Source organism: Pseudohalioglobus lutimaris, assembly GCF_002866825.1.
GTDB lineage: Bacteria > Pseudomonadota > Gammaproteobacteria > Pseudomonadales > Halieaceae > Halioglobus > Halioglobus lutimaris.
Genome location: NZ_PKUS01000022.1, coordinates 57672 through 106432, shown reverse-complemented (window position 1 = coordinate 106432; position 48761 = coordinate 57672). Strand labels below are relative to the sequence as shown.

Annotated in this window: 53 protein-coding genes (1 of these 53 only partly in view); 21 read left to right on the top strand and 32 right to left on the bottom strand. The window is 55.3% G+C overall.

What is annotated here, in order from left to right:
- The first annotated feature begins 85 nt into the window (after positions 1-85).
- Complete coding sequence (locus tag C0039_RS15100) at positions 86-649, top strand: peroxiredoxin family protein (RefSeq protein ID WP_075998964.1); 564 nt, start codon at positions 86-88, stop codon at positions 647-649.
- Between the two features lie 196 nt (positions 650-845).
- Here the strand turns inward: C0039_RS15100 and C0039_RS15095 are convergent, their stop codons facing one another.
- The 20 genes from C0039_RS15095 to C0039_RS21510 form a co-directional block, all read right to left on the bottom strand.
- Positions 846-2303 (bottom strand): CoA transferase, encoded by a 1458-nt coding sequence (locus tag C0039_RS15095; protein WP_076002094.1) that lies wholly within the window; start codon positions 2301-2303, stop codon positions 846-848.
- Between the two features lie 913 nt (positions 2304-3216).
- Positions 3217-3630 (bottom strand): RidA family protein, encoded by a 414-nt coding sequence (locus C0039_RS15090; RefSeq protein ID WP_075998965.1) that lies wholly within the window; start codon positions 3628-3630, stop codon positions 3217-3219.
- A gap of 24 nt (positions 3631-3654) precedes the next feature.
- Positions 3655-4539 (bottom strand): MOSC domain-containing protein, encoded by an 885-nt coding sequence (locus C0039_RS15085; RefSeq protein ID WP_075998966.1) that lies wholly within the window; start codon positions 4537-4539, stop codon positions 3655-3657.
- A gap of 7 nt (positions 4540-4546) precedes the next feature.
- The gene (locus tag C0039_RS20940) at positions 4547-4924 is read right to left on the bottom strand and encodes a hypothetical protein (RefSeq protein WP_075998967.1); all 378 of its coding nucleotides are present in this window, start codon (positions 4922-4924) and stop codon (positions 4547-4549) included.
- Positions 4925-5079: 155 nt separating this feature from the next.
- On the bottom strand, positions 5080-5391 hold the full coding sequence (locus tag C0039_RS15080) for a hexameric tyrosine-coordinated heme protein (RefSeq protein ID WP_084179191.1): 312 nt from the start codon (positions 5389-5391) through the stop codon (positions 5080-5082).
- A gap of 326 nt (positions 5392-5717) precedes the next feature.
- Positions 5718-6035 carry an antibiotic biosynthesis monooxygenase family protein gene (locus C0039_RS15075; RefSeq protein WP_101518512.1) on the bottom strand — a complete coding sequence of 106 codons (318 nt, stop codon included), beginning with the start codon at positions 6033-6035 and terminating at the stop codon, positions 5718-5720.
- A 370-nt stretch (positions 6036-6405) separates the two neighbouring features.
- Positions 6406-6786: a VOC family protein gene (locus C0039_RS15070; RefSeq protein ID WP_101518511.1), complete on the bottom strand. Its 381-nt coding sequence runs from the start codon at positions 6784-6786 to the stop codon at positions 6406-6408.
- A 407-nt stretch (positions 6787-7193) separates the two neighbouring features.
- The gene (locus C0039_RS15065) at positions 7194-7754 is read right to left on the bottom strand and encodes a 2'-5' RNA ligase family protein (RefSeq protein WP_133126011.1); all 561 of its coding nucleotides are present in this window, start codon (positions 7752-7754) and stop codon (positions 7194-7196) included.
- A 199-nt stretch (positions 7755-7953) separates the two neighbouring features.
- Positions 7954-8355: a GFA family protein gene (locus C0039_RS15060; RefSeq protein WP_075998971.1), complete on the bottom strand. Its 402-nt coding sequence runs from the start codon at positions 8353-8355 to the stop codon at positions 7954-7956.
- Between the two features lie 112 nt (positions 8356-8467).
- On the bottom strand, positions 8468-8926 hold the full coding sequence (locus C0039_RS15055) for a GFA family protein (RefSeq protein WP_101518509.1): 459 nt from the start codon (positions 8924-8926) through the stop codon (positions 8468-8470).
- 129 nt (positions 8927-9055) lie between these two features.
- Positions 9056-9544, bottom strand: coding sequence for a hypothetical protein (locus C0039_RS15050; protein WP_101518508.1), 489 nt, complete (start codon positions 9542-9544; stop codon positions 9056-9058).
- A 120-nt stretch (positions 9545-9664) separates the two neighbouring features.
- Entirely contained in the window at positions 9665-10069 is a 405-nt protein-coding gene (locus C0039_RS15045) for a DUF2784 domain-containing protein (protein WP_075998974.1), read from the bottom strand.
- Positions 10070-10152: 83 nt separating this feature from the next.
- Positions 10153-10482, bottom strand: a complete 330-nt coding sequence (locus C0039_RS15040; protein WP_165787146.1) for a nuclear transport factor 2 family protein — start codon at positions 10480-10482, stop codon at positions 10153-10155.
- 772 nt (positions 10483-11254) lie between these two features.
- On the bottom strand, positions 11255-11590 hold the full coding sequence (locus C0039_RS15035; protein ID WP_101518507.1) for a hypothetical protein: 336 nt from the start codon (positions 11588-11590) through the stop codon (positions 11255-11257).
- Between the two features lie 103 nt (positions 11591-11693).
- Positions 11694-12182 carry a GNAT family N-acetyltransferase gene (locus tag C0039_RS15030; RefSeq protein ID WP_075998977.1) on the bottom strand — a complete coding sequence of 163 codons (489 nt, stop codon included), beginning with the start codon at positions 12180-12182 and terminating at the stop codon, positions 11694-11696.
- A 100-nt stretch (positions 12183-12282) separates the two neighbouring features.
- Complete coding sequence (locus C0039_RS15025; RefSeq protein WP_101518506.1) at positions 12283-12555, bottom strand: hypothetical protein; 273 nt, start codon at positions 12553-12555, stop codon at positions 12283-12285.
- A gap of 814 nt (positions 12556-13369) precedes the next feature.
- Positions 13370-13630 (bottom strand): helix-turn-helix transcriptional regulator, encoded by a 261-nt coding sequence (locus tag C0039_RS15015; protein ID WP_075998980.1) that lies wholly within the window; start codon positions 13628-13630, stop codon positions 13370-13372.
- A complete protein-coding gene (locus tag C0039_RS21515) occupies positions 13630-13914 on the bottom strand; it encodes a type II toxin-antitoxin system RelE/ParE family toxin (RefSeq protein WP_075998981.1) in 285 nt (94 codons plus the stop codon). Before C0039_RS21515 ends, C0039_RS15015 begins: the two co-directional genes overlap by 1 nt.
- 403 nt (positions 13915-14317) lie before the next feature.
- The gene (gene brnA / locus C0039_RS15000) at positions 14318-14554 is read right to left on the bottom strand and encodes a type II toxin-antitoxin system BrnA family antitoxin (protein ID WP_075998983.1); all 237 of its coding nucleotides are present in this window, start codon (positions 14552-14554) and stop codon (positions 14318-14320) included.
- Complete coding sequence (locus C0039_RS21510; protein WP_101518505.1) at positions 14544-14807, bottom strand: BrnT family toxin; 264 nt, start codon at positions 14805-14807, stop codon at positions 14544-14546. Before C0039_RS21510 ends, brnA begins: the two co-directional genes overlap by 11 nt.
- 154 nt (positions 14808-14961) lie before the next feature.
- On the opposite strand from C0039_RS21510, the gene C0039_RS14990 reads away from it, so the two are divergent.
- Complete coding sequence (locus tag C0039_RS14990; RefSeq protein ID WP_075998985.1) at positions 14962-15189, top strand: type II toxin-antitoxin system ParD family antitoxin; 228 nt, start codon at positions 14962-14964, stop codon at positions 15187-15189.
- A gap of 5 nt (positions 15190-15194) precedes the next feature.
- Positions 15195-15497, top strand: a complete 303-nt coding sequence (locus C0039_RS14985; RefSeq protein WP_075998986.1) for a type II toxin-antitoxin system RelE/ParE family toxin — start codon at positions 15195-15197, stop codon at positions 15495-15497.
- Positions 15498-15553: 56 nt separating this feature from the next.
- On the opposite strand, the gene C0039_RS14980 is transcribed toward C0039_RS14985, so the two are convergent.
- From C0039_RS14980 to C0039_RS20935, 4 genes are all read right to left on the bottom strand, one after another.
- Entirely contained in the window at positions 15554-15775 is a 222-nt protein-coding gene (locus C0039_RS14980) for a hypothetical protein (RefSeq protein ID WP_075998987.1), read from the bottom strand.
- Positions 15776-15778: 3 nt separating this feature from the next.
- Positions 15779-16012: a hypothetical protein gene (locus tag C0039_RS14975; RefSeq protein WP_075998988.1), complete on the bottom strand. Its 234-nt coding sequence runs from the start codon at positions 16010-16012 to the stop codon at positions 15779-15781.
- 100 nt (positions 16013-16112) lie between these two features.
- Positions 16113-16796, bottom strand: a complete 684-nt coding sequence (locus C0039_RS14970) for a HEPN domain-containing protein (protein WP_133126010.1) — start codon at positions 16794-16796, stop codon at positions 16113-16115.
- 330 nt (positions 16797-17126) lie between these two features.
- Complete coding sequence (locus C0039_RS20935; protein WP_133126009.1) at positions 17127-17552, bottom strand: DUF6998 domain-containing protein; 426 nt, start codon at positions 17550-17552, stop codon at positions 17127-17129.
- Positions 17553-18320: 768 nt separating this feature from the next.
- On the opposite strand from C0039_RS20935, the gene C0039_RS14955 reads away from it, so the two are divergent.
- The 3 genes from C0039_RS14955 (at position 18321) to C0039_RS14945 (ending at position 23271) form a co-directional block, all read left to right on the top strand.
- Complete coding sequence (locus C0039_RS14955; RefSeq protein WP_075998996.1) at positions 18321-19328, top strand: integron integrase; 1008 nt, start codon at positions 18321-18323, stop codon at positions 19326-19328.
- Between the two features lie 50 nt (positions 19329-19378).
- Positions 19379-22474, top strand: a complete 3096-nt coding sequence (locus C0039_RS14950; protein WP_101518501.1) for an error-prone DNA polymerase — start codon at positions 19379-19381, stop codon at positions 22472-22474.
- A 113-nt stretch (positions 22475-22587) separates the two neighbouring features.
- On the top strand, positions 22588-23271 hold the full coding sequence (locus C0039_RS14945) for a protein-L-isoaspartate(D-aspartate) O-methyltransferase (RefSeq protein WP_207796462.1): 684 nt from the start codon (positions 22588-22590) through the stop codon (positions 23269-23271).
- 154 nt (positions 23272-23425) lie between these two features.
- On the opposite strand, the gene C0039_RS14940 is transcribed toward C0039_RS14945, so the two are convergent.
- Positions 23426-24646, bottom strand: coding sequence for an argininosuccinate synthase (locus tag C0039_RS14940; RefSeq protein ID WP_076002097.1), 1221 nt, complete (start codon positions 24644-24646; stop codon positions 23426-23428).
- 159 nt (positions 24647-24805) lie between these two features.
- Here C0039_RS14940 and pyrC point away from each other — a divergent pair, with 159 nt between their 5' ends.
- Both pyrC and rnt read left to right on the top strand, forming a co-directional pair.
- The gene (pyrC, locus tag C0039_RS14935) at positions 24806-25843 is read left to right on the top strand and encodes a dihydroorotase (protein WP_198171778.1); all 1038 of its coding nucleotides are present in this window, start codon (positions 24806-24808) and stop codon (positions 25841-25843) included.
- Between the two features lie 13 nt (positions 25844-25856).
- Positions 25857-26489, top strand: coding sequence for a ribonuclease T (gene rnt, locus C0039_RS14930; RefSeq protein ID WP_076002098.1), 633 nt, complete (start codon positions 25857-25859; stop codon positions 26487-26489).
- Here rnt and C0039_RS14925 read toward each other — a convergent pair.
- From C0039_RS14925 to mpl, 4 genes are read right to left on the bottom strand one after another with little or no spacing between them, the layout of a single operon-like run.
- Positions 26486-27082: an LON peptidase substrate-binding domain-containing protein gene (locus tag C0039_RS14925; protein ID WP_101518500.1), complete on the bottom strand. Its 597-nt coding sequence runs from the start codon at positions 27080-27082 to the stop codon at positions 26486-26488. The genes rnt and C0039_RS14925 overlap by 4 nt on opposite strands.
- Complete coding sequence (locus tag C0039_RS14920) at positions 27082-27351, bottom strand: YkgJ family cysteine cluster protein (protein ID WP_075999001.1); 270 nt, start codon at positions 27349-27351, stop codon at positions 27082-27084. The genes C0039_RS14925 and C0039_RS14920 overlap by 1 nt, the downstream gene beginning before the upstream one ends.
- 1 nt (position 27352) lies before the next feature.
- Positions 27353-29953 carry an efflux RND transporter permease subunit gene (locus C0039_RS14915; protein WP_101518499.1) on the bottom strand — a complete coding sequence of 867 codons (2601 nt, stop codon included), beginning with the start codon at positions 29951-29953 and terminating at the stop codon, positions 27353-27355.
- The gene (gene mpl / locus C0039_RS14910) at positions 29946-31319 is read right to left on the bottom strand and encodes a UDP-N-acetylmuramate:L-alanyl-gamma-D-glutamyl-meso-diaminopimelate ligase (protein ID WP_101518498.1); all 1374 of its coding nucleotides are present in this window, start codon (positions 31317-31319) and stop codon (positions 29946-29948) included. Before mpl ends, C0039_RS14915 begins: the two co-directional genes overlap by 8 nt.
- 171 nt (positions 31320-31490) lie before the next feature.
- On the opposite strand from mpl, the gene C0039_RS14905 reads away from it, so the two are divergent.
- Entirely contained in the window at positions 31491-32753 is a 1263-nt protein-coding gene (locus C0039_RS14905) for a 6-phosphofructokinase (protein ID WP_101518497.1), read from the top strand.
- A 204-nt stretch (positions 32754-32957) separates the two neighbouring features.
- The gene (locus C0039_RS14900; protein WP_075999005.1) at positions 32958-33608 is read left to right on the top strand and encodes an inorganic pyrophosphatase; all 651 of its coding nucleotides are present in this window, start codon (positions 32958-32960) and stop codon (positions 33606-33608) included.
- 38 nt (positions 33609-33646) lie between these two features.
- Here the strand turns inward: C0039_RS14900 and C0039_RS14895 are convergent, their stop codons facing one another.
- The 3 genes from C0039_RS14895 to C0039_RS14885 are packed head-to-tail and all read right to left on the bottom strand — an operon-like array spanning position 33647 to position 36235.
- Positions 33647-34351, bottom strand: coding sequence for a M15 family metallopeptidase (locus C0039_RS14895; RefSeq protein ID WP_101518496.1), 705 nt, complete (start codon positions 34349-34351; stop codon positions 33647-33649).
- Positions 34344-35060, bottom strand: coding sequence for a DNA/RNA nuclease SfsA (gene sfsA, locus C0039_RS14890; protein ID WP_101518495.1), 717 nt, complete (start codon positions 35058-35060; stop codon positions 34344-34346). Before sfsA ends, C0039_RS14895 begins: the two co-directional genes overlap by 8 nt.
- Entirely contained in the window at positions 35057-36235 is a 1179-nt protein-coding gene (locus C0039_RS14885; RefSeq protein WP_101518494.1) for a pyridoxal phosphate-dependent aminotransferase, read from the bottom strand. The genes sfsA and C0039_RS14885 overlap by 4 nt, the downstream gene beginning before the upstream one ends.
- A gap of 190 nt (positions 36236-36425) precedes the next feature.
- Here C0039_RS14885 and dksA point away from each other — a divergent pair, with 190 nt between their 5' ends.
- The 11 genes from dksA to acs all read left to right on the top strand — a co-directional run.
- A complete protein-coding gene (gene dksA / locus C0039_RS14880) occupies positions 36426-36878 on the top strand; it encodes an RNA polymerase-binding protein DksA (RefSeq protein WP_075999009.1) in 453 nt (150 codons plus the stop codon).
- 143 nt (positions 36879-37021) lie between these two features.
- Positions 37022-37909, top strand: coding sequence for a tRNA glutamyl-Q(34) synthetase GluQRS (gene gluQRS, locus C0039_RS14875; protein WP_075999010.1), 888 nt, complete (start codon positions 37022-37024; stop codon positions 37907-37909).
- Positions 37910-37977: 68 nt separating this feature from the next.
- Positions 37978-38154 carry a hypothetical protein gene (locus C0039_RS21110; protein ID WP_157516064.1) on the top strand — a complete coding sequence of 59 codons (177 nt, stop codon included), beginning with the start codon at positions 37978-37980 and terminating at the stop codon, positions 38152-38154.
- Positions 38144-41104, top strand: a complete 2961-nt coding sequence (locus tag C0039_RS14870; RefSeq protein ID WP_075999011.1) for an ATP-binding protein — start codon at positions 38144-38146, stop codon at positions 41102-41104. Before C0039_RS21110 ends, C0039_RS14870 begins: the two co-directional genes overlap by 11 nt.
- Positions 41105-41185: 81 nt before the next feature.
- Positions 41186-42625, top strand: coding sequence for a sigma-54-dependent transcriptional regulator (locus C0039_RS14865; RefSeq protein WP_101518493.1), 1440 nt, complete (start codon positions 41186-41188; stop codon positions 42623-42625).
- A gap of 530 nt (positions 42626-43155) precedes the next feature.
- Positions 43156-44466, top strand: a complete 1311-nt coding sequence (pcnB, locus tag C0039_RS14860; RefSeq protein WP_101518492.1) for a polynucleotide adenylyltransferase PcnB — start codon at positions 43156-43158, stop codon at positions 44464-44466.
- Positions 44463-44996, top strand: coding sequence for a 2-amino-4-hydroxy-6-hydroxymethyldihydropteridine diphosphokinase (gene folK, locus C0039_RS14855; protein WP_101518491.1), 534 nt, complete (start codon positions 44463-44465; stop codon positions 44994-44996). Before pcnB ends, folK begins: the two co-directional genes overlap by 4 nt.
- Before the next feature lie 56 nt (positions 44997-45052).
- Positions 45053-45676: a deoxynucleoside kinase gene (locus tag C0039_RS14850; protein WP_423810690.1), complete on the top strand. Its 624-nt coding sequence runs from the start codon at positions 45053-45055 to the stop codon at positions 45674-45676.
- 17 nt (positions 45677-45693) lie between these two features.
- Positions 45694-46485 carry a 3-methyl-2-oxobutanoate hydroxymethyltransferase gene (panB, locus tag C0039_RS14845; protein WP_075999015.1) on the top strand — a complete coding sequence of 264 codons (792 nt, stop codon included), beginning with the start codon at positions 45694-45696 and terminating at the stop codon, positions 46483-46485.
- Between the two features lie 296 nt (positions 46486-46781).
- Positions 46782-47666: a pantoate--beta-alanine ligase gene (gene panC / locus C0039_RS14840; RefSeq protein WP_075999016.1), complete on the top strand. Its 885-nt coding sequence runs from the start codon at positions 46782-46784 to the stop codon at positions 47664-47666.
- Between the two features lie 150 nt (positions 47667-47816).
- Positions 47817-48761, top strand: the 5' portion of a protein-coding gene (gene acs, locus C0039_RS14835; RefSeq protein ID WP_076002100.1) for an acetate--CoA ligase. The gene runs 987 nt beyond the window's last position; 945 of the gene's 1932 nt are visible here — the first part of the coding sequence; the start codon lies at positions 47817-47819; the stop codon falls past the right edge of the window.

The following is a 48761-nucleotide window of genomic DNA, read 5'->3' as shown; positions in this document are numbered from 1 at the left end:
ATAGGTCAATCCTCTCATATAGAGATTAGTGGATTGACACAGAATTTCTAACACTCCCAATCGCAATAAAACCAGAGCAGGAAACATGAAAAACCCACAACGTCATTCTTTAGCACCACCTCTGAATGCAGCAGCCTGGCTCAATACAGCCAGGCCTCTTACCTTGTCTGAGTTGAGGGGGAAGGTTGTGGTAATTCATGCCTTTCAGATGCTATGCCCGGGCTGCGTCACGCATGGCATACCTCAAGCAAGCGCCATTTACGAACTCTATCGACAGGAGCATGTTCAAGTTATTGGCCTGCATACCGTCTTTGAGCACCATGAAGTAATGACACAAGCAGCATTAGCGGCTTTTATCCATGAGTACCGCATACCGTTTCCGGTAGCGATTGACAGGCCATCAGCTACGGGCTCTGTTCCTCACACAATGGAAGCTTATCAAATGCAGGGGACGCCAACGCTTATCGTATTGGATAAGCAAGGCCGGGTGAGACTTAATCAGTTTGGCCGAATGAGCGACATGCAGGTGGGCAGTTTTATTGGTCGCTTGCTGGAAGAAGAAACCCAGGCAGTAGACCACTCTGGTGAGCCCGATCCTGTTCACGATACAGGTACACATAAATGCGATGAGGGCGGATGCTCTCTATAAGCGCCCGAGGCCGCATACAGTGGATAGCGGTAACGTATCCTGTCACGCTGTGAAGATGCCACCTTGGCTTCCTAATACTTCTAGTGACCCATTATCTTGAGCGCTACGAATGGAGCAACGCTAAGGACAGAGTCCTGGAATTTTCCAAATAGGTAAAGTAGGTAACGGGTAGACCATATTCTGGATTGCCAAACGATTACGACTGCCGCCACTCAGCCGTGCTGGATCCCTTGTGGACAAGGATCGGATCCTCCCAATACGCAGGGGTTGCTGATAGCTTTACCGCTGGCGCAAGGCGTTGTACCTCGCCAAATGGCGTTTGCCGCGTAATCATATCGGGGGCAGGCAGCCGATGAGGTTTATCGCCAAACTCCTGCAACAGCGCTTTCTTGTTCATCATGCCCAGACCTTGATACCACATCGCTGCGCGGGTAAGGCTGACCGACACATGATAGCTACCACCTTCCCGCGCACGGCGGGAGACCGCAGCCATCGCGCCAGCAGCACCGAGATAACCCGCGACATGATCGTTGATAAGTAGCGTTGATGGTAATTGCGGCTTTCCGTCAATCGCTTCAAGCATGGTCAACCCCGAAGCCGCACAGCCGAGCATATCGAAACCGCCTCGCATAGCCCAGGGGCCATCCCAACCGTAACAACGAATAGTGACAACAATGATGCCAGGCCTCTCTTTGGCGAGGTCCTCTGGTAGAAAACCGAATTTGCCCAGAGAGCGGCCTCGATAATTATCAACAAAGATATCGGCATCACGTAGTAATTCGTGCGCCTTTGCATGCTGCTTATCGACATTCAGATCAAGAATGGTTGAGCGCGACCCGACATTCGCATCGAGATAGACCCACTCGTGTTCGAAGTCGTCAGGCTTATTAAACTGCAATACGTCCGCACCGTGCTGTGACAGACAACGCCCAACAGTAGGACCGGCAATCGCGTGAGTAGCGGCCAATACACGGACACCCGAGAGTGGTCGACTGCCGGAACCTAATGGCTCCACAGGGCTATCGCCAAGCTTGCGTATCTCTATGAGTGGCGTTTGCGATAGTAAGCGACCTTGCGGATGAGCGAGCCACTCTTCTGGCGTGCGCGCGACACAGGCTGTTAACCCGACAGCGTTCGCGGCATCCTCAAGTGCCTGGGCATCCCACTGGCTAATCGCAGCGCGCACGCTTTCACTGTTTCGATCACAATCCAGAAACTTCAACCACGCTTTGATCTGGTGCGGATAAACCGATGCCACATAGATATGGCGCCCGTCGCGTGTATCGTAAGCATGACTCTGTTCGATTGGATTGTCGGTATAAAAACCAGGATAGGGACCACCGTTAAGAGATGGGTTCGCGGTCATCTCGGGGAACACGCCATGGGCAGCCTGCTCGATGTCGATGCTGATATTTTGCCCGGCGCCACCGCGCTGTCGCCAGTTGATCGCCGCGCCGGCGCCACAAGCCATCGCCGGTAACGCAAATGCAGTTGCCAATGGTGTCGCGCTAGGAAACAATGGCTCACTACCGTTGAACATTATAGTGCCGCCTGTTTCTTCCAGATTGAGGCCAATGCCATGCATCAAGGCGCCGAAATGTCTATCGATAGCTGATTTTTGCGAGGCAGCAATTGCCGGGCTTAACGCTGCCATGCCAGCTGCGGCAACTGCGCCAGCTATAAACTCTCGTCGTGTTGTCATTTAAGCTGAGCTCCTGTCCGCATACAAATGCGGTAAGACTAATTATCGCTTCAATACCTGGCGCGTTATAGCACGTCTGGCTTTGTGGGCGGGTAGTTGACTGACTTGTTAGGCACCTTGGCCACCAGCGTATTGCTTACAAGGACACTCTATATCGAATGCACATCAAGGTTCCAGGCTGCGCGACACCAAACACTGTATTTCATTAGGTCCCCCAGGCATACCCACCAGCTCTGGATCAAAAGCTTCTGGAAACCCGCTGATATCCATGCTGAGAACGCCTGACCCCTGAGGTTCTTGCTGCAGCTCGCCATACGCAACTCTACCTGGTTAATGTAGATTGGCACCCATCCCCTGCAGCACGCTCACGCAGCCCACCTACCCCGATTATCGAGCCAATGGCAGAGATCGATCTTGCCCGAAATCTCCGCGGAGACGTTTTCCAGTTATAAGCCTAGGAATGATAGAACAGTTGGCTATAAGAACCGTATGGCACACCCAGGGCCACAGATTCTGCTTCACCGTTGTTGCGTCTTACCTGGACCAGTATTGCTTTCAATCCTCCAAATGCGCTTCAACGCCTACATTCAACTGCCCACTTGAAGACGCTGACCGCCGGAAGCAGTTTATAGCGGACCGACCGCAAGGCATTGCCGGATGCCCAACCTCAGGTGTGCGGCAACTAATTCAATTACCACAGCCGGGCGATAAGACTGATTCCTTTCTGGCCAGGATGTGAACATGTTCGGTGACAACTCAACATTTGGACGCTAACCCGGTGGCCCTTTCAGCTAGCTCACCTCTTTCCCCGTTCGAGCTTCAAACGCTCAACGCAGGGGTCCATAGCAACCGTTGTCCATTCTTATTATGTGTTGTCATCAAGCACTGCCACTGCTGATATTTCCACTAACATCTCCGGATCGCCCAATGCTTCCACGCCAATCAAACTGGAAGCATTTGCTGGAAACGGCTTACCATCTAGCGCCACATTCATAGCTTCAATGAATTGCCCTGTTACTTCAGGGCAGAGGCCCTTAACAAACATATGACTGCTAACCACATCTGCGGGGGTTGCTCCAGCCGACTCAAGAGCTAATACCAGGTTCTGAAAGGCCTTAATGGTTTGTGCACGGTAATCCCCAACACCAACCAAATTCATCTCATGATCATAAGCACCTTGCCCGGCAATATGAATCGCCTTGGTCCCAGTGCTAGTGACCACCTGGTGAAATCCACGCATCTTGAACAAGGTGTTGGGATTGAGCGGCTGATTAGGCATCGAATGACCCTCTTCCAATAACTATTAAAGCAACGCCAGTTCGTCGCCAGCAGATATGACTCCACCCTTCTCAACCATCACGTTGACCCCCAGGTGACGATCACAATGATCGACCATGGCTCTGGCCATTTTCGCCTCAGCTTTGATACCGCACCATTGTTGTTCCCGCGAGGGCATACTGCAACGCACAGTACGGCTATGAATACGCAATACCGCCTCACCCACTTGCACCCGGCAATCCAACCAGGAATTTTCTGTCAGTTCCGCAAATTTCTTCGATGGTTCAATCAACAAATTGGGCCTGAACCGCCCCTTCACTGCATCGACTTTGCCCAACTCGGAAAGATACTGAAGGGAATTTGTCGTCACCATATGCAGCGGATAAGCGTCGACGTAAGTCCCCGGTGGCGTGACACATTCGGCTAGTGCATTCATCAATTCATCCGGGGTACTTGAAATATCAGGAAATGCTTCCCCTTCAAGCAACTGCATCTCCATTGCCATAGATTCATCAGTACGTGCTTTCGCAAGGCGATAGTGGTCCTTATCACTGGGATGGACCAGTGGAGACAGACAAACTTGTTTGCCCATCTCCGACGACAAAAAAGCCTCGGCATTAGACTCTCGTCCTGCTATCACTTTCCCGCCTGGGCAGTGGATATGGACATCAGGCACCTCATCGGAGAACCCGCTAGACTGTAAATCTTCACCTGCAAGAAGTTCTGCCCGGTAGTTTAGTAAGTCTGGCCAACGCTTGGCGAGGCAAATCTCCCTGGTCTCACCATTGAGGACTGCCCAGCAACGATCTCCAGCAAGGCCACTGCTGTTGACTACGGCAGAATTCAAGCTCTCGCCTCCCATGCTTTTCACCGGATATCGCCAAATCTCTAACAGCTTTCCTAATATCACAATAATCTCACTGGACTAAAATAGTGGAACTCGTCTGCCACTTAACACCTCGCCACGGGGCGCTGCACGTGCTTCCCATGAGTGCCTGGCGAACTGGAGCAAACCAGGGCGATTGTTGTGTTGCCGTGGAGTTAATTCGCTGCTGGACACAACGCTCGACAAACTTTTGATACTGCCCTTTAGTGATAAATAGACGATGAGTGTCGTGGTCCGTCTGACGCCCTTTGTTGAGGTATTGCTTCTGTTCAAAGCTATGGCCGACGACTTTCATTGAATAACGATCAATAGTAAGAAAATATCGAGTATCTTTATCCTGAATTCGATTCACCTTCAAAGGCCCCCTCAGAATGCTAATGCGGCGCTGCGAGGTGACAGAACGCTTCATGCTGCGGCCCGCAACCTGTGTCCCCGCTTACTTGTTTAATGCTCTACAGTGCGTATGCGCATAACCTTTTGAGAGCAACCCGGAAGATGTCTACATAGACCGGTTTTTCGATAGCAACGCACCAAAGAAACCCAAGAGACCTAGCGTGGCCCGATTTATCGCCAATACTTATTGGCAATCGCAATAGTTCTAAACTCTATAGCGACCAATTCTGCTGCATACATCAATAATTGCGGATCATCTTCATATTCCTTTCTAACCGTTTGCTTGATTTCAGGATCTCGTTGAATAGTCCCTATGGTTTTTCTCACCATTTTTATAGCAAGCAAACGCCCTTCAAGAGGCGTTTTGGTAATCAGACTTGGCATGTAGTCTTCAACTTTCGCCTCTTCTGACGCATGTACGGACTGGATAAGGCCAGTTGATAAGAAGGATAGCAGCAACACTGCCTTAAATAGCGTATTCATGATAATTCTCCAATAGCCTCTATGGATGGAAAAGCCGGATTCTTGAAGAGACTAACAAAAATCCAACGTGAGAATCGCTGGCAACTAAAGCGCCGTTACGCTTTAACACTATTCTGCGCTTACCCATAAAATGATCTTCTATACTCGCCCGCACCACAGCGCATTGCCTGACAAGTAGTATGAAATTCTATTTTCCTTCATTAGCGCCAAGACTGAATCTACTTCAGAATCCTACTTCTAGCGTATCATCGAATACGATTAACACTGTAACCAGAGGCGACTAGGAGCCATCCGGTGGACGGCCTCCAACGAGTCTGATTGGCTGGCTAAATGCCGTAATCCCGCTCTACCTTTGCGACGCGGACCCTGAATTCGGAATACCAGGCTTTATGGCCAAGGCGCTGGGCTTCGAGGTGCTCAGCATTTCGCTTCCAGTTCCTGATCGCCTCCTCGCTCGCCCAGTACGAAACGGTGATACCGATATCCTCACGGGCTGACTCGACACCAAGAAACCCCTCCTGCTGGGCTGCCAATTCAACCATTCTTTCGGCCATAGCACCGTATCCATGATCACCATCCGTGCGGACAGAGCTGAAAATCACTGCATAATATGGTGGACTCGGAGTTTTAGTGATCCCTGACATAACTTCCTCAAAGACGGCGCCTGGCGCGCACTTTGGTCAATCCGCATGTGCTGGATAGATCGCATGTGCATCTACTAAATCGTTCCTTATGCACACTGATGACTGTTTGATTAGGCGTATTCAGTAACCGTTACGAAGCTTTTCCCAGTATCACAGCGGATACTCAATTGTTCAAATTCAAATTGGCTGAGCATCCCGGGGTTGCAATTCTCGACCCAAGATTACGCAACTGGGCTACACATGCCCCCGTCGCCGCAAGCTGCTGTCGGGCTATAACGACTAGCTGTGGGGCGCGAACGCGCGGGCTAAAGTACGAAGCAACCCATACACTTTCACCGCGGTGACCAAAGGAAAGGACTACAGCGATTTGTTATGCGCGTTTGTCAACTTTCCACGGAGGGCTTAGCCGATTTTCTCCAGCCCAATACAATTTAATTTTGTTGCCAGATGGATCTTTGATTATCGCTTCTTTCCATAAATAGGGCTCTTCAGTCGGCTGTTGTTCAAAACTGATACCTTTCTGGGTCAGGCTATTACAAAGCTCTTCCAGCATCTCGTGCTCGAAGTAGATAACAGAATGATTTTCAAATTCACCGTATTCCAGCGAAAGAGAAAACGTGGAATCGCCGTCCGGGCAGCTGAAACGAGCATAATGCGGCGTATCCACGATTTGTGTGAAACCCAGTGTGAGGTAAAACTGGACTGCGTCTTCCATGTTCTTAACGGGTAAAGTTACCTGGTTAAGCTCCATTTATCCTCCGGGTGCATAACGTATGCGACAAGGGGGAATTTCGGCATACTGTCCTTCATCGACTACTGATTTTACGCCGAAACTCCGCAAACTTGTCCGTTGAGCGTAATCTTATACCAGGATGAGCCAAACTTTTTGCTGGCGATCCTGTCTTCGATCTAATTCCTGGTTGAAACAACATCCTTAACCAAAGACGCCCAATACAGCTACTTCTCAAGCATTTCACGATCAGTTTCGATAAGACCGTAAATTTCTTCAGCGTCTGTATTGGACAACTGCTCCAGATGGGCCTCTTCAGAAATCTTGATATTCATTGCGATGGTGGCCTGTGAACATAACGCACCCGGTACTGGCGACGGAGCTGTGCTGCGTTTTGCGAGTCCAGTGCGCGGAGGTGCCCGTCCTTGTTAAGTTTCAAACTCGATGCGCTCAAGATCCACAACCTGTGTACCGTCATACGCACAGATCGTAGCGCTCTCCAGCGTCCCACCGATACTGAATGAACTGGCATTTAACTCATCGCAAAGAAACTGAATCCTCCTGGCATCGGGCATGGTGGCAATACCAATATGTGGAATATAGGGTATTTCAATGCGATGAAACTGTTTCAACTTTCCGCTATAAAGCTTGTCGTGAAGTCGACAAATATCACTAAGCCCCTCATCGGGTGTCAGGAAAACATAAAAATCATCTGAATCGGAGTCATCTCCTAAAGCGGCATAGCGGCAAACGAAATCGATGCTTTTCTGATCTTGCAGAATAGTTCGAACATGCTCTGAATACGTATCTTCGGGAAAATCGGAAATCCCAAACACGACGGTGAAGTGGTGATCGACGACATCACGAAATGGAAGGTCGTGCTCGCGCCTGAAAGAACGGATAAATTCATGATCTTTATCGGAAAGCGTGGGGTAGCAGAGAGTGTAGAGCATGGCGAGAAGCTTAACACCCTGCCATCCGGTGCGCACGGGGTATGCGCCCGCTATAGAGAAGCGGAGCGCACTTCAACTTCTTGTTATGCATCGCTGCGCCTGGCGATAAGTATAAGTAGATGCATAGCCTCTCAAACACTGGTGAGCTGAAACTGGCGGCTTCTGAGCTTGCTTTTGCTCAGAAGATAAAAGCATTGCCAAACCCGCGAGCGTTGATTTGTTATCTGATGGTATCTCAATCCGGCAAACCCTCGAACTCTGGCAATACCCCTAACTCTCTATCCCAACAAGCTTTGCTAGATGTAAAGATGTGAGCTGTTGGCAACATAGAGAATTCCGTGTCCAAACACCCTGCGGGAATAACGAGCAGACCTGCGCTATGAGTGCCTGGCAATGCTGAACCACAAAACTTACAGAAACTTTTTCTATGGCGAGTACCTGGAAGCGTAAAGGTGGTCACAGAATCGGCACCCGCCAACCAGGTCAATCTAGCTGACTGCGAAAATAAGTTAGCCGCATGAGCAGACCCGGTATCTTTTTGGCAATGCTGACAGTGACACAGGTAAAAGCTGTCGAACTCCCCTTGCACCTCAAACTTCGCAGTGCCACACAAACAAGATCCAAAGTAATCAGTCATCAAACTCCCTTATTCTGTGGCATGTAGGTGACGCACAGATAACGCCTTTTTCGGTAATGGCTGTGAGTAGAGGCCGAACACCGGAGATGACAGGCATAAACTACACTAACTGTTATGTCGCTTCTAGCCTCTTCCTGCTCTCTGCTGGCCACGTACTTTCAAGATCATACATGCCTTCAAACTGAGGGGTATCTTCTGGTAACAAAACCCAGTCTTGTTTGAACTCAGTAAATATATGTGCGAGCGGCCTTATGTCTTTGGTAATTTCCAGCGTTCCAGACCGGACAAAAGTAATATCTTTGACTGACTCTCTTGGTTTTCCCCACAACCCGTTGCCGCAACACCTGCATGAATAAATATCGTATAGTGCGCCACTGCCACCTTTAAATTCGAAAGTTGTTATATCTCCAGATAAAATCGTAAATTCCTTATCTTCAATAACCATTATTAAATTGAATGCTGTTCCCGTGATGCGCTGACAAAGTGAGCAATGGCAGGCTTGAACGAAAAGAGGTGATTTTTCTAGTTGATACGTTACCTTTCCACAAAGGCACCTTCCCTTTTTGTACATAGTATTCCCCCAAATATTCAAATAGCACCGTTGCTAAAAAAAATTAACGCCGCGTTAAGCGTCCGACCGTGGCTGACGGCTTTTCTGCGCACTCAGAAAAGAGACAGGTAGGGCTCGCTACACCTCCTGTTAAGCGCCATCGACCCCTCCGGGTTTCGGTACTTGATCAAACGTTCCAAGGACGATTCGTCTGTCTTCTTCATCGGAGATATTGTCTATCGCTTGTTCGGCAGTTCGATAGCTAGCGTGATGCTTTTCTGATTCCCCGGCAACATACGAAGCATGTGCATGAACCGTATGCACGAACGCGAGTTCCCAATCTTCCGTCGGGCGGGCGAGGAAATACTCACGTATCTCTTCGGCGAGCCCAAGCGCTAGCCGTCCGGAACCTGCCAGTGCATGTACTTCGGCCAGTAGAGTTTTGGCTCGCATGAAGTTGAGTTCATTACCCACAACGCCCCAATGAAATGAGGCAGCATGTGCTGCATCGACCATTCTTACCGTTTCGTCCGGTGTTCTTGAGGGGTTAGACACCAGACCCCAGGCAAGATTGTTGCTTTCAATCGCAAAGTACCGATGCCAGCTCTCGGGTTTCAGGTCAGATGGTTCGTTTGCCATAATTGATTACACCTAACGCCCAGCTCACTGGCGGAGAAAATTGGCACTTTTTTCTTGCACAAGCAAAAAGCGGCGGTTTGTGGAGTCCAGTGCAACTGCTTTCTATGTGATTGATGCATATCACCTCGTACGAATTTTGGGACGCACTACAAACCAACTAGCCACAACCAAACTACCAAAGCCTGTATACAATACAATGAAAACCCATTCCGGAGCACTATAGTAAAGCAAGCTTTGCAACCAATGCTGAATAAGCGAACCCGAATATGTTTCTGCCTCAGCTTCAGCTCTTAACTTCATTTCCCAAACCGTTAAAGGACAAATAACCCCAACCCATGACTGAACAACAACAATACCGATTGAAACTAAGTGGAGTATTCGGAAGACTCGATTTCTAACCCAGTTCCACTCTAAAAAATACCCTAAATAAATAGCTACCAGCCCAAAAACCACGAAAAGGACAATAAAAAAGTGTACGATTAAAATCGCATCGGCCAGAAATATTAGTAGCGATTCTTTCGACACACCTTTTCACCTATCGCCTAGCGCAGAGGCGAGGCACGTAGTGCTGAGTCCTACACGCGGAGCGCCCGCACTGCCACGGCTTGCTAAGTGGCACTTGGAACCACAGTTGCCTGGTGGTGTAAAAGCTGCCACGAGCTGCTGGCCTTCACCCAGATAGAGCTCCGTAGACTCTCCTGATTAGAAACAACAGCCTTATACTTTACTAAAACCACTCCCTCGGCAAGATCTGTAAAGGTGAAGTCGGATAGATCATAGGCTGCTCCAAAATCTGGAGCAGAGAGAACATCAGATTTGTAGAATACTCTGCCCGAGCTTCCGTACTCTTCGAAATCATCAGCGAGCAGCTCAGTCATTCGCGCTCGGTCATTTCTTATTTCAGGAGAGACAAGATCTCTTTCAAGCGCTTCAAGCATCTTGTAATGAGTCCGCGTCATGCCACATAACGCTTCAAGCAGAGGCGCGCTGTAAGCGCGTCCTGCGAAGAAGGCGCTGTACCGGCTTGACTTGTTAAGTGGCTCACATGCCCAACCCCTTTTCTTGCTTACTCGTTTCGGGTGCATAGTATTCTAGACCACAACTTGCGCAAACCGCCTGCCCTCTAGACATGCGGGTGCTGCAGCGAGGGCATCGCTGAAAATACTGCAAGCTCATCGCGGACACGCCAACAATACAGGTACTCACGCCGACAAGGGCCATCGCTAACGGCGGAATATCGTTGGGAAAGAGAAACGCAAGGCTTGCGATACAGATCAGTACGACCAGGAGTATGAAGTGGATACGCTTCGCTCTGGGTAGCTTCCCCAACTCCTCCCTTTCTTTAGCAGTAGGCACAGTGCTCAACTTAGACATTCAACGCTTACAACACGGGCCGCCGCTACGGCGATCCCGATTGTTCCTACTGGTTAATGGAGCGCGATGTCGGAGACGGCGAGGCATTGCCGACAACGCGACGGCCAAAAAGGGTGCGCCGCGTTTCCGCGGAAACGTTTTGTGGTTATAAGCAGCGCCCTGGTAATTATGACAATGGAGCAGATTCGCAGAAATCACATTTTTCCACAGCGGATCTGTAGATTTCCATGCATACATAGTCGTTGTAGTGCCCATTAACGCCTTGGTAAACGACTGTGCGGTAGCGCAGTCCGACGACCGAGAAGAGTGGAACTAGCCATTTTGTCAGGTTTGCCGCTATCCATGAACACCCAGTAGCAATTCTCGAGGTTTACCACTAGCTTGAAACGTGGCGTAGATAATATATGGAAAGCTGAACATTCCACCCATAACGACACTCAGAAACCCAAACAAATACGCTCTTGAATTCCCCCCCTCACGCCAAACGACCCAAGAGCCCAGAAGCAACAGATGGATGATGAAATCAAAATCAAACTGCGATCGCCAGTTCAGAGCAAGTAGATCATTGATAGCGATAAGAGGCCAGTTCCAACCATGTGCGACTATTGCGATTACAGTAAGCGTGTAAATCGCGATAGTTGATACAGTCAACAGAATCCTTACTTCAATCATCGTGTAGCTACTCCGGCCTGAGGTGCTAAATGCGAACCTAACGTCCGCGTAACCGGACGACAGGGAGCGACCAGCGGAATGGCGTTCCAGGTTGATGCGCTTGTCAGGTTTCTTTCACCTGCAGAGAAACCAATTTCTCATTACTAACAAAATGGCGCCCGACTTCTGTAAACCCATATTTTAAATGCAATGCCTTGGACGCTGTGTTTAGTGGCTCTAAGTTATACTCGCACGCAATAGTATTAACACGCGATTTCGAGAAAGAGAATAAGTCTGAATATAGCGCAGAACCTAAACCTTTACCGTAGCAGCTACTGCTGACAACAATCCTATCTATGTAATGAAACTGCTCATATCTAGAACTGAACCAAGAATAGTTTTCATTGACGTAGTTTCTGCCAGATGGGATTGCTAGCAGAAACCCCTCGACTTCACCATCAATAACTATGGCTTTGTGATAAACAGCCAAAGCGTCGAGATCAGTGACTTTTTCTAGATCCATCTCACTGGTATTTTCGACTTCACTAGAATTCAGTTCAACAATTCGTTTAAAGTCATTCTGAGAAACGTTTCTAATTTTAAAATTAGTCACCTAGAAACCTAACGCTGATGGTAACCGGTGCCGAAGCGCCAGTGGAGGAAACCAAAAGCGGTACGCTTTTGGCGTCCGATTGACCGCCTTGTTATAGCTGTCAGGTGAAAATTTCATAGGCTGCCGATATTCCACCATCGAGAAAGGTCGTCACGAGAAAAGGTACAATCGCTCCTATTACTAGCCCCCAGAATAATGAGAATACCAACGAGTTTTCCCTTCTCGATTGTGTTGGCCAAATAGACTCCATGTGCATTGCGACGATGATCATCACGAGCGCTGACAAAGCGAAAAAATAACCGAACACAGGGGATGCCAGTGACCCGAGCATGACCAAAACCACAACGGTCAACGCGCCAAGCAAAGACTTCACCTGGGGCTTTCCAGGACCCTGACCTCTAAACATACTTGCATCCACCTTGCGGCAATGTGCCATAAGGCGTACAACATGGGCCCGCGGTACACCGGTCCCAATTACTTGTACCTGTTAAGTAGTCTGAGTCATGAATAGAGCCTGATTTCATTTGAATTTCCTCCTTCGCCTGAGATATTCCACGACGACAAGCACAACTAGAACAATTATGGCTATCGTGCCGATTTTGTCGGCTAGAGCTTTAATGTCCACTCCAAATGCTAGAGCTAGAAGAGCGCCTATTTCCGCAACACAAGCTAGAAGAACGTGCATCATTCAAGGCTGCAAAGGTGGTCCTCTTTCTTTTGTCGATCTGTGAACACTTAACGCCTACAACATGGGCCGCTGGTACGGCGGCCCCAATTTCTTGTAACTGCTAGGTGCGATTCTGCACAAGTTGCACGTACCTCCAGACTAAGTACATTATTGCAAAACCAGACAGAACGGCACCAGTTTGCGAGACATAACTTATCGCTCGCGCGACGAACATATAAGATTCGGAAGCCTGAAAAAAACCGTCCCTCGTCTCAGATAAGCCTCCATGGGGTAACAGAAGCAAAAGATAGGGCCCCAGTAGCGCTGGTAGGGTACCAATTGCCATTAGAAGTCCCGCTATGGATTTGCCACCCCACCAAGCGTAAATGCCAGCAGCAAAAACTGACCCAAAAAACGCTAGAGACGAAATTTCTAGAACCATGTCTAAAGTACCTAACGCTTCAAGCAGGGGCAAGCGTAAGTCTGTCCCGGCGCGACGCGCCATTGCTTCTTTGGCTTGTTATGCTGCGGATTCAGCACTGACATCCCAACCAGGAAATACAAGCACTGCTGGGTGGCACTTTAGCGCTCTGGCCAGAACCTTTGCACGCTCCACCCCAAGATTTACTCGCTCTCGTTCGATGGCAGAGATTGTAGATTGGGGAATACCAGCCGCTTCCGCTAGTTGATTCTGGCTGAGCTCTTGTAGCTCACGCATAATGCGAACGGATTCTCCGGGAGATATCCGGACGCGGGATTTTGCTTTTCTGAATTCGCTCATTAGGATTTCCTCCTATAGTCGTGAGGAGTGACCTCTAGTACATAAACTTTGAGTCGATCTCCTTCAGTCTGATAAATCACCCGATACTGTTGATTAAGACGTGAAGAACGATAGCCTTTCCAATCGCCTCGAAGCGCCTCGTCTCGAAAGCCGCGGACGAGCTTCAGCCCAGCAGGACCGGAAATCTCTACCACATCCTTCCATTTCTCGTAGCGCTTCTGGACCTCGATTGGCGCCTTGGCCAACTGCTTATCCAGTCGCCGATGTTCAAATATCGACCACATATATTAAATCGTATATATATCATATTTAGTATATCAATACTTAGACTGCATAACGCCCAAGGCTGAGGCGCGCGTCCTGCGCCGAATGCACCTTGCAGCCCTGACTTGTTATGTGGCGGATAGCCTTAATCATGCGCTAGTCTCTCTTGAATATGGTGTACTGAACTATTGTCCCCAAAATTCCGCCGGCAAGGGACGATTCCAATACTATGAGGATATCTATCTGTGGCGCTAAGAAGAAGCAGTAAGACCAACCCAGAAGTCCACCGACCAAGAGGCCCAGAAAAAGACCTGGAATAAGTAATACGTGGATTAGCCCAGCCACAATTTCTAACATTCGTGTCTCTTCTAGCAGTCGGTCACATAACGCCTAAAGCTGCGGCGGTGAAACCGTCCCTAGCCTTTACTTGTTAAGGGCGGGGCGTTCAAGACGTTCTGCCAACCAAACTTTGATAATAGACTGGCGCGTAACGCCGAGCCTGGCAGCTTCCTTGTCGAGAGACACAATCATCCATTCAGGAAAATCTACATTAACTCTCCTAGGCGTCTGATTCGGTCGCTTTGCAGTAGACAGATCAAGGTCTTCGATAATATCGTCTTTTCCTTGGTCGAATTTCTTGTCGAAATCTTTAGCTTTCATAAAGCTCCACCTCGGCTGCACGCGATCGCCTGACCGAGATAATTCGAATTTCGTCATCTCGGTAAGTAACAACGGCAGACCAATAATTTTCATTGAGACGAGCGATTATCAATGACCTCGGCTCATCATCAGATCTTGCGTTCACTTCCAGTAGGTTGGGGTCATCCCAAAGGATTTGAGCCTGCTTAAAATCTATCCCATGTTTCTTGAGATTTGAGAGGCTTTTCTTTGGGTCATACTGGACCTTATGCATGGTATAAAAAATATACCATTATAGATTGCATGGCAAGTGGGTAGCCATTAACGGGGCGGCCGTTAGGCTGTCCCGGCGCGAGGCGCCCTTGCTGCCTTGACTTGTTAAGGGGAGCGGGGCACGATGTACCAATATGTAATACAGGGTGATAACCATGCCTCGAAATACTAGCGTAACGATCGGAAACCATTTTGAGACCTTCATAGCAGAGCAGGTCGAAGACGGCCGCTATGGAAGCGCCAGCGAAGTCGTTCGGGCCGGATTGCGGCTTTTGGAAGAGCATGAATCGCGGGTACAGCGACTGCGCGCCGCCCTGATTGAAGGCGAGCAGAGCGGCTTTGTGGAGTATAGCCTCGAAGAGTTTATGGAAAGCCTGGATTAACACGGGTGAAAAAATTCCGACTTTCGGCCGCAGCAGATGCTGATCTGAGAAAAATAGCAGAATACACCTCGCAGCATTGGGGACAGCCGCAGCGTGACGCCTATATCAGTGAATTGTTCGATGCGTTTGGTCGTCTTTCGGATACTCCCGAAATCGCAACGAGAGCCGAAGGCATTAGAGCGGGCTACAGAAAATTTCCTCAGGGCAGCCACGTAATTTTCTTCCGGGACTCTGATACCCACAGCATTGAAATAATACGTGTACTGCATAAACGTATGGATGAAGACGCTCACTTCAGCTCCCCTTAACGCCGCCAGCAGCGAGCGCGCTGAAAGCGCGTCCGGGAGCGAACTGCCTGGCCTTGTTACGCGGCCTCAATGACGGCGCTTTGAACTGCTTTGGGGAGATTAGCTTCAACAAAAAGCGAGGATGGATAGAGGTAATCTTCGCCGGACTCATCAATGATCCGAACTTGGCCAATTTTTTCAGCCACAGGGTCAGGAAGTAACTCATAGAGTTTCCTCTTCTCCAACGAAGCCGGATAATCTGAATTTTCTATACAAATCACTAACTTAGAATTTCTCATATCTTACTCTAAGATTCTCTTGATCTTGTGTTCCTTGCGGCCAATTCCTGTAGCCTCATACCAGTGTAACTCTACCAGTACAGTAGTTCCATCTTCGAACTTTACCGTAGCTTCGCCCTTTCTCTTACGCCAGCGACCCGTGCCATAGGCCTTCCGTAGTCGCGGCAACTCCCTGATACCAGAACCTGAAGCGAAGGTCTCTTCATTCTCGATATTGCCAATGATTTCAAATTTCATGCGCGATTCGGAGGGAACGCGTAACGCTTCAAGCAGGGGCGCGGTTTACCGCGTCCCGGCGCGATGCGCCCTTGCTGCCTTGACTTGTTAAGTGTTGTCCTCATGCGGCCGCCATTTCGGTTAGCATATCTTTCAGGTACACCTCTAGATTTGCTGCCAGCGTTCCAATATTGTGTTTTTCTTCATCAACCGTACCCGAATGGACCAGTTTGCTTCTCGCCTCGTAGCACTTCTGAATAAACTTGTGTGATGGGAGATCCTGATAGGTTTTGTTTGGCAAATGAACCAAAGCCATTTTCCTAAGGCTTTGAGATATCGAATCCTTGTAAAGCCAGTTCAATGTACCGAGGATCGAGCGTTTTTCTTGATCTGATAGATTGGCTGACTTGGCTACGTTTCGAAGCTCATCAACAACACTGTGCACCTCAGTAGACCTATCCTCTGGCGATAAAATCGACTCCGCCGCCAGCACCAGGGTCAAGAATCTTGCTCTAGATGATGATTCAAAAAATGACGAGGTCATTAATTCCATTGCCAGTTTTAGCTGTTCGCTCAGTGCGTAAGATTCACTTATCAGATCTATTAGCTTACCTGTGAAGAATTCAGCGTTACGAACATTTACCAGCCCCGTTGTAAATATTGATGAACAAGTAGTCGGATACTCTTCACTGTATGCAGTTACACCATGGACGTCGTCGATCATCACTACCCCATGTTCATCAAACACCTTGTCCTTTACATAGTTCGATACAAACCCGCTAGCTTTATCTTTTCCAACGTCCACTCCGATCCTAAATACTGTCCCGTAACATAGGACGGCGTCCTTTAGCCTAAAGCCATAATCTAAGGCCTCTTTCTCGGTTGAATAGCCTCCGGACAAAATGACAAACGAATTTGCTTCACAGAACCTGCTAGCTCCGACCGCGTGTAAGGTAGCTACCCTCCCATTCGGGAGAGCAAATTCGTACTGACCCTCATCTCCAGAGATTATGCCTTTGTGCGCGATATTGAAGCGAAATCTGAATCTGAAAGTTGGCATGGCGCTGTAGACACTTAACGCCGTGCTCTGGGGCAAACCGAAGCGCAGCGTAGGTTAGTCCCTAGCAGCACCTTGTTATGCCAATTTTCTTGCTTTAGAAATATCCAACTCATATTTCCCTACACTCTCGTAAAATCTTGCGGCCTCTGTTGCCTTGGATATTTCTCCGTAATAGACAATATTCAGCGTGCCTTCGGTAAACTGTAGAATCATTACATCATCTGCTTTATCGAGTGTTGATGCCGAAATAGGAACAAAGCCGGTTATCTGAGCGGTAGTTTTAACACTAATTCTACGACCACATGAAGACACAACGTCAAAGCCATGCTGGTTAGCTGTGTGTGCCAATGTTCCGTTAATTTCTAACGCACAGAAAAACTCTCCGAGTCTTCCAATTAAATGCCGGACTTCCGTAGGCTTTACACCAAACTCACGAATCTCGAGATCTATAAGATCAAGGTACTTATCGTAAAGTATTTTAATTTGGTCTCGAGAAATCACGACTTACTCTCAAAGGGCATAACGCTTCAAGCAGGGGCCGCTGTTAAGCGGTCCCGGCGCGAAGCGCCCTTGCTGCCTTGACTTGTTAATGCGCATAGCACTAGTAGCAAAGCGCACTCTCGATACCCTCGTCTTCAATTAGCCAATCTAGCATTGCAGTAAAGCCATCTTCATCGAATGGGACTCCCCCGGCAGCCTTCATCTGAACCAGAGACTTAGCGATTGCGGCTGCAAAAGAATACGGGATCAAAAACCAGCCAGTCTCCTCGCCTTGCCAGGGTTTGACATTCTCGTTGCCCTCACACCAACGAAGGGCCATAGCGGTCCTTTTGCCATCGCTTAGCAAAGCTACGGCGGTCTCTCCGTATCCTCCGGCGTAAACAAGATGCTGGAGGTTCCATTCTCCTGGGCCAGATTTCGGGTGTATAACCATACGCTTTAACAGCTTAGTATTGGGATAGGACTAATTCTCATGTTTTCTCTCTATCACTTCAATTTAACCTCTATACAAACCAGTTAGTGCCAATCTAACAACAGCTTATACAATTACGCTATTCAAAAAACCGTTATACGAGAAAAATCGCAACGCCATTTTCATCAAATGCGTTCACCACGCAGCCATCCGTTCAACGAAAACGGAATAGAAATCAAATCGTTAAACTATTGAAGGATAAGCGCTGTCGATAATTCCTCTGAAAAACCGGCTTGAAAAGCACCGCTACTCGAATACTGTTTACTCAAGCAAGCTTACCTCAGCCGGTGATTCTTATGTCCAGGAAAGGATCCAACAAAGGGAATGATATTCCGCACCACATTCCCCCCCAATCGCAAAGATTCACCCATCAGGTCAGGCGGCATATGCGGGGTGCCGGTTACGCGTATCAAACCGAGAAAACCTATATTCACTGGATCAAGCGTTACATTCTTTTCCACAAAAAGCGCCATCCCAAGGTGCTTGGTGAACAACACATTGAACAGTTTCTGGAGCACCTGGGAACAGATCTGCAATGTTCGCCGGCCACGCAGCGCATCGCGCTCAACGCCTTAATCTATCTGTACAGGCGATTCCTGGGCCGGGAGCTGCAGCCGCTGTCGTTTGCCCACGCAGCACCAAAGAAGCGGCTACCGGTTGTGCTTGGTCACCAAGAGGTAAAACGGATTCTGGCGCACCTTGATGGCAAGTATCGACTGATGGTGGAACTACTCTACGGCGCGGGTCTGCGCCAGAATGAACTGCTTTCGCTGCGGGTAAAAGACCTGGACTTTGAGCTGGACACAATCACCGTGCGGTCAGGCAAAGGCGATAAAGACCGTACCACTCTGCTCCCCACATCACTCGCGGCAGCGTTAACTGAACAGATCGCCGCTGTATCGACGCTACATGCGCGCGACCTGGAAGACGGTTTTGGTGAGGTGTACCTGCCGCATGCGCTAAGTCGCAAATACCCCACGGCGGCGATAGAACCCGGATGGCAGTTCCTGTTTCCGTCCAGCCACATCGGCGCAGACCCGCTCAGCGGTGTCTTGCGCCGCCATCACCTGCATAACACCAGCCTGCGCAAGCATATCCGTCGCGCCAGATTGGCGGCGAACATACATAAACCGGTGAGCAGCCACACCTTCCGGCACAGCTTCGCCACCCGCCTGCTGCAAAAGGGGTACGACTTGCGCACCATTCAAAAGCTGCTGGGCCATGCCGACGTCAAAACAACCGAAATCTACACGCACGTACTGGGCCGCGGGGCCATGGGCGTTATCAGCCCGGTGGACGACTGACTGCACGCTGATATTTGACGAAACCGGAATACTGTATAAATATACAGTATATGCCAGACTATGCCGAACTTCACTGCCTGAGCTGCTACAGCTTCCTGCGCAGCGCGTCTCACCCCCATGAGTTGGTGGAACGTGCGTCTCAGCTGGGTTATGCCGCGCTGGCCATTACCGACGAGTGCTCGCTGTCGGGCATCGTGAAGGCCCATGTGGCGGCCAGGAATGCGGGGCTGCAGCTGATTGTAGGCAGCGAATTCCGCCTTGAGGAAGGCATTCGCCTGGTGGCGCTGGTGCCATCACGGGCTGCTTACAGTGAACTGTCCGGGCTGATCAGCATGGCCCGGCGGCGCAGCCCCAAGGGGGAGTATCGGGCCAGCCTGCGAGACGTGGTGTTTCACCTCAAGCGATGTCTGTTGATCTGGCTGCCCGGCGGCAACGACGACCACGACCTCGCCTATGGCCGGCAACTGGCACGCCTGTGCAAGGACCGGGTGTGGCTGGGGGTCAGCCACCTGCTGGGCAACGATGAAGCCAGTCGTTTTTTGCGTGCCTGCAATTTAGCGGCGCAGCTCAATCTTCCCATGGTCGCCTGTGGGGATGTGCGTATGCACATTGCCTCGCGCAAGCCGTTGCACGATGTTTTCACCGCCCTGCACCACAACACCAGCATTGAGCAGCTGGGCCGGCGGCGTCTGGGTAACAGTCAACAGCACCTGCGCAAACTGGATAAAATACGCGGCCTCTACCCCCCTGCCCTGCTTGAAGAGACTTTGCGCATTGCCCGGCGGTGTGACTTCAGCCTGGATGAATTACGCTACGAGTACCCTGAAGAAGTCGTACCTGCGGGGCAGAACGCCACCGGCTACCTGCGCCAGCTGGTAACAGAAGGTGGTGCACGCCGCTGGCCCGCCGGCGTACCCGCTGCGGTGCAGCAACGCATTGAACGTGAGCTGGCGTTAATTGAAGAGCTCAACTACGAGTATTACTTTCTCACCGTGTACGACATTGTCGACTTCGCCCGCTCACGTGGCATTCTCTGCCAGGGCCGCGGGTCCGCCGCCAACTCGGTGGTGTGCTACTGCCTGGGCATTACCGAGGTATCGCCGGAACAGATATCCCTGCTCTTCGAGCGCTTCATCTCCAAAGAACGCGACGAACCGCCGGATATCGACGTGGACTTCGAGCACGAGCGCCGTGAAGAGGTCATCCAGTACATCTATCGCAAGTACAGCCGCCGTCGCGCCGCCCTGGCCGCCACCCTCATCACCTACCGGGCACGCAGTGCAGTGCGCGATGTAGGCAAGGCCCTGGGGCTGGACCAGGCGTTCGTCGACGACCTGGCCAAGTCCATGGCCTGGTGGGACCGCACCGCAGACCTGGCCAAACGCTTCGAGGAACAGGGCGTGGCAGGGCACGGCCGCCAGGCCGAGCTGTTCTTTTCCCTGGTGCAGCAGATTCTCGGTTTCCCCCGCCACTTGTCCCAACACGTGGGCGGCTTTGTGATTACCCGCAGCCCCATCTCTACCCTGGTACCGGTAGAAAATGCCAGCATGGCCGACCGCACCGTGATCCAGTGGGACAAGGAGGACATCGAATCCCTGGGTCTGTTGAAAGTCGACATTCTCGCGCTGGGCATGCTCTCCGCCATCAGGAAGAGCCTGCAAATGGTCAACCGCTATAATCCCGCCATTGCCAGCATCAGCGATATACCCAAGGAAGACGCCGCCACCTACAAAATGCTGCAACAGGCAGACACCGTCGGGGTCTTCCAGATTGAGTCACGGGCGCAGATGACCATGCTGCCGCGACTCAAACCCGCCTGCTTCTATGACCTGGTGATAGAAATCGCCATCGTCCGCCCCGGACCCATACAGGGCGACATGGTCCACCCCTACCTGCGCCGCAAACAGGGCAAGGAGGCTGTCACCTACCCCAGCGAGGAAATCAGGAGCGTACTGAAAAGCACTCTGGGCGTGCCCATTTTCCAGGAGCAGGTGATCAAGCTGGCCATGGTGGCGGCAGGGTTCTCCGGTGGCGAGGCGGACCAGCTGCGCCGGGCCATCGCCAACTGGGGCCGCCACAGCCGACTGCTGGAATTCGAACACAAACTGACCCGCGGCATGGTCGAACGCGGCTATGACGAGGACTTTGCCCGCCGCCTGTTCAACCAGATCAAGGGCTTTGCCGGTTACGGCTTTCCGGAATCCCACTCGGCGAGCTTCGCACTGCTGGCCTATGTATCCTCCTGGCTCAAGCGCCACCACCCGGCGGCTTTTTTCACCGGCCTGCTCAACAGTCAGCCCATGGGCTTTTACAGTCCGTCACAACTCATCCAGGATGCAAAACGCCACGGCGTCACCGCATTACCCATAGACGTTAACCAGAGCGACTGGGATCACCGCCTGATGGATTGTCCCGGCAGCACCCGCCACCCGATCCTGCTCGGGCTGCGCCTGGTAAAGGGGCTTGGCCGGGAGGGCGCGCAACGCCTTGTCGAGGCCCGTCGTCAGGCGCCGTTCCGCCAGGTCAGCGACCTGCGCCGGCGCGCGCAACTGGACAAACGCGACATGGAGGCCCTCGCAGACGCCGACGCCCTGGCCTCACTGACCGGACATCGTCACCAGTCCCAATGGCAGATCATGGCACTGGAAGAGGCGCGCCCGTTATTGCAGGGTGAACAGTTCCAGAACGCGCGCCACTTCGACGACGGGGTGGCGTTACCGGCACCGGCTGTTGCCGAAGAAGTGCTCGCGGATTATCGCGCCACTGGCCTGACTCTGCGCGCCCACCCCATGAGCCTGCTGCGTGACAGGCCGCCTTTCAATCGCTGTGTATGCCAGACCGACCTGGCCGGCATCAGCAATAACCGTTTTGTGCGTATTGCCGGTCTGATCACCTGCCGCCAGCGCCCCGGCACCGCCTCGGGCGTGCTGTTTCTCACCCTGGAAGACGAAACGGGCAGCAGCAATATTGTTGTCTGGAAAAGCACCCAGGCCCATTTTCGCCAGGCACTGATGTCGGCAAAGCTGCTGCTGGTCACCGGCACCGTGGAAACGGTGGACAATGTGACCCATGTAGTCGCCGGCGCACTGCAGGACTGCACCCAGGCGCTGGAAAGCCTGCAGTTGAAATCACGGGATTTTCACTGAGCGTCGAACCACACTAGCCGGCTGGCAACCTGCCTGCCGGCAACTGATCTACACTACAGTTGCCAACCGCAGCACCAGACCACGTCGACAACAAGAGGCAGCGAGCAGACGATATGGCCGCAAACGAAAACACCTTCGACCAACAACAGATGCTGGAGGCTATACGCCAGTCGGTTCGCGAATCGGCGAGCTACACCGGGCGCGACGCCTTGAGCGAGCGGGTGATGGACGCGATGGCGAGGGTGCCCAGGGAAGCCTTCGTACTGCCCGAATACCGACACCTCGCCTACCGCAATACGCCGCTGGCCATCGCCGCTGGGCAGACCATCTCGCAACCGCTTATCGTCGCCCTGATGACCGACCTGCTGGACCCGGGAGCCGACGACGTTATTCTCGAAGTGGGCACAGGCTCAGGCTATCAGGCCGCAGTGCTCGCCGAACTGGTGCGCGCTGTCTACTCCGTTGAAATTGTCACCGAGCTGGCCGATTCCGCTGCGGCGGCGCTGGCGAAGCTGGGCTATGACAACGTCCAGGTTCGCGCCGGAGACGGCTACGCCGGCTGGCCAGAGCACGCCCCCTACGACGGCGTGATCGTCACCGCGGCGGCGGAGCACATACCCCAGCCATTGCTGGATCAACTGAAGCCGGGAGGAAAGCTGGTAATACCCGTGGGCGAACACCGCGGAGTGCAGGAACTGTTACTGCTGCAAGTGGGCGAGAACGGGGATATTGAGCAGCGTTCCATATTGCCGGTGCGCTTCGTGCCGCTCACCGGCGACCACGGCAGCCCGGGCTGATCCTGCAGGCACAGGATGTACCAGATGCCGCTGTGCGGCCAATAGCCTCGCACTTTCGAGGGCAAGGCCAGCAGCCGGCCTGCGGCGGAGACACTGGATAAGGAAAATGGCGTCAACAGGCCGACCCGGATTGCAACCCGGGTCGGCACAGGGCTTACAGGAAGCTACGTCCCTTGTTGGCGGCGATACGCATACGCAGGGCATTGAGCTTGATAAAGCCCTCCGCGTCCTTCTGGTCATAAGCGCCGGCATCTTCTTCAAAGGTCGCAATGCTCTCATCGAACAGGCTGTCTTCAGACTTGCGCCCTGCCACAATCACATTGCCTTTATACAGCTTCAGCCTGACCACACCATTCACCACCTGCTGTGAGTCATCGATAGCGGCCTGCAGCATTTTACGCTCGGGGCTCCACCAGTAGCCGTTGTAAACCAGTTTGGCATAACGCGGCATCAGTTCGTCCTTGAGGTGAGTCGCCTCGCGATCCAGGGTCAGCGACTCAATGGCGCGGTGCGCCTTGAGCAGAATGGTGCCGCCGGGAGTCTCATAGCAGCCGCGTGACTTCATACCCACATAACGGTTCTCGACAATATCGTCACGACCAATGCCGTTGGCACCACCGACTTTGTTCAGGGTTTCCAGCACGGTTGCCGGGCTCATGGCCTCACCGTCAATGGCGACCACGTCGCCCTTCTCAAAGGTCAGCTCAATGTAGGTCGCCTGGTCCGGCGCGGCCTCAGGGCTCACGCTCCAACGCCACATTTCTTCCTCAGGCTCCGCCCAGGGGTCCTCAAGCAGGTCTCCCTCGTAGGAAATGTGCAGCAGGTTGGCATCCATGGAATAGGGCGATTTCTTCTTCGCGTTGGCGAAGTCCACGGGGATATCGCGCTCGGCGCAATATTCCATCAGTGACTCGCGAGAATTCAGGTCCCACTCACGCCAGGGGGCGATCACCTGAATACCCGGCTTAAGGGCGTAGGCACCGAGCTCAAACCGCACCTGGTCGTTGCCCTTACCGGTGGCGCCGTGGGAGATGGCGTCAGCGCCGGTTTCATTGGCGATTTCAATCAGCCGCTTGGCGATCAGCGGGCGGGCTATGGATGTGCCCAGCAAATACTCGCCCTCGTAAACGGTGTTGGCGCGAAACATGGGAAATACGTAGTCGCGAACAAACTCCTCGCGCAGGTCATCGATATAGATTTCCTTCACGCCCATTGCTTCTGCCTTGGCTCTGGCCGGCTCCACCTCTTCACCCTGCCCGATATCCGCGGTGAAAGTCACCACTTCGCAGTTATACGTATCCTGCAACCAGCGCACGATGACCGAAGTATCGAGACCGCCGGAATAGGCCAGTACGACTTTATTCACATCTGCCATGTCTTGCTCCATTGAATCCTGCTTGAGAAGGGCGGCCATTCTACTGGAAGCGGGCGAGGAATTCACCGATCCTCGTCAACTGTAATCCATGCGCCAGACCTGACCCGCAGCGCGTTTTACGGTAGCATGCTCTTTTGTCCACCCCGCTACAGGCTCCACGTGAACGAACTGACTATCACCCGCCCCGACGACTGGCATGTGCACCTGCGCGATGGCAGCGCACTGGAACAGACCTGCGCCGATATGGCGCGCTATTTCAATCGCGTCATTGTTATGCCCAACCTGACACCACCGGTCGTTTCTGTTGCCGATGCGGCCGCTTACCGGGATCGCATTGTCGCCGCCATGTCGGGTCTGCCCCGGCAGTTCGAACCGCTTATGACCCTGTACCTGACCGATCGCACCGACGCGGCAGAGATACAACTGGCCGCAGCGTCAGAGTTTGTTCACGCGGTAAAGCTCTATCCTGCAGGTGCCACCACCAACTCCGACGCCGGTGTAGCGGAACTGGATGCTTTATTCCCGGTACTGGCAGCCATGGAGGAGGTAGACCTGCCACTGTTGATTCACGGCGAGGTCACCGATCACGAAATCGACATCTTCGACCGGGAAAAAGTCTTCATCGACCGACACCTGGCACCGATCGCGGAGCGTTTCCCCGGGCTGCGAATAGTCCTGGAGCACATCACCACACGCGATGCGGTACAATTCGTGCGCGAGGCCGACAGCCACGTGGCGGCCACGATTACGGCCCATCACCTGATGTTTAACCGTAACGACATGCTGGTTGGCGGCATCCGCCCGCACTACTACTGCCTGCCCATACTCAAGCGCAATGTGCACCAGAACGAATTGATGGAGGCGGCCACCTCGGGCAGTCCAAAGTTTTTCCTGGGCACCGACTCTGCACCGCACGCGACCGGGCGTAAGGAAGCCGACTGCGGCTGCGCTGGCATCTACACCGGTCACGCCGCCATCGAGTTTTATGCAGAGGTATTCGAGCAACTGGGAGCACTGGATAAGCTGGAGGGCTTTGCCTCACACTTTGGCGCCGACTTTTACCGCCTCCCGCGCAACAGCGACAGCATTACCCTGCGCAGGGAGAGCTGGACGGTACCGCAACAGCTGCCCCTTGGAGAGGACTACCTCACCCCGCTGGCCGCTGGCGAGTCCATAGCCTGGCGAGTGGCCAACTGAGGTGGCCGAGTCGATGCAGGACAACCCTCACCAGATCAGTGATCGCTTCCGCGGGTTCCTGCCTGTGGTCATCGACGTGGAAACGGGAGGATTCAACGCCGCCACCGACGCCGTTCTGGAGATAGCTGCCAGCCTGGTACGCATGGACGCAGATGGCATGCTATCGGTGCATCGCACGCTGGATTTTCACGTCAAACCCTTCGAGGGGGCCAACATCGAGCAAGCGGCCCTGGACTTTACCGGCATAAACCCCTGGCACCCTTTCCGCGAGGCCGTTAACGAGGAAGACGCCCTCACAGACCTGTTCCGCGCGGTACGCAAGGAAATTCGCGAACAGGGTTGCAGCCGCGCAATCCTGGTCGGACACAATGCCCACTTCGATGCGGGGTTCATCAATTCAGCAGTGGAGCGCTGCGAAATCAAGCGCAATCCCTTCCACCCGTTTTCCTTCTTTGATACCGCAACGCTGTCCGGGCTGGCCTACGGTCAAACGGTACTGGCCAAGGCCTGCGCGGAAGCGGGGATCGCCTTCAATAACGACGAGGCACACAGTGCGGCGTACGACGCCGAACGCACCGCGGAACTATTCTGCGAGATCGTCAACCGCTGGAAGGAATCCGGAGGCTGGATGCCAAGCTTCGACTAGTCCTCGCCGCTGATCTGGTTGAGGATAAGATCCAGTTCGCCCATCAATTCCTCGATGTCATCCAGGCCCAATAGCTCGTACTTGATGTACTCGTCCAGCGGCAGCAACTGGGTCAGCGTCCAGCCGACCTGCCAGGCATCCTGATAATCAACCTGCAACTGCATACCCTGTACGTGAGGGTGGGTCTCCAGACTCTGCAACACATCGCTCATCGACTGCCACTGGGGCAACATCCCGGCGGCGACAGGTTGATCACGATACTCCACCTGCCCCAGCACCAGGCCATTGCCCTGCACTTCCGTCTCGAACAGGTCAAAGCGGCCCTCGCCCTGAATGGTAATCCCCAGCAAGCCATTCGGTAACTGGTCCCAGTCGACAATACGCGCCAGGGTTCCCCAATCACCCAACTCGGGCGCCGCGCGGCCCTTCTGGGGTACCTCGGCACCACGGCGAATCCACACATTACCGAAAGGCTGGTTGCTCTTCATGCTGCTGCGCACCAGGTCCAGGTAGCGTTGCTCAAAGATCTGCAAGGGCATGCGACCATAGGGTAGCAACACACCGGAGAGCGGAAACAGGGGAATCGTCTCCATTATTCTATTCCGGTTGCGGGGTTACTGAACACTTCCAGCTCACTGATATTTCTCAGCGCCTGTTCGCGGTTGTCTCCACAGATTGCCGGCTCCGCCCGGAAGGCTGCACACAGCGCGGGTCGGCGGGGGTCCCCAAACAACTGGCAACCCATGTCGCGGTCGAGGTGCACGCAGGCAATGCCCGCAGGCTTGCCCTGCGGCATACCGTAAAAAGCCTGATGAATAGACGGCGCTATGCAACACGCACCGCAGGATGCCCGGCAGTGCATATCAGTCGGCCTCTGGCCCCAATGGCTTGAATATGATGATGAGTTGCGGCAGTAACAACAAGGCACCCAATACGGCAGCCACCATGGCCAGCACCGTTAGCAGGCCAAAATAGATACTCGGATTGAAATTGGACAGCGTAAGCGTGCAGAAACCCACCACGATAGTCAGCGTGGTGTAATACATCGCACGGCCGATACTACTGTGACAGCGGTACATGGCGGCGCGGTAATCCCGGTCTTTAGGGAATTCACGCAGGTAGCGATGCACGTAGTGAATACAGTCATCCACACCGATACCGACCACAATCGCAGCGATAGTAATAGTCATGATATCCAGGGGAATTCCCACCAGGCCCATCACGCCAAGCACCAGCCCGGCGGCCAGAATATTCGGTGCCAGGGCGATGAAGGCCAAAGACAGGGAACGGAAAAGAATCAGGAACATCACCAGAATCGCCAGGAACACCGCACCCAGCGTGAGAATCTGTGATTTGAACAGGCTTTGCAGCACGTTGTTGTACAGCACCAGCATGCCCGTGAACTGCACCCGCTCTTCAGCAAGCCCCATCTCCTCTACCAGGTGGCTGCGCAGGTCTGACAAAAACTGATTCCGGCGCAGGTTGCGGCTGGTCTCCTTCACCCGCACGTTAATGCGCGCCTCTCCGTTTTCCAGGGAGAAATAAGGATCCACCATCATGCCCTTGATGCTCTCGGGAAGGCTTTTTTGCACCAGCGCCAGCTCAACGCTGCCAATGTCCTCGCCCATCAGCTTCTTGACCACAGCGAAAACAGTGGACAGCGACAGGACTTTACCCGCTTGTGGCAATGAGTCCACGTGGGCATGCACGGCATCCAACTCGCGCATACCCGCAAGGCTGAACCAGTAGCTGGGCTTGAAATCTTCCTCACCGGACGCGCTGAAGCCGCCAAAGCCCGAGTCGAAGTCATCGCCCCACTCCTCGTCGGAGAAGCCGTCGTCGGAGAAGCCGTCATCGGCAAACTCATCGTCTGCAAGCGAGTCATCGCCGGGCAAAGGCTGAGGGGACGAGGCCACGGACTCCAGCCCCGGCAATGGCGCATCCTCGTCCGGAGCGCTGATCACGATATCCAGGGGAATCGTGCCGCCCAGTTTGGAGTCCAGCAACTCCATGCCCTGGTAGATTTCAGTGGACTCGTGGAAATAGTCGATAAAGCGGTTTTCCACCTGAAGTCTGCTGACACCAAACAGGATGAGCATGATCGCGACCAGAGTGACGGCAATAATCGTGCCCCCACGGCGATCTGTTATACGGGCAAACCACGCTGTCAGTGTAGGATCAGCGCCACTATGGCGGTGCGACCGCCCCTCGGGCCAGACCAGCATCAGACAGGGTACAAGCACAAAGGAGAACAGCAGCGCGACACCGATGCCTACCGTCATCATCCAGCCGAAATCAATGACCGGCTGAATTCCCGACACCACCAGCGACATAAAGGCCACGATGGTCGTGATACCGGTATAGAAACAGGGCACCGCCATCAATTGCACCGTCTGCGATACACGCTCGTACAGGTCGCCATCCTCGTCCAGGGCGTGCAGCTCCCGGTAGCGAACAATAAGGTGAATACAAATCGCCAGGGTGATGATCAGCAACACAGCGACAAAATTCGAAGAGATTACGGTCATGCGCCAGTCCAGCGCTCCCAGTAGCCCCAGCATCACCAAGACCGTGGCACTGCAAGTCACCAGTGGAATCACCACCCAGCGCAGGCGCCGGAAAATGATCGCCAGGATCACCATCATCACCCCGAGAATAGCGCTGCCGAAAGTCACCAGGTCACTGCGCACAAAGCCCACCATATCCGCCGCGATCATCGGTACCCCGCCGACAAACAACTTGGCATGCTGCTGGTATGCGGCGGCTATTTCACGAACCTCACTCACCAGTTTACTCTGGCTTTCCAGCATGACTGAAGTGTGGCTTTTAAACGCCTGCTCCACACGCTGCAGTCGCGCGGACTCCTCAGCGTCCAGGCCTTCCTGCTTGCGCTTGATACGCAAATCCTCACGCTGCGACAGCAGGTCAAAATAGACCTCATCGCGATCCAGGTTGATTTGTACGGCGGTAACGGACCCGTCGCGACCAGCGAGAAGGTCGGCGTAGATGGGGCTGGTGGTAAATTCCTGCAGAGCCAGTGTCCGGTCAATGCCGGGCTGCGCCAGGCTGGGCAATGCCTCGCCCGAGGTAATATCGGACAGGCTGAGAGGGGGACTCTCCAGTAAGGGCACATCCCAAACGGTAACGACCGACGAGACGCCTCCCAACTGGCGTAATTCATCCGCCATGGCCTTGAGCGGCTCAAGAGATGCATCACCCAGCAGTTCTCCCGCGGGCTGCCAGGTGATCAACAGGAAATCTTCCGAAGCGTAACGACTGCTCACTTCACGGAACACATCCAGCGCCGGGTCTCCCTGCAGCATCAGCGAGTCAGCCGAGGCATCCAGTTTGATTTTATCGAGTTGCGTGGCAAACGCGGCAACCACCAGCGTGGCCAGGAACAGGGAGAACCAGGGTGCCTTGAGCACCAGGCGCTGATACAGGGGCAAAAGCGCACTACTCATTGACTGTCTCCAGGGCGCACAGCATTTTGTCGTGAATACCGCCAAAACCGCCGTTACTCATAATCACCACCTGGTCCCCCGCGCCGAGCTCACTTTTAACGGCGGCGACGAGACCGTCGATATCGCTGATCACCCTGGCAGGCACCGGGCTTGCCGCGGCGACGTCTTCCAGGGACCAGTCCATGTTCGGCGGCTGGAACCAGTAAACCTGGTCGGCGCTTTCACAGGAGGCCGCCAGTTGATCGCGGTGCTGCCCCTGGCGCATGGTATTGGAGCGCGGCTCGATAAGGGCGAAGAGGCGACCCTTGCCAGCCCGCGCGCGCAGACCCTGCAGGGTGGCCGCAATAGCGGTTGGATGATGAGCGAAGTCGTCATATACCGATACGCCGTTCACCGTACCCAGCAATTCAAGGCGCCGCTTCACTCCGCCAAAACAGGCGAGCGCTTCAGCAGCGACCTGTGGCAACACACCAACATGTCTTGCCGCCGCCATGGCCGCAATGGCATTGGCCACATTATGTCCACCGCAATGCCGCCAGCGCACGGTAACCGGTGCGTCGTCGCCAGGGGTCACTGCGAATGCGGAGCCGTCGGCTTCCAACAACCGTGCCGACCAATCCGCGGGCAGGTCAATGCCGGTGGTCGCACAGGGGGTCCAACACCCCTGGGCCAGGGTGGCGTCGATCTCAGGCACCGACGTCGGGTGCACGACAAGGCCCTCCGCGGGGACTGTGCGGATCACGTGGTGAAACTGACGCTGTATCGCAGCGATATCGGGAAAAATATCTGCATGATCATATTCGAGGTTGTTGATAATCAGTGTGCGCGGGCGGTAGTGGAGGAACTTGGAGCGCTTGTCGAAAAAAGCCGTGTCATATTCATCCGCTTCCACCACGAAGAAGTCAGTATTGCCGATGCGCGCAGACAACCCGAAGTCTGCCGGCACACCACCAATGAGAAACCCCGGCGCCATGCCCGCGTATTCGAGAATCCAGGCAAGCATGGAGCTGGTGGTGGTCTTGCCGTGCGTACCGGATGCGGCCAGCACCCACTTGCCGGCGAGCACATTCTCGGCCAGCCACTGCGGTCCAGAGGTATAGTTGAGTCCGGCATTGAGCATGTATTCTACCGCCGGATTACCGCGACTCATGGCATTACCCACTACCACGCAGTCCGGGGCCGGCTGCAAATGCTCGGCTGCATAGCCCTCCATCAGGTCAATACCTGCAGACTGCAGCTGGTCGCTCATCGGCGGGTACACGTTGGCGTCAGAACCCGTCACCTTAAAGCCCAGTTCCCTGGCGAGCAGGGCAATGCCGCCCATAAAGGTCCCGCAGACCCCAAGGATATGAATATGGCCTTTCAAAAATCGTCTCCTCAAATCAGCCGCCAATGGTATCACGGCCGTCTATCGCTACCAGCGTTGATCGGTATCATTTCCAGACCTTAGAATCCCACCGAAAATTACCGTATGATTCGCCTCCACGGACCTTAACCGGGCACCGCATACCTTCGCCAAACGGGAAACCAACTGCCAATGTCAAAGAAGAATGCCTTTTATGCACAGTCGGGCGGCGTGACCGCTGTCATCAATGCATCCGCCTGCGGTGTGATCGAAACTGCCCGCAAGCACAAATCGGTAATCGGCAAGGTTTACGCCGGTCGCAACGGCATTATCGGGGCGCTGCGCGAGGAATTGATAGACACCAGCAAAGAAAGCCGCAGCGCGATTCACGGGCTGCTGACCACACCCTCCGGCGCCTTCGGCTCATGCCGTCATAAAATGAAGAGCATCGAGGAAAACCGCGCCGAGTATGAGCGCTTGATCGAGGTCTTCAAGGCGCACAACATCGGCTACTTTTTCTATAACGGCGGCGGTGACTCGGCGGACACCTGCCTCAAGGTGTCGCAGCTCAGCGAATCAATGGGCTACCCGATACAGGCTATCCACGTGCCCAAGACCATTGACAACGACCTGCCTTTCACTGACAACAGCCCCGGCTTTGGCTCGGTAGCCAAGTACGTGGCCATTTCAACCCGCGAGGCGGCCCTTGATGTTGCCTCCATGTGCGAAACCTCCACCAAGGTTTTTATTCTCGAGGTGATGGGCCGCCACGCCGGATGGATTGCCGCGGCCGGTGGCCTGGCCGCGCAGGAAGATGGCGACGCGCCGCACATCATCCTGTTCCCGGAAATTGCTTTCAACCGGGAGAAATTTATCGCCAGGGTCAAGCGCACGGTGAAAAAGCAGGGTTACTGCGTCATCGTCGCCTCCGAGGGCACGCAACATAAGGATGGTACCTTCCTCGCCGAATCGGGCCTGAAAGACGCCTTCGGCCACAGCCAGCTGGGGGGGCTCGCGCCGACCCTGGCACAGATGGTGAAGGACGAGCTGGGCCACAAGTATCACTGGGCTGTTGCCGACTACCTGCAGCGCTCGGCGCGCCACATCGCCTCGCAAACGGACGTGGACCAGGCTTTTGCCCTCGGCGAGGCGGCGGTGGAAATGGCTGTCCAGGGCAAGAACTCCGTCATGCCGTGCATTGTGCGCGGCAAGGGCAAGCGCTACAGCTGGAGCATCGGCGAGGCACCTCTGGATCAGGTGGCCAACGTGGAAAAGATGATGCCGCGAAACTTCATTACCCGCGATGGCTTTAATATCACGGATGCTGCGCGTGAGTACCTGCAACCGCTGATCCAGGGTGAGGCCTATCCCCCTTACAAGAACGGCATGCCGCAGTATGTGAAGCTTAAAAATCAACTGGTGCCGAAAAAGCTCAAGAAATCATTCAAGGTCTGACGGCGATTCTCTAGCCGGGCGCCGCTCGATTCAGAGTAGGCGCCCGGCAGGTGCGCCAGGCCCCTGTAGCCGACGCCACGGTTTTAATAGTAAGCCCACCCGAGACCTCCATCACGATTTCGACCTTGGTGGGAAGATTCCACCGATCAATCCCTGTACAATGCGCGCCTCCATAGTGAAGCAACCCATTAGAGAGGATCGAGTATGTACAGTAATCGCGACTTCAATCGCTGGCGCCGGCATCCCTGGCACGGACTCCACATCAAAGCCGATGAGGCAGCCGAGGACATTTACCAGGTTTATATCGAGATGACCCCCGACGACGTGGTCAAGTATGAGCTGGACAAGTCTTCAGGCTTCCTGATGGTTGACCGCCCGCAGCGCACCACCTCCAGCCCCCCGGCGCTGTACGGTTTCCTGCCACGCACTTACTGTGCGGAAGAAGTGGCCAAGCTTTGCCCCGATGTGGACGTAGCTGATGGCGATCCGCTGGACATCTGCGTATTTTCCGAAAGACACATTACTCGCGCTGACATTGTACTCAAGGCACGCGTTGTGGGCGGCATCCAGATGATCGACGGCGACGAGGCCGACGACAAAATCATCGCGGTACTTGAAGGCGACAATATCTGGGGCAATGTACACGATATTGCCGACCTGCCGAACATCAAGACCGAGCGTCTGCAGCATTACTTCTCAACCTACAAGCTGGTACCGGGTAAGGAAGTGAACATCAAGGTGGATCACGTCTACGGTCGCGACGAGGCGTTGCGCGTTATCGCCGCAGCCGAGAAAGACTACTGGAATCACTACGGCCACCTGCATGAGCAGGCCAGGGCAGCTGAGGCTGAGTAACCCCTTTTTCCCGGCGCAGCCGCGCCGGGATCTTCCCCCTACCCGGTAGCCCGGGGGCACCACCCCTCTGCAACACGCACATAGCGCGCGAGAATCTCGTCAACGCTGGCGGCAATCACCTGGCCCAGGGCCAGGCTATCTCCCCACAGCTCAAGAAGATCATTTGCAGTCACGCGACCGTCACAGGGGGCGGACAGGGGTGCATAACTTAAATGCCAGCGCTCCGGCGCCACACCACCCAGATCCTGACCATAGGGACGATAGAAACCACAGCTATCGTCAGCTGCCATACGCGCATCCAGCCAGTCATGTAGCGCACAGAATGGGCCACCTGCGGTCACCTCGTCAGGCGTCAGCTGGAGACGATAGTCCTCAGGCACTGCCCCGGCATCGAAGACATCGAGGTCGGTGCCCCAATGGTGGCGAGATGTGCCCGGCAGCGCCGAGAAACGCAGGATCGCTGCAAGTTTGTCAGCATCGGTTAGCGCCTGCAGATTCACCGCTGCACCCGCGTCATCGTGAACCGGCCTCTCACCGCGAGCCTTACCATTGAAGATGGCGAGCTGGCGCTGGTAAGAGCGATAACTACTGGCAATAGCAAGCTCGAAACCCGCCAGGCGCGCTTGTGCCTGCAGGCGAAGAAAAGCCTCTGCCGCCTGTGGCTGCAGATGATGGTCGCCCGTTACTGCGACAAGGTGAGAAGCATCCTGCCCGGTCAGCTGCTCTATGGTGAGATCAGGCATTATTGCCGGGCTCCGGCGCATCGACACTGAACGGCAGCGGCCGCGCCAGCACGACTTCCTCTAATGAGATATCAGCACCCCAGGCCAGCACTTCCACACCCTGGCGGGTGACCTCTGCCAGGGTATCGCGATAGCGCGGATCTATCTCTGCCGCTGCACTGACGCGTTGCACACCCTCATGGAAGGAGCAGTAGAACATCAGCGCCCGGGTCTGTTCATCGCGAATGGCCGCCAGCTCCAGCAAATGCCTGCGGCCTCGATCACTGACCGCATCGGGAAACAGGCCCTGGCCGTTCTCAGTGCACAGTGTCACGCACTTCACTTCAACAAACACGCGCCCGGCGGGCCCTTCCAGAAGCAGGTCTGCGCGGCTGTTTTCACCGTACTTTACTTCACTGCGAATCTCTGGATAGTCTTCAAACCCCGGGATAAGTCCTGCTTCGAACGCGCTGCGAACGACTTTGTTGGCGCGGGCAGAGTGAATACAAGCCATGCCATTGGCGGTCTCCACCAGCTCCCAGGTATGCGGGTACTTGCGCGTCTTTGACGTGGAAACGGACAACCATACCCGTGCGCCGGGGTCGGCGCAGCCCGTCATTGCACCCGTATTGGGGCAGTGGACAGTGATCTGCCGGCCGTCAGCCAACTCCACGTCGGCGAGGAAACGCTTGTACCGCCTGATCAGGCGCCCCGCTATCAAATCGCTCATGTGCGCAATACGCCGGCAAGACGGTCCACCGCCACTTCCAGCCGATCCATCGAGGTGGTGAACGAAAACCGCACCGTTTCATTCGCCCGGTGGTGGCCAAAGTCCACACCCGGGGTGAGCGCAACGCCATGTTCTTCAAGCAGGCGCAGGCAAAATGCCTGACTGTCGTCGGTGAAGCGGCTGGCATCGGCGTAAATATAGAAGGCACCCTGCGGCTCACAGTGCACAGTAAACCCCAGCTCCCTCACCGCCGGCAGCAGGAAATCGCGGCGCTGGCGAAACACCTCCCGGCGCTCATCGAGAATCTCGCGAGTCCGCGGCTCAAAACCGGCTAAAGCTGCGTACTGCGCCACAGTGGACATGGAAATGAACAGGTTCTGCGCCAGTTTCTCCATCTCGGCAACGGCCTCTTCCGGCGCGACCAGCCAGCCCAGCCTCCATCCAGTCATGCCGAAATACTTGGAAAAGCTGTTGATCACAAAAGCGTCCGGGTCAATCTCCAGGACCGAAGGCGTGTCTGTGCCGTAACTGAGGCCGTGGTAGATTTCGTCGACCACCAGAAACCCGTTGCGCGACCTGACCGCGCGGGACAATCCGCAAAGCTCATCCCTGGACAGTACCGTACCGGTCGGGTTGGCAGGCGATGCTGCCAACACACCAATCGTATTGTCGCGCCAGTGCTGCGATACCAGTGCTTCGGTGAGCTGGTAGTGGGTATCCGCAGCCACGGGCACCAACTGCCCCTCCCCTTCAACCAGCCGCAGGAAATGCCGGTTACAGGGGTAGCCGGGGTCGGTCATCAACATGCCAGCGCCGGGATCGGCCAGCAGCGCGGAGATCAGCAACAGGGCCCCGGATGCTCCGGGTGTGATCATAATTCGCGACGGCGCTATATCCAGGCCGTATTCGGTGGCGTAGAAGCTGGACAGCGCCTCACGCAGTGCGGGGATGCCGGCTGCGCCGGAGTAATAGGTTTCACCGCGACCCAACGAGGCCTGACCCGCGGCAATGATGGGTGCCGCCGTGGCGAAGTCAGGCTCGCCCGCCGCAAGATGGACAATGTCCCGACCCGCCGCCTCCAGTGCAACGGCACGTTGCAATACCTCAACCACATGAAAGGGCTGGATTTCCTCTACCCGCCGGGCGAATCGCTTTTGCTGCTGACCGACTGCCATGTTGAATCTACTCAAAGGTGTGAAGCCACCATTCTAACAACTGCCAGTCGAAGGAGAGAAGTCGGCTTAAAAGGGTGGCATCGCGGGAATGAATCTGGTAGTTTCTCCGCCCTTGGTCGCAGGCCACTTTTGCCTCCTGCCATGAAACTGTGAGTATTGTGTCGTTTGTTTTACCGTATGGAACCAAACCATGCCTAGAGCAGCAAAAAAGCCAGCCAATAAAGCAGCTACTGAATTCAAGAACTTTGAGCCCTATAAACCCAAGCGGGGCGAAGAGTACATGAATGAGAAGCAGCGAGAGCATTTCAAATCCATTCTGCGAAACTGGAAGTCTGAGTTGATGCAGGAAGTGGACCGCACCGTCAGTCATATGAAAGACGAGGCAGCGAACTTCCCTGATCCCGCGGACCGTGCCACGCAGGAGGAAGAGTTCAGCCTCGAGCTGCGCACGCGTGATCGCGAGCGCAAGCTGATCAAGAAGATTGACTCCACCATGGAGCGCATCGAGCAGGATGACTACGGCTTCTGCGATGCCTGTGGTGTGGAGATCGGCATCAAACGCCTGGAAGCCCGCCCCACTGCGAACCTTTGCATCGACTGCAAAACACTCGATGAAATCAAAGAACGCCAGGAGATGGGCTAGCAACTGCCAGGGCCGCCGGGTATCCACTCGCCGGCCAGGCGCTCTGCAGCAGACAGGGTTTCTGTTCCCTGCCCCGCCTAGCGCCTCGTCCTACTTAGTAACATGCTCAGCCCCCCCTCTGATCGCAACCAAAGCAGACACGCATGGACGTTGATGCCGCCTACCGCGGCCGCTTCGCCCCCTCCCCTACCGGTGCCCTGCACCTGGGCTCATTAATTGCTGCGCTGGCCGGTTATCTTGATGCGCGCGCCAACCGTGGTCAGTGGCTGCTGCGCATGGAAGACCTGGACCCACCCCGTGAAGAACCGGGTGCGGCGGACCGCATACTGTCCAGCCTGCTGGAGCACGGTCTGCACTGGGATGAAGCCGTTTTGTGGCAGAGCAGCCGCGCGCAAGCGTATCAGCAGGCGCTGGATAAACTTGCGGCGCAGCGTCGGCTGTTTCGTTGCGACTGCACCCGGGCCATGCTCGGCCCCGGAGGCGCCTGCGCAGGACGCTGCCTGCCCCGGCAGGATGACATTACCGAACCCTGCGCGTTGCGCGTACAGGTACCCGCTGATTGCCGCATCACGTTCATTGACGGCATTCAGGGCAAGCAGTCCGAGGCACTGGGCCAGTCCCTGCCTGACTTTGTCCTGCGGCGAAAGGATGGCCTGTATGCCTACCAACTGGCGGTCGTCGTCGATGACGCCTTCCAGCAGGTGAACCATATCTGGCGCGGCTCCGACCTGCTTGATTCGACGTGCAGGCAACTATACCTGCAGCAGCTGCTGGAGCTCGAGCGGCCCCGCTATAGTCATCATCCAGTGATTGCCAACGCACAGGGGCAGAAACTCAGCAAGCAAAACCACGCTCCGGCCCTGCGTAAATGCGACGCGCCGGAAAACCTGCGCCAGGCGCTGGCATTCCTGCAACAACCGCCGCCACCGGGGAAGTTAACGGATTGCTCACAAATTCTGGGGCATGCGGCAGAAAACTGGTCCGCCACTGCCATACCACGACAGATGAGCATCATCGCGACCCAACCCTGACCCGGGAGCGCTTTACCCGCCCGCGCCCCTTAAGTACTATCCCTACAAGTCTCACGGACCTTCGCCCCATGTATATCAATCGCACCCTGATGCTGGGCATCGTACTCGCGCTCATCGCTTTCCCGGTACTCAGAGACTGGCTGACCAGCGACTATAGCGCCTGGTACCGCCCGTATGTCATCTGGTGCACCATCATCGTTTTCACCTGGTGGGGACATCGTTCAAGGTACCCGGATGAGCTTTAGTCTGGCGCAGATACTCCTGTTTGTAGCCGGTTATCTCTTTGTACTGTTCACCGTGGCTTACCTGGCAGACCGGGAAATCATCCCGCGGCGGGTGACGCACCACCCTGCCGTATACGTCCTCTCCCTTGGCGTCTTTGCCGGTGCAATGGCCAGTAACGGGGTAATCGACGTCGCCTACCGCTACGGTTACAACTTTCTGCTTTATTACGCCGGCGCGGGCCTGGTGTTTGTGCTGGCAACCATGCTGTTACTGCCGCTGCTACGGCTGTCCCGTGTCTATCAGTTGGCATCAGTCGCCGACATGCTTACATTCCGTTTCCGCAGTCCACGTGTTGGCACCGCAGTCACGGTAGCCATGTGCCTGGCACTCCTGCCCATGCTGGCACTGCAGATACAAGCGGTGGGGGACAGCGTGCACATTCTCGCCGGCCATACGCAATCGATGGAAGAGGAAGGCTTCCATCACCAGGGCGTGGCCTTGCTCACCTGCCTGGTCATCATAGTTTTCGCGATTCTCTTCGGCACACGTCACCGTTCCTCGCAGGAGCGAAATACAGGACTGGTAACCGCCATGGCATTCGAGTCGCTGGTCAAGCTGGGTGCATTGATGCTGCTCATGCTGATCGCGGTATACGGCGTCTTTGACGGACCGGACAAGCTGCAGGAATGGCTGCAAAGCCACCCACCGGCGCGGACGCAGATGACGCAAACAATGACCATCGACAAAGTACATACCATGCTGATGGTATTCTTCGCCGGTGCGGTATGCATGCCCCATGTGTTCCATATGCTGTTTGCCGAGAACACCGACAGCAAAGACCTGCGCAGCGCGGCCTGGGGCATGCCCATGTACATGATGCTGCTGAGCCTGCCCGTGCTACCCCTGGCCTGGGCCGGCATGCACCTGGGTCACAACCTGCCGATGGAGTACAGTGGCCTGGCCATCGCCGCCAGCCTGTCCTCACCCACCGTCAGCGGCATTGCATTTGTCGCCACGCTGTCTGCTTCCAGTGCCACTATTATTGTCGCGACGCTGGCACTGGCAAACATGTGCCTTAACCACCTTGTACTCCCCTCCAGGCAGCTCAGCCTGAGCCAGAACGAGAATATTTACCGTAACCTGAAATGGTTGCGTCGCGGGCTGATCGCCGTTCTTATTCTCGCGGGTTACCTGTTTTACCTGGGACTCAACGGGCGCCAGAGCCTGGTGGAACTGGGATTTGTTGCCTTCGCCGGTACCTTGCAATTCCTGCCGGGCCTGGTGGCGACCCCGCACTGGCCCAGCGCCAACCGTCACGGCCTGCTGGCGGGACTCTGGGGGGGGCTGATCTTCTGGTTCTTTACCATCATGCTGCCCACTACACGCGGTTATGTCCCTGAAATCGGTCAGCTGTTTACTGCACTGGTGGGCGATTCCGACAGCATATGGACCATAGCGACCATGCTTGCGCTGGCAATAAACGTGGCCCTGTTCATTGTGGTCTCGCTGCTGACCCGCACCAGCGCAGAGGAGCGCGTGGCCGCCGAGATCTGCTCTATGGATGACCTGGCCAGACCGATAAGACAGCGCCTACCACTGCAGGACGCCGCTGAATTCGCCGAAAAGCTCGCTCCCGCACTGGGTAAAAACACGGCACAGGCCGAGGTGCAGACAGCCCTGCAGCAGCTGCAATTCACCTCCGACGAGAAACGCCCCTACGCGCTGCGCCGTCTGCGCAGGCGAGTGGAGGCGAACCTCTCCGGCCTGCTGGGCCCAGCGGTAGCGCACAACATCATCGAGCGATGCATTCCCTTCCAGGCCGGAGGAACCGAGGACATCAACCTGATCGAGCGCAGCCTGGACGCGCCGCATATCCAGTTCACCGGCCTGGCCGCCGACCTGGACGCCCTGCGCAGGCGCTACCGGGAGACCCTGGATACTCTGCCCGTCGGCATTTGCTCCCTGGGCGCGGATGGCGAGTTGCTGATGTGGAACCGCTGCATGGAAGATATCACTGGCGTAGCCGCCGCAGACATACTGGGCTCACTGCTCTCCGCGCAGAGCGGACCCTGGCAGGACCTGCTGGATGACTTTCGCTCCAGTAACAGCGATGCCGTACTGAAAACGGAAATTATCGGCCCGGAGGATGCGCCTAGCTGGGTCAGCCTGCACAAAACAGTTACTGTCGAAGGCGACATCATCATACTGGTGGAGGACATCAGCGCATACGAGCGCATGGAAGAGGAGCTGCTGCACAATGAGCGGCTGGCCTCTATCGGCCGGCTCGCCGCAGGCGTCGCCCATGAAATTGGCAACCCGATCACCGGTATCGCCTGCCTGGCACAGAACCTGGAATACGCGGAAGAGAAGGATGAAGTCAGCACCACAGCCAAGGACATACTAAAGCAGACAGAGCGGGTCACCCGCATTGTTGAGTCACTGGTGAATTTCTCCCACGTTGGCTCCAGTGCAGAACAGCTGGAACTGATGCCCTGCAACCTTGCGGACTGCGTGGATGAGGCCATTCACCTGCTGAACCTGGACCGGGAAGCACGGCAGATCCGCTTCAGCAACCATTGCGACAGGGAGGTGCTGGTGCTGGCGGACAGCCAACGACTGTTGCAGGTGTTTATCAATTTGCTGGGCAACGCCCGCGATGCCTGTGACGAGGAGGGCCATGTGCAGGTGCAGTCGTACACCAAGGGCGAACGGGTGCTGATCGATGTGGATGACAATGGCTGCGGTATTCCCGCTGGCTTGCGCAGCCAGGTTTTCGAACCCTTCGTCACCACCAAAGAGCCCGGCGCCGGCACCGGTCTGGGCCTGGCAATGGTGTACAGCATTATGGAGGACCTCGGTGGCTCTGTGCAGTTAACCAGCCCGCTGCATTCCGGCCCCCGCCCGGGAAGCCGCTTTACCCTGGAGCTGGCCGCAACGCAGTACGAGCAGACATTCGCCGTGACACCCTGAGCGCATCGCCGGGCACTCAAACTGGAATAATCTTTACAGTAACGGTATGTTGTGTAGTAACTACACACTTGGCGGAAACTCATGCAGAAAGTCCTCGTCGTCGAAGATGAATCCGTGATTCGCACCGCATTGCGCCGGCTGCTGGAACGGAACGGGTATGAGGTGAGTGAGGCAGGCTCAGTGCAGCAGGCGGAAGCGGACTTCAACCTGGGAGACTACGACCTGGTTATCTCCGACCTGCGCCTTCCCGGCGCGCCGGGCACCGACCTTATCCGCAAAGCGGGAGACGTGCCCGTACTGATTATGACCAGCTATGCCAGCCTGCGCTCAGCGGTAGACTCCATGCGCATGGGCGCCGTCGATTATATCGCCAAGCCATTCGATCACGGTGATATGGTCAGTGCCGTGGAACGGATCATTGCCGACCACCCCACGGCGAAAGCGCAGGAACGCAAGACATCGTCGCCACCGGGGGCGGATGCGACCGGCGGCGAGAATGGGCTCATCGGCAACTGTCCGGCGATGCAAACCCTGGGCAACCATATCCAGCGCATGGCGCCTACCGAGTCCACTGTGCTGGTACTCGGCGAGACCGGCACAGGTAAGGAGCTGGTCGCACGCAGTGTTCACCAACAAAGCAAGCGGGCTGACAAAACACTGATCTCCGTGAACTGCGCAGCGATCCCCGACACGCTTATCGAGTCAGAACTGTTCGGCTATGAAAAAGGAGCGTTCACCGGCGCCAACGCCAGCCGCATGGGACTCATTGAGGCCGCCGACGGTGGCACCTTGTTCCTGGATGAAATCGGCGAGTTACCGATGGAGGCGCAAGCGAGGTTACTGCGCTTTATACAGGAGGGTGAGATTCGGCGTATCGGCTCGGTGCATTCACGCAAAGTCGATGTGCGCCTGATCTGCGCCACCCATCGGAACCTGCAACAATTGTCCGCAGAGGGCCAGTTTCGCCAGGACCTTTTCTACCGTATCAATGTGCTGTGCCTGTCATTACCCCCGTTGCGTGAGCGCGGCAAAGACATTCTCCACCTGGCCGAGAGCATGCTCAGGCGACAGTCGGCAACGTCGGGCAGGCGGGCAATGCACCTTTCGCCCAGGGCCATCCAGGCAATCACCACCTACCAATGGCCGGGTAATGTGCGCGAGCTGGAGCACGCCATTGAGCGGGCGGTGATTCTCTCTGATAGCGACGAAATCGACAACGCATGCCTGGGCATTGATCTCGAACTGGTGAATATCAACCGCATCCGCGGCCAGGACGGCATTCAGGGCAACCCGGCATCGACACGCGGCAACAATAACGACCCGCAGGAAGACCTGTCACTGGAGGACTACTTCCAACGCTTTGTGCTTGAGCACCAGGACTCTATGAGTGAAACCGAGTTAGCACAAAAGCTGGGCGTCAGCCGCAAGTGTCTTTGGGAGAGGCGCCAGCGTTTCGGGATCCCGCGCAGCAAATCGGGCGCCAACCCGCGCCGGCGCAAGAGCTCTTCCCAGTCCGGGTAGGCGTTACTCTGAGCGACGGAAGTTACTCAGCCGGGGTAATAAGGTAACAACTAACCACTAATGATCGCTAACGAATAAGCCGTCAAAACTATATCTCATTGTTTTTACTAAATATTTTACTTGCTGGCACAGCCCCTGCATTAATTACATGAGTACCGCCAATAAAAATAACAGGTACGGCAATAAAAATAATATGCATCGCTATGGACCTGGATGGGGAAGACTTCTTCCCCTTCAATTTCATCCATCGGCAGTAGGGTTTGGCGGAGCAGAAAGAATCCGCAAAAACCGCCCGAAGATATAAGTTAATCACTGCTAATCGGTGTGGGCATTTAAACAAAACTCTGTTTTGATACAGCCTATAAAAATAATAGCATCAGAGAAATAACAATAACTCCTGAAGTGAGACCTGGATGGGGAAGACATTGTCTTCCCCGTCATTCATCTGCCCCTGCATTAAACGCCTCGCAGTGCGACTGTGATAAACTTCCCCGCTGTTTTCATAGCCACATATACAGGCGAACTGCTTCTTGAACGTCATTCCCCGAGACCAACACTGCATCTCACGTAAAAACATCAGCGACGGCGCGCTGAAGGTGATGTCGCGCCTGCGCTCCCAGGGCCACCAGGCCTACCTGGTAGGCGGCGCTGTCAGGGACCTTTTGTTGGGCGGACACCCCAAGGATTTCGACGTGGCAACGGATGCCACCCCGGAGGACATTCACGGGCTCTTTCGCAACTCACGCATCATCGGTCGCCGTTTTCGTATTGTGCACGTGCGCTTTGGCAGAGAGATCATCGAAGTCACCACGTTTCGCGGCCACCACGAGAGCGGCGATGAACGCAGCCCTGCCAAGGGCGGCAATCACTCACGCCAGTCAGATAAGGGGTTGCTGCTACGAGACAACGTATACGGCACGCTGGAAGAGGACGCTGTGCGCCGCGACCTCACCGTCAATGCGCTGTATTACGACTCAGGCAAGTTTGAGGTTTTCGACCAGGTGAAAGGCCTGCAGGACCTGCAGGCCAGGCTGGTACGGATTATCGGCGACCCCGCACAGCGCTACCGGGAGGATCCGGTGCGCATGCTGCGCGTTGTGCGTTTCGGCGCCAAACTGGGTTTTGATATCGAGAAACGGACCGCCCAGGCGATACCCGCCTGCGCCCCCCTGCTGGGCGAAATTCCACCGGCCAGGCTGTTTGATGAATTCCTCAAGCTGTTCCTGTCCGGTCACGCCAGTGCGACACTGGAGGCGCTGCTGCGCCACGACCTGCTGCCTTACCTTTTCGATGAAACCAGCCACGTATTGCACGACGACGACCGCGACCTGGCACTGGTGCGAGCGGCCATGGCCAACACCGACCAGCGCATTGCCGAGGACAAACCGGTGACACCCGCCTTCCTGCTCGCGGCCCTGCTGTGGCCCGTGGCCCGGCGCGCTGCCACGCACCTTGAAAACCAGGGTGAACCGCCCATGGTTGCCATGCACAACGCCGCACAGCAGACCATTGGCGAGGCCTGCCAGCAGATCGCCATACCCCGACGCTTCAGCCAGCCTATGCGCGAAATCTGGGAATTCCAGCTGCGCCTGCAACGCAAACAGGGCAAAAAGGCGGCGGAGTTGGTGGATCATCGACGCTTTCGCGCCGCCTATGACTTTCTCCTGCTGCGCGAACAGGCAGGAGAGGAAACCCACGGCCTCGGGGAATGGTGGACGCAATACCAGACATTACCCATGGAGGAGCGCTTGTCCGCAGCCCCGGCAGAGAAAGAGGGCGAAGGCGCGGGTGGACGCAGGCGGCGACGCCCACGCAATCGGCGCAGTAACGCCAGAAAATGACGACTGTTTATATTTCCCTGGGTAGCAACCTGGGGAAACCGTTGGCACAACTGCAAGGTGCCGTACGGGCCCTGGATAACTTACCCTCATCAACAGTAACCGCGGTGTCCAGCGCGTGGCGCAGCGCGGCCGTGGGCCCCGGCGAGCAACCTGATTACCTCAACGGCGTGGTGCAACTGCACACCGCCCTCGCGCCCCGCCCACTACTGGATGCCCTGCAGGAGATCGAGAACCAGCACGGGCGCGAGCGTATCGTGCGCTGGGGGGCAAGGACCCTGGACCTGGACATTCTACTCTACGGGCAGGACCAGATTGCGGACGAGCGACTGGTTATCCCTCACCCCAGGATGACTCAACGCAACTTTGTTCTCTACCCGCTGCTGGAGGTGGCACCTGCAAATTTGATGCTGCCCGGTGGCGAGGAACTTGGTACATTAGTCGGCGGCTGTCCACCAGAAGACCTGGAAAAGACGCCATTCCAGCTTACCCCTGCCCGATGGCGGGGGGATGACAGCAGAGACAGGCCCTGACACGGGAGACCGAGGCCATTAACATCGACCTGAACGGGCGCACACCCCCCTCATACATTGCCGTGGAAGGCCCTATCGGCGTGGGCAAAACCACGCTGACCAAGCGCCTGGCCACGACGTTTAACTACCAGACGCTATTGGAAGAGGCTGAGCAAAACCCCTTCCTGGAAAAGTTCTATCGCAACCGCCAGCAAGCGGCCCTCGCCACGCAGTTGTTTTTCCTGTTCCAACGGGCGCAGAAGCTCCAGGACCTGCGCCAGGCAGATATCTTCGAACCCGTGCGCGTCGCTGACTTTCTCATCGAAAAGGATCCGCTGTTCGCCCGCATAAACCTCGAGCGCGATGAATTCCAGCTGTATGAAAAGGTTTACCAGCAACTCACCATTGACGCACCGCGCCCGGACCTGGTCATCTATCTGCAGGCTTCTACCGACGTCTTGTTATCGCGCATTGAAAATCGCGGAATCGCAGCCGAACAGGCGATTGAACGCGACTATCTGGAGCGTTTGAACGAAGTGTACAGTGAGTTCTTTCTATATTACGATGGCGCCCCTCTACTGATCGTGAATGCAAGCGAGATTGACCTCGCGGGTAGCGACAGAGACTATGACCACCTGGTGGACTACCTGCTTGATATCCGCAGCGGCCGCCACTATTTTAATCCGACGTTTTTTGGCTAACCTACAAAAGGTCGCCCATGGGCAAGGTTACAATCAGCACCCTGGACAAGATGAAGGCAAACGGGGAAAAGTTTGTCTGCATCACTGCCTATGATGCCACCTTCGCACGCCTCGTCAGTGAAGCCGGTGCCGAGACCATACTGGTGGGCGACTCCCTGGGCATGGTCCTGCAGGGGCACGACAGCACGATCCCGGTAACCACCGACCATATGGCTTATCACACAGAATGCGTAAGCCGCGCGGCACCCCATTCGCTGGTTATCGCAGACATGCCCTTTATGAGTTATACCGGGCCCGAGCAGACCATGGAGAACGCGACTGCATTAATGCAGGCGGGCGCACAGATGGTCAAGATGGAAGGCGGTACCTGGCTGTCAGACAGCATCAGCATGCTGGTGGAGCGCGGCATACCGGTTTGTGCTCACCTGGGGCTGACACCACAGTCGGTCAACCAGTTTGGCGGCTTCAAAGTGCAGGGGCGCACCCCCAAAGAGGCCAAATCCATTCTCGCCGACGCGGTGGAAATCCAGGACGCGGGGGCAAGCCTGCTGGTGCTGGAGTGCATCCCCTCTACACTGGCCACTGATATCAGTTCCAAGCTGGATATTCCGGTGATCGGCATTGGCGCCGGTGCCGGCACAGACGCCCAGGTACTGGTGATGCACGACATGCTTGGCCTGTCTGAACATACAGCCCGTTTCGTGGAGAACTTTATGGAAGGACAGACCACGATACAGGGTGCACTCAGAGCATTTGTCGAGGCCGTAAAAGCGGGCGAATACCCCCGCGAAGAACACACCTACACCTGATTCGCGCTGCCCTCAAGCTTCCCACGCCAGGGGCATCTTACGGCGTCCTCTCGCACAAAAAAACAAAATATATCCAATAGTTTCAATAACTTATAGGCCCTCGCTTCGTCGAAAAAACAGGCCTTGACGGGGCGATTCCAGCGCCGCTGACCCCGTGAATTTTCCCTATTATTTCGTTGCCCGCTATCGGAGCATGGGGCATACTTCTCATCCCCGAGTTCACCACAGGGGGGGTATAGCAGTACGTGTTATCACCCGTTTAGCGTCGCCATTCCATCCGTGAGGGACAGGGAGCTATGCGAACTTGCAACAACAAAGCCCAGCTGCAGGCATTCGTGCAGCAATACCGCAAAGAAGGCCTGACGGTGGCGTTTGTTCCCACCATGGGCAACTTGCACCAGGGGCATCTGGATCTGGTTCGCAAAGCACACAAACTTTGCGATGTGGTCATTGTTTCCATTTTTGTAAACCCGCTGCAGTTTGGTCCCAATGAAGACCTTGATGCCTATCCGCGCACCATGGCCGCGGACAAGGAAAAGCTGTTCAGCGAAGGCGTTCAACTACTCTACGCGCCCTGCGTGGAGGACATCTACCCACAAGGCATGGAGCAGCAGACCGTAGTCAGCGTGCCGGACCTGGGAGACACCCTGTGTGGCAGCAGCCGCCCCGGCCACTTTGATGGCGTCACCACGGTTGTCAACAAACTGCTCAATATTGTCCAGCCCGACTCGGCCATTTTCGGGGAGAAGGACTTCCAGCAACTTTCTATTGTGCGCAAGATGGTCGACGACCTGTGCATGCCGGTTACCATCGTCGGCGTCGCCACCACACGTGACGAAGACGGCCTGGCGCTGAGTTCCCGCAATGGCTATCTCAGCCCCGAAGAGCGCAGCATCGCCCCACTCCTGCACCAGACACTGAACACCTGCCGGGAAGCCATCGCCTGCGGATTCGATAACTTTCTGCAGTTGGAGTCCCACGCCCGCATGCAGCTGCTGCAAGCGGGGTTTGAGCCGGACTACTTTGCCATTCGCGACGCACGCACCCTGCAAACCGTGACCGAAGACTCGGAAGAGGTGGCCATTCTCGCAGCCGCCAGACTGGGCAACACACGCCTGATTGACAACGTGCGCCTGTCCCTGAACCCTGTGGGCGACTGGCGGATGCTGGCCGACGGCTGAGCACTTAGCCGAACGCCCCGGGTGCAGGCCGCCCCCCCGATTGCACTCCCGTTTTCAAGCCAACAGTCTATTATTAGACCTTGGTCGGCTTGAATCAGCGACACAGCACCGTATTATCGAATGCCCAACACCATCATTGGAGCGGTAGTCATGTCCGAGTTTCCCACCCACCCGGTACCAGCCAATTTCAAAGACGCGCACATCAATCCGCAGCAATACCAGGAGATGTATCAACGCTCTATTGAAGACCCCGAAGGGTTCTGGGGCGAGAAGGCTGTCGAGTTCCTGACCTGGGACCAGCCCTGGGACAAGGTCATGGAGTATGACTTCGTCAAGGGCACCGCAGAGTGGTTCGCCGGGGGTAAGCTCAACGTCAGCTACAACTGCATCGACCGTCACCTGCCCGAGCGGGCCAGCCAGACCGCACTCATCTGGGAGGGGGATGACCCCGCCGACAGCAAGCACATCACCTACGGCGAGCTGAAAGACCACGTCTGTAAACTGGCCAACGCGCTCAAGGCGCGCGGCGTGAACAAAGGTGATCGTGTGTGTATTTACATGCCGATGATTCCCGAGGCCGCCTACGCCATGCTCGCCTGTACGCGTATTGGTGCTGTGCACTCGATCGTATTTGGCGGCTTTTCGCCCGAGGCGCTCAAGGATCGCATCATCGACTCCGACTGCCAGGCCGTTATTACCGCCGATGAAGGCGTTCGCGGTGGCCGTACCGTGCCACTGAAGGTCAATGCCGACAAGGCACTGGAGGCATGTCCCGGCGTTCATACCTGCCTGGTGGTCAAGCGCACCGGCGGCGATGTCGCCTGGAACGATGAACGTGATGTCTGGTACGAGGAGCTGGTAGACCAACAGAGCACCGACTGTGCACCGGAGATGATGGACGCCGAAGACCCGCTGTTTATCCTCTATACCTCGGGGTCCACCGGCAAACCCAAGGGCGTGTTACACACCACCGGCGGCTACCTGCTGCAAACCAGCATGACCTTCAAGTATGCGTTCGATTACCGCGAGGGCGAGATTTACTGGTGCACCGCAGACGTGGGCTGGGTCACCGGGCACAGTTATATTGTCTATGGC

Coding starts and splice junctions, on each gene's coding strand:
- C0039_RS14915 (WP_101518499.1), bottom strand. CDS start 29,953: ATGAGTAGTGCGCTTTTGCCCCTGTATCAGCGCCTGGTGCTCAAGGCA.
- C0039_RS15080 (WP_084179191.1), bottom strand. CDS start 5,391: ATGAATACGCTATTTAAGGCAGTGTTGCTGCTATCCTTCTTATCAACT.
- C0039_RS15055 (WP_101518509.1), bottom strand. CDS start 8,926: ATGTACAAAAAGGGAAGGTGCCTTTGTGGAAAGGTAACGTATCAACTA.
- C0039_RS14865 (WP_101518493.1), top strand. CDS start 41,186: ATGCAGAAAGTCCTCGTCGTCGAAGATGAATCCGTGATTCGCACCGCA.
- C0039_RS14900 (WP_075999005.1), top strand. CDS start 32,958: ATGTACAGTAATCGCGACTTCAATCGCTGGCGCCGGCATCCCTGGCAC.
- brnA (WP_075998983.1), bottom strand. CDS start 14,554: ATGAAAGCTAAAGATTTCGACAAGAAATTCGACCAAGGAAAAGACGAT.
- C0039_RS15090 (WP_075998965.1), bottom strand. CDS start 3,630: ATGCCTAATCAGCCGCTCAATCCCAACACCTTGTTCAAGATGCGTGGA.
- C0039_RS14905 (WP_101518497.1), top strand. CDS start 31,491: ATGTCAAAGAAGAATGCCTTTTATGCACAGTCGGGCGGCGTGACCGCT.
- C0039_RS20940 (WP_075998967.1), bottom strand. CDS start 4,924: ATGAAGCGTTCTGTCACCTCGCAGCGCCGCATTAGCATTCTGAGGGGG.
- C0039_RS15060 (WP_075998971.1), bottom strand. CDS start 8,355: ATGACTGATTACTTTGGATCTTGTTTGTGTGGCACTGCGAAGTTTGAG.
- C0039_RS14925 (WP_101518500.1), bottom strand. CDS start 27,082: ATGGAGACGATTCCCCTGTTTCCGCTCTCCGGTGTGTTGCTACCCTAT.
- C0039_RS15040 (WP_165787146.1), bottom strand. CDS start 10,482: ATGCTTGAAGCGCTTGAAAGAGATCTTGTCTCTCCTGAAATAAGAAAT.
- C0039_RS15015 (WP_075998980.1), bottom strand. CDS start 13,630: ATGAGCGAATTCAGAAAAGCAAAATCCCGCGTCCGGATATCTCCCGGA.
- C0039_RS14980 (WP_075998987.1), bottom strand. CDS start 15,775: ATGAGAAATTCTAAGTTAGTGATTTGTATAGAAAATTCAGATTATCCG.
- C0039_RS14920 (WP_075999001.1), bottom strand. CDS start 27,351: ATGCACTGCCGGGCATCCTGCGGTGCGTGTTGCATAGCGCCGTCTATT.
- C0039_RS14895 (WP_101518496.1), bottom strand. CDS start 34,351: ATGCCTGATCTCACCATAGAGCAGCTGACCGGGCAGGATGCTTCTCAC.
- C0039_RS14870 (WP_075999011.1), top strand. CDS start 38,144: ATGAGCTTTAGTCTGGCGCAGATACTCCTGTTTGTAGCCGGTTATCTC.
- folK (WP_101518491.1), top strand. CDS start 44,463: ATGACGACTGTTTATATTTCCCTGGGTAGCAACCTGGGGAAACCGTTG.
- C0039_RS14945 (WP_207796462.1), top strand. CDS start 22,588: ATGGCCGCAAACGAAAACACCTTCGACCAACAACAGATGCTGGAGGCT.
- panC (WP_075999016.1), top strand. CDS start 46,782: ATGCGAACTTGCAACAACAAAGCCCAGCTGCAGGCATTCGTGCAGCAA.
- rnt (WP_076002098.1), top strand. CDS start 25,857: ATGCAGGACAACCCTCACCAGATCAGTGATCGCTTCCGCGGGTTCCTG.
- dksA (WP_075999009.1), top strand. CDS start 36,426: ATGCCTAGAGCAGCAAAAAAGCCAGCCAATAAAGCAGCTACTGAATTC.
- C0039_RS15100 (WP_075998964.1), top strand. CDS start 86: ATGAAAAACCCACAACGTCATTCTTTAGCACCACCTCTGAATGCAGCA.
- C0039_RS21515 (WP_075998981.1), bottom strand. CDS start 13,914: ATGTGGTCGATATTTGAACATCGGCGACTGGATAAGCAGTTGGCCAAG.
- C0039_RS21510 (WP_101518505.1), bottom strand. CDS start 14,807: ATGCATAAGGTCCAGTATGACCCAAAGAAAAGCCTCTCAAATCTCAAG.
- C0039_RS15035 (WP_101518507.1), bottom strand. CDS start 11,590: ATGATTGAAGTAAGGATTCTGTTGACTGTATCAACTATCGCGATTTAC.
- C0039_RS15075 (WP_101518512.1), bottom strand. CDS start 6,035: ATGTCAGGGATCACTAAAACTCCGAGTCCACCATATTATGCAGTGATT.
- sfsA (WP_101518495.1), bottom strand. CDS start 35,060: ATGAGCGATTTGATAGCGGGGCGCCTGATCAGGCGGTACAAGCGTTTC.
- C0039_RS14885 (WP_101518494.1), bottom strand. CDS start 36,235: ATGGCAGTCGGTCAGCAGCAAAAGCGATTCGCCCGGCGGGTAGAGGAA.
- C0039_RS14990 (WP_075998985.1), top strand. CDS start 14,962: ATGCCTCGAAATACTAGCGTAACGATCGGAAACCATTTTGAGACCTTC.
- C0039_RS14975 (WP_075998988.1), bottom strand. CDS start 16,012: ATGAAATTTGAAATCATTGGCAATATCGAGAATGAAGAGACCTTCGCT.
- panB (WP_075999015.1), top strand. CDS start 45,694: ATGGGCAAGGTTACAATCAGCACCCTGGACAAGATGAAGGCAAACGGG.
- gluQRS (WP_075999010.1), top strand. CDS start 37,022: ATGGACGTTGATGCCGCCTACCGCGGCCGCTTCGCCCCCTCCCCTACC.
- C0039_RS14950 (WP_101518501.1), top strand. CDS start 19,379: ATGCCAGACTATGCCGAACTTCACTGCCTGAGCTGCTACAGCTTCCTG.
- C0039_RS15095 (WP_076002094.1), bottom strand. CDS start 2,303: ATGGCAGCGTTAAGCCCGGCAATTGCTGCCTCGCAAAAATCAGCTATC.
- C0039_RS14955 (WP_075998996.1), top strand. CDS start 18,321: ATGTCCAGGAAAGGATCCAACAAAGGGAATGATATTCCGCACCACATT.
- C0039_RS15070 (WP_101518511.1), bottom strand. CDS start 6,786: ATGGAGCTTAACCAGGTAACTTTACCCGTTAAGAACATGGAAGACGCA.
- C0039_RS21110 (WP_157516064.1), top strand. CDS start 37,978: ATGTATATCAATCGCACCCTGATGCTGGGCATCGTACTCGCGCTCATC.
- C0039_RS15050 (WP_101518508.1), bottom strand. CDS start 9,544: ATGGCAAACGAACCATCTGACCTGAAACCCGAGAGCTGGCATCGGTAC.
- C0039_RS14940 (WP_076002097.1), bottom strand. CDS start 24,646: ATGGCAGATGTGAATAAAGTCGTACTGGCCTATTCCGGCGGTCTCGAT.